The organism is Pseudarthrobacter sp. S6, assembly GCF_050156575.1.
Taxonomy (GTDB): Bacteria; Actinomycetota; Actinomycetes; order Actinomycetales; family Micrococcaceae; genus Arthrobacter.
The window spans coordinates 3,976,554-4,032,839 of sequence record NZ_CP189581.1; the positions used below are offsets into that span (position 1 = coordinate 3,976,554).

Here is a 56,286-nt window from a genome sequence, read left to right on the forward strand (position 1 = left end):
GCTGCTATCGGTCGGCTGCTGTCGGTCAGCGATCTTGTTGCCAAGTGGACTGCGGGAATCCGGGCCGTCCGGAGCGGGTTCCCGCAGTCCACACTAGCTGAGCAGGTCCTAGCGGTTCGAAACGGCGGGAGCGCCTACAACGTGGCCCGGCACGGCCGGAACAGCAGGAACGGCGGGAACGGCAGTCACGCCGTCGACACCCGGAACTGCCGGCACGGCGGGGACTGCAGGCACTGCGGGCAGTTCGGGGCGCTCAGCCTTTACGGCGACGGAACCCTCGCCGGAAGCGTCGGCGTCAGCGGAACCGGCACCCTTCGCAACAACATCGGCGCAGAAGGCGTCAACGTTGCCTTCGCCCTCGGCGGCGATGACCAGCGAGGAGAAGCCTTCGGAGGATGCGTTCAGTCCACCGTGTGTGAAGGCGGTGCAGAGGCCAAAGGCTGCGGCACCAGCGGCGTCCACTGCGGTGTCGGCGGCGGCGGAGGCGTTGGCCCCGGCTGCGACCTCATCGCCGGAGACTGTTGCTTCGCCGGTCACTGCTGCATCGCCTGAGGCGTTTGCGGAGGCGGACTCGGTGGCGTCAGCGGCCAGCTTCGGGGCCGGGGCGCCGAGCAGTTCGTGGGCGGTCTGCTGCGCGTCGGACGGAAGGGCACCGGAAACGGCCGCAACGCCGGTTCCACCGACGGCCAGGGTGCCCGCGGCGAGAACTCCGGCGGCGATTTTGCTGGTGGCGAGAACAGTGAACAACGACATATGACACTCCAAAACCTAGAGAACAATTCAGATCCGGCTCCGTGAGGAACCCTTCACCCCCTACATCGCTGGCCGGACCGGGAAAGTTACGGCGCCTCCAAAAATTCTTCCCGGCCCGGGACTGTGGTGGGGCTCCTACGCGTCGATCATCTCGTCGTCGTCCGCTTCCTCGAACTCAACGGCGGCGACGATTTCCTTGGTCTCCGGGTTGATCATGAACGCCTCTTCGTCATCCTCCACCATGATGAAGTCGCCGTGGTCCGTGGTGAAGTGCCAGGCCAGCGTCTTCTCGCCGTCGTGCATGTAGTTGGGGTCGCCCATGGTGATCTTCTGCAGCGTGTAGCCGGCGATGTCGCAGAGTTCGCGGATGATGACCTCAAAATCCGGGGCGTCCTCCAGCGCTTCCTCGTCGGCCGCCGCCTGGCGCTCCTCGAGGTTGGGGATGAGCGCAACCTGACGCTCGATGTACGCGTCAAGCTCCTCGTCGTCGAGCACCAGCAGGCCCTCCTGGCGCAGGAGCCAGGCGGCGTTGAGGGCGGTGATGTTTTCAGTTTCGAACAGTTCCTCGAACTCGCCGTCGAGCTCTTCGATGGTGCGCACGGCGTCGGTGGACTCTTCCTCGGCGTCCAGGTCCCCGTCGAGGTAGCGCTCTTCGTCTTCCTCGGATAGGGCATCAAACGCCGCAACGGTCCGGTTGAACAGCTCCAGGTGGGCGGTGGCGCCCATGCCGGCGAGGCCCTCGCGGATGAGCGGGTCCACCTCGTCGCGGTCCGCGGTGAACACGTACTGGGCGAAACCGCCCTCCAGGGACTGCGTGACGTAGAAGTCCCCGTAGTAGCTGCCGAGCGCCGCGGGCGCGATCTCGCCGGCGTCTAGCAGTTTCCCGTACATGGCGTTCACCACGTACACGTTGGCGTCTACGACCTCCTCGCTGCCTGCATCGATGCTGGCCTTGGTCAGGACGACAGGGTTCTGGCTCATGGTCATGGGATTCCTCACTGCTGAATGCTTCGGTGCTGCTCAGGACACTTTCACGCTACGTCGGCGGGGGCGCCGGTGTGTTGAGGCGGAAGTGAACGTCAGGCGAAGTTTCAGGCTCCCGCCGGGCGAACTAAGATGAAGCAGATAACCTCCGATCGGACACGGCACCCCCGTGGCCAGCTGAAAGTAGCGCGCACCATGCCATCCCAACCGGACGAGAGTGCGGCACTGGCAATACAGACCCCCGCCATTAACGACCGCTCCCTCGCGGCCGGATTGGCGTATGCCATGGGCAGCCGGGTTTCCGGAATGTCGTTCGACGCCGCCACCGGGCTGATGCTGGGCAAGGTCCGGGGAGGCGCCGACGTCCCGTACTCCACCACGGCCAAGCTGGTCCGGAAATCGGGCGGTTGGAGCTGCACCGTGGGCGTGTGCAGCTGCCCTGTCCGCAAGGACTGCAAGCACGTCGCCGCGCTGCTGTTCGCCGCCGAGGACAACCCGGCCATCCGCGTCCAGCTCCTGGCCCCCGCTGAAGTTTCCCGGCTTTCCCGCCAGTCCGTCAGCCTGGACCTGGCCGACTGGGAGCAGGCCCTGAGCCCGCTCATCTCCCAGCCTGGCATCACCCAGTCCATCAGCGGCATCCCGCTGGCCCTCCAGTTCGAGATCGAGGAACCGGCGCCGCACTTCTCCTACACAGGCCGCCGCGATCCGCTCCGGAGCGTGCGCCAGCTTAAGGCCCGGCCCGTGATCATGGGCGCCAAGGGCAAGTGGATCCGCGGCGACGTCTCCTGGAACACCCTGAGCTACCTGAACTTCCGCCGCGAATGCAACGAGGCCCACATCGAGTGGATGCAGGCATTCCTGGCCGCACACACCGCCGCCGCCAACCGGGTTCACAACTCCTCCGCGCTGTGGCTGGGCCTGAACACGTTCGCCGGGAAGAACATGTGGAGCCTGCTCGCCGACGCCAGAAAGATCGGCCTCGCGCTGGTTCACAGCCGCGGCACTGAGCCGGTGCGGCTCGCGGAGTCCCCCGCCGCCGTCGGGCTTAATTTGAGCCGGTACGGCCACGAACCTGCGGCGGGGCAGTCCCAAAATGAAGCAGCCGACGACGGCGGGCTGGAGCTTGCGCCCACCATCACCGTTGAGGGGGAAGGCGTTGATCCGGCGTCGGTGGGGACCATTGGCCGCCCCGCGCACGGCGTCTTCCTGACCACCGGCGGGGAGGCATTGCCAGGTGTTTCAGCGGACAACGTGATCACGCTGGCCCCGCTGGAAAACGGGCTGAGCGAGGAACTGCTGACGTTCGTGACGGCCGGCAGCACCCTGCACATTCCGGCGAAGGACGAGACGCGTTTCCTCACCGGCTTCTACCCGAAGCTCAAGCAGGCCGCCCGGGTCACTGCGACGGACGAGTCGGTGGCGCTGCCCGCCCTGGCCCTCCCCACCCTCTCCCTGCTGGCCAACTATGGCGCGGACCACCGGGTCAGGTTGCACTGGGAATGGCACTACAAGTCCGGGAACCTGGTCACGGCCCAACCGCTGTGGCGGCACCCCGGCGACCACGGCTACCGTGACGACACCGCCGAGGCCCGCATCCTGGAGGGCATCGGCCAGCCGTGGAACGTTGTTCCGGCCCTGGGCGAATCGGCGTCCGGCGGCTGGGGCACGCCGCGCCTGTCCGCGTCTGCCGAACTCAGCGGCTTGGACACGCTGGCGTTCACCGAGGACGTCCTCCCCGAGCTCCGGAACACGCCGGACGTTTCAGTGGATACTGCCGGGGACATCGCCGACTACCGCGAGGCCGAGGAAGCCCCGGTGGTTTCCATCTCCACCAAGGCCACGGAACAGCGCGACTGGTTCGACCTTGGCATCCAGATTTCACTCGAGGGCCAGCCGGTGTCGTTCGCGGCCGTGTTCTCCGCTCTGGCGGCGGGCCAGACCAAAATGCTCCTGCCCAGCGGCGCCTACTTCTCGCTGGACCTCCCGGAACTGCACCAGTTGCGCGCCCTCATTGAGGAAGCACGCTCGCTGCAGGACAACAAGGACGCCCCGCTGCAGATCAGCCGCTTCCAGGCCGGGCTCTGGGACGAGCTCGCGCAGCTTGGCATCGTGGATGAGCAGGCCGCTGCCTGGCGTGAGGCCGTGGGCGGTCTGCTCGAAGGCGGGATCAACGGGCTGCCGCTGCCTCCCTCGCTGAATGCGGAGCTGCGGCCGTACCAGCTGGAAGGCTTCAACTGGCTCAGCTTCCTGTACCGGCACAGCCTGGGTGGGATCCTCGCGGACGACATGGGTCTTGGCAAGACCGTGCAGGCACTCGCCCTGATGTGCGCCGCGAAGGAGCAGGCTGCGTCTGTGTCTGAGGGTGCTGATTCTGTCGGGGCGCCAATTCCAGCGCCCGACGGCGGGACTCCCTTTTTGGTGGTGGCCCCCACCAGCGTCGTGGGTAACTGGGCGGCGGAAGCCGCACGCTTCGCTCCCGGCCTCACGGTTCGTATCGTGAGCGAAACGTTCGCCAAAAACAGCCAGGACGCGGCCGTTGAACTCGCCGGCGCGGACATCGTGATCACGTCCTACGCGCTGTTCCGGATCGACTACGATTCCTACGCCTCCAAGACCTGGGCCGGGCTGGTGCTCGACGAGGCCCAGTTCGTGAAGAACCACCAGTCCAAGGCCTACCAGTGCGCCCGGAAGCTGCCCGCGGCGTTCAAGCTGGCGATCACCGGCACGCCCCTGGAAAACAACCTCATGGAGTTCTGGGCGCTGACGTCCATCGTGGCGCCGGGCCTGTTCTCCAGCCCCAAGCGGTTCGCCGAGTACTACCAGAAGCCTGTGGAAAAAAACGGCGACAAGGGGCAGCTGGACAAGCTCCGCCGACGGGTCCGTCCGCTGATGATGCGCCGCACCAAGGACCAGGTCATCCAGGACCTGCCGCCCAAGCAGGAGCAGATCCTGGAGGTGGTGCTGAACCCGCGCCACCAGAAGGTCTACCAGACGCACCTGCAGCGCGAACGGCAAAAGATCCTGGGCCTGATCGAGGACGTGAACAAGAACCGCTTCACCATCTTCCAGTCCCTGACCCTGCTGCGCCAGCTCAGCCTGGACGCGTCGCTGGTGGACCCGTCGCTGTCCGGCGTCCGCTCTTCGAAGCTCGACGTGCTGTTTGAGCAGCTGGAGGATCTGGTTGCGGAGGGCCACCGGGCGCTGATCTTCAGCCAGTTCACCGGCTTCCTGGGCAAGGTCCGCGAGCGTCTTGTGGAGGAGAAGATCGAGTTCTGCTACCTCGACGGCGGCACCCGCAACCGCACCGACGTGGTCAACGAATTCAAGAACGGCAGCGCTCCGGTGTTCCTGATCTCGCTGAAGGCCGGCGGTTTTGGCCTGAACCTGACCGAGGCCGACTACGTGTTCCTGCTGGATCCCTGGTGGAACCCCGCGTCCGAGGCGCAGGCCGTGGACCGGACGCACCGGATCGGGCAGGCGCGGAACGTGATGGTCTACCGGCTCGTCGCCAAGGACACGATCGAGGAAAAGGTCATGGCATTGAAGGCCCGGAAGTCACAGCTGTTCGCGGACGTCATGGAAGGCGACGCCTTGTCCAGCGGGTCTATCACGGCCGAGGACCTCGCGGGCCTGTTCAAGGACTGATCTCTCGTTCGCGTCCCGGGGCCGTCTAACTGCAGGCTGTCAGGATACCTGCTATCGCGTCGTGCTCGGCCTGAGTGACCCACAGGCTGTAGTTGGCCTTCACAGCGGTCTGGCGGGCGACGTATTCGCACCGGAACGCCTTGTTTGGCGGGAGCCAGGTGGCCGCATCCTTGTCGCCCTTGGCGCTGTTGGCAGGCCCGTCGGCAGCCATGAGGTTCAGGGGATCGTTGGCCAGCTGCCTGCGCTGTTCGGCGCTGAGCTGCTGGGCGCCCTTCTGCCAGGCGTCGCTGAGGGCGATGACGTGGTCGATCTGGACGGCGGAGCTGGTGGTATTGCCGCGGACAAAGTTGATGGTTGTGCCAGTGTACTTATCGGACAGGGTACCGGTGGCAACGACGCAGTTCTGTGTGCCGGGTTTGAACGTCTCACCGTCGAGGTCCCTGGCGAGGATGTCGTTTCGGGTGTCGCAGCCGTTCCGGTCGACGTCGGCCCAGGCGGGGCCGAATTCCTCGCGGCTGTAGCCGGTCTTGGGGGCACGTCCCTTCACCGCGATGGTTTCCAGTTGGGCGAGGGCCGTTGCCACGTCGGCTGGGCTCACAGATGATTCGCCGGAGTTGCCCGCCGGCGGTGCTTCCCTGACAGCTTCGGCCACCTTGTTTGCCGCCTGCGTTGCGGCCTGGGCTGCGGCGTCACAACCGGCGAGGGCGGTGGAGAGAAGCAGAGCGGTGAACAGAGTCAGTGCTTTGGCAGCGGCGGAGCGGTTGATGGTTAGGTCCTTCTGGAGTGCGGTGGAGGTGAATACGCTACTGGCGCGGGGCGTTCTGCTCTGTCATGCCGGGGTGTGGAGTCTGTCACCCTAAATGTCGTACCCCCTCGACATGATGGAGGTATGGACAACACGGCAGCGGCAGAGATTCTGGAGACCATCGCGGCCTCTGCTCTGCGTATGGTCGGGGTGCTTCGAGGGACGGCCGCGGATCCGGCCGCTGACCTGGCCGCGGGCTCGGCCGCCAGCCCGGCTGCAACTGGTCCGGCTGATGCCCCTTCAGTCAGTGGTTCATCCGCCTTGGGTGGGGACCAGGCTCGCTGGCAGGCTGAGGTGTGCCTGACAGTCCTGACCGGAGCTGTTGGGATGGAAGCCATGGTCGCTGCCGTAAAGGTCCATGCCGCCAGCGGTTACGACGACGCCGCCCAGACCATCGCGGGCCCCATCAATTCCCCTCAGGAGCAGACCGCCCAGGACATGGGCATCGTGGCCGAGGTCGCCTGCGCCCTGACCGTCAGCGAACGCGCGGGTGACGCGCTGCTGGGCGAAGCACACCGTCTGACTACCGCTCTGCCACTGACCCTCGCCGCCTTGGAAGCAGGGGCCATTTCGTGGCAGCACGCACGGATATTGATTGACGAAACACTCAACCTGGATCCCGCCGGCGCGGCCGCGTTGGAAGCGCATTTCCTGGACCCGGACGCGCCCAACCCGGCGAGGGGTGGCCCGGCGGGGGAGATGATCCCGTCCCGGTTCCGCGCCAAAGCCCGGACCTGGCGCGAACGCCACCACCCGGACAGCATCGAAAAACGCCACACCCGCAGCGCGGCGGACCGGCGGCTTGAGTACTCCCCGGACCGGGACGCCATGGCCTGGCTCTCCGCCTACCGCCCGGCCGATCAGGCCTCCGGGATCTGGGACCGCGCCACCACCGCCGCCCGCGCGCTGCAGGGCCCCACGGAGTCCAGGACCCTCACCCAGCTCCGCGCCGACAGCGCCTCGGCTTGGCTTCTGGGCGGGCAAGCCGATCTGATCCCGTCACCCAAGGCCCAGGTCCTCGTGACCGTGCCGGTGTTTGCACTGATGGGCCTGACTGATGAACCCGCGATACTCGATGGGTACGGGCCCATCCCGCCGTCCATGGCCCGCGCCCTGGTGGCCGACGGCGCCGATTCGTTCCACCGGGTCCTGACCGACCCCCGCGATGGAGCACCGCTGGAAATCGGCCGGGACAGCTACCGGGTCCCCAAAGCCATGCGCCAATGGCTCCGCCTTCGGGACGGCAAATGCCCCTTCCCCGGCTGCAGCAACCAGTCCCTGGACAACGAAGCCGACCACCTCCTCGCCTGGCACCAGGGCGGAACCACCGGGATCAGCAATCTCGGTCAGCCTTGCCCCAAACACCACCGGCTCAAACACACCACACCCTGGAAACCCACCACGGCGAGCTCCACCGAACCGCCCGGCTGGATTTCTCCCATAGGCCGCCACTACGCCAGCGAACACCCCGACTGGGAACCACCCATCTGGCCAAACCAGATACTGAACCAACTCCCCCGTAAGGAACCTGGCCCTGCCCTGCCCGAAAGCCATCTGCCGGCAGACCCAGAGCCGGAGCGGAAATGGCTGCGCCGCCTCCAAGAACCAGAGCCGGCACCTTTCCCGTCCGTACCCGACTTCCTCTGGCTGACACAACAGCCTGGTGCCGGTGGGGCACCTCCAGTCCCTTGCGTTAGCATTGGCTGAGCCCTGTCGTGCAGCCGGGAAGCAGCTGCGGGAAAGCACTTTCCCTCATGTGCTGCATGGAATTCTGACTTCGCATCGACTCGGAGATTCCCGTGCGCACCGAAGCCACCGCTTCAGATTCAATCCGTGAACCTGCAGCATCCAGCGTCCCGCCACTCAGCGCGGATGCCCTCAGGACTCCCTACCGGGATCCCATCTGGGACGGCCCCACGGATTCCGTCCTGGTGCCCAACCACCTGACCGGCGACTGGGTGCTTTTCTACACGCAGCGACGGGCCACGGAAACGGAGCTGACCGGCGTCGAGTGGGTCCGCGGCACGGCCATTGGAGTGGCCCGCTCATCCGACGGCGGACTCACTTGGGCGTATCACGGAAACCTTGGACGGACTGGTTCCGCCGGAAATCGAACTGCCTGCCACCTTGTGGGCGCCCGACGTCGTCCGGATCGGCGGCCAGTGGATCATGTACCTGACAGTCCTCGGCGGCATCCGCACGGACTGGACCGGCACCGCATCCATTGTCCAGCTCGCCAGCCGGAACCTGGTTACCTGGGAATACTTGGGTGCCATCGACCTGGACTCGCCGCGCGTCATCGATGCCGCCTTCGCCCTTAGCGGGGATGGCCAATACGGGCTCTGGTACAAGGACGAGGCCCGCGGTTCAAACACGTACAGTGCGGTAACCAGCACGCCTGCCGAACCGACGTCGTGGATTCTTGAAGGACTGGCGATTCCGGGGCGCCCCACGAGGGACCCAAGGTGTTCAGGCTTGGAGGCCGGTCTTGGATGATCGTGGACGAATGGCGCGGGCAGGCATGCGGACGTTGTGCCGCTGGACGCAGCGGCGGACGGCGAGGATATTGACGCCATGGAAGCAGACCCGAAGACACACCTCAGCCACGTCCGGGCGGCCGTCCTGGAAGTTCACAACGGCGACCTGGTGTGTATTGACGCCTGACGGCACGACAAAAGGCCGAACTGCGGAACCATAAGCCAGCGGCTGCTGGCACCGGTCCCGATGTTCGGCCCTTGGCCGGGCTCGCGCCGGGCGGCGCCAATGGGCGCCGCCAAGGCATATCTATTTGAGTTCAGGCCCCACTGGTTATCAGGCCCGCTGCGGTGACCCCAGCTCTACCGGGTCTTCATCACTGAGGTAAGCAAGTTCCGAGTGGGCTGCTATGTCGATGCCGCGGAGTTCGTCTTCGGGCTTGATTCGCAGGCCGACGATGCGATCGAGAATCTTGGCCAGGATCCAGGTCACGCTGAACGAGTAAACTAGAACGGCAACCGTGGCCACCGCCTGGATACCCAGTTGTTCAAGACCGCCGCCATAGAAGAGGCCACTCACTCCGTTCGGAGCCGCATCCGTGGCGAACAGGCCGATCAGCAGGGTGCCGATGATGCCGCCCACGAGGTGGACGCCAACAACGTCGAGCGAGTCGTCGTAACCCAGGCGGAACTTCAGTTCAATGGCGAGGGAGCATACGGCACCGGCGATCGCGCCGATGGCCAGTGCACCCAGCGGGCTGACCGCACCACAGGCAGGCGTAATGGCAACCAGGGCCGAAATCAGGCCGGATGCCGCGCCCATGCTTGTGGCCGCGCCGTGGCGGATCCGCTCAACGAGCGCCCAGGCGAGGAGCCCGGCCGACGCTGCCACCGCGGTGTTCAGGAACACGACGGAGGCGGACTGCCCGGCCGAGAGTGCTGAGCCTGCGTTGAAGCCGAACCAGCCCACCCAGAGCAGTCCCGCACCAACGAGCACAAGCGGCCGGCTGTGCGGCTTGGTGTGTTCCATCTTGGGCCAGCCGGAGCTCTTGCCGAGCACGAGTGCCAGTGCAAGCGCCGCGGCGCCGGCGTTCATGTGCACGGCGGTTCCACCGGCGAAGTCGATTGCCTTGATGCCGCTTGCGATCCAGCCGCCCGTGACGCTGCCGTCAGCAGAGGAGAACGCGAACACCCAGTGTGCGATGGGGAAGTAGACGATGGTTGCCCAGATTCCGGCAAACAGCATCCAGGCGCCGAACTTCATACGTCCGGCCGCCGCTCCCGCAACCAGGGCCGTAGTGACACAGGCGAAGAACAGTTGGAAGGCGGCGAACAGGACCACCGGAATGGAGGCTGCCTCGTCTGCGGCGAGCAGCTGTCCCATGCCCGGGAATTCCGTGATGTCCCCGATGAGTCCGAGGCCGCCCACGGAGTTTCCGAAGGCCATGGAATAACCGAAGAGCGCCCAGAGCACCGCCACCAGGCTCGCCCCGCCAAAGCACATCATCATCATGTTGAGAATGCGACGAGACCCCACCATGCCCCCGTAAAACAGGGCAAGGGCAGGGATCATCATGCAGACCAGCGCTGAGCTGGCCAGAATCCAAGCGACATTTCCCGAATCCATGGGAAACCCCTTTCGTGATGCGAAGAGAGAACGGAAATTGCCCGTCAGAGCCGCTCCGGAGGACGGACGCGGAGTCAGTACCACGTTCATCGGAAGGCAGCTATTGCCGTCTGGTTCCAACTGTATGGCTGCAGTTCCGCGATGGGTTTCTGGCTGGTTAAATCGACGTTTCACTCACGGGCACGCCAGTTTCACAGGCCACTCAAACGAACTTTGGATACAGGGAATTCCGGGACCGCAGCATGTAAACAACTCCGTGCCCGGATGAGGCAACAACGCAAACGGCCACCGACCCTTGCCGGGTCGGTGGCCGCTATGAGCGTCAGTGTGGGGTGTCCGCTAGATAAGCCCCTGCGCCAGCATGGCGTCAGCCACCTTGACGAAGCCGCCGATGTTGGCGCCCAGCACGTAGTTGCCGGGGTCGCCATACTCGTCCGCGGTTGACGCACAGCGGTGGTGGATGCCCACCATGATCTCGGTGAGCCGCTGTTCCGTGTGCTCGAAGGACCAGGAATCGCGGCTGGCATTCTGTTGCATCTCAAGCGCCGACGTCGCCACGCCGCCTGCGTTCGCGGCCTTGCCCGGCCCGAACAGCACACCGGCATCCTGGAACACCGAGACTGCGTCACGGGTGGAGGGCATATTGGCGCCTTCGCCGACCGCCACGAGGCCATTGCGGACTAAGCGCGCGGCAGCATCGCCGTCGAGCTCGTTCTGCGTGGCGCACGGCAACGCCACCGTGGCGTCGACTTCCCACACCGAGCCCGCTTCCACATAGGAAACGCCGGGGCGGCGCACGGCGTAATCCTTGAGTCGTCCGCGTTCAACTTCCTTCACCTCACGAAGAAGCGCGACGTCGATGCCCGCCTCATCCACGATGTAGCCGGAGGAGTCGGAGCAAGCCACCACGCTGGCGCCGAGCGTCTGCGCCTTGGCAATGGCGTTAATGGCCACGTTGCCCGAACCAGACACCACCACGCGCTGCCCGTCGAAGGACGAGCCACGGGTTTTCAGCATCTCCTGGGTGAAGATGACAGTGCCATAGCCGGTGGCCTCGGGCCGCACCAGGGAACCGCCCCAGGACGTGCCCTTGCCGGTGAGGACTCCGGATTCGTAGCGGTTGGTGATCCGCTTGTACTGCCCAAAGAGGTACCCGATTTCACGGCCGCCGACGCCGATATCACCGGCCGGTACATCGGTGTACTCGCCGATGTGCCGGTAGAGCTCGGTCATGAACGACTGGCAGAACCGCATCACTTCGGCATCGCTGCGGCCGCGTGGATCGAAATCCGAGCCGCCCTTGCCGCCGCCGATGGGCATGCCGGTGAGGGCGTTCTTGAAGATCTGCTCGAAGCCCAGGAACTTCACAATGCCCAGGTAGACAGAGGGGTGGAAGCGCAGGCCGCCCTTGTAGGGGCCGAGTGCGGAGTTGAATTCGACCCGGAAGCCGCGGTTGATCTGCACGCGGCCGGAGTCGTCGGTCCACGGAACGCGGAAGATGATCTGGCGTTCGGGCTCGCAAAGCCGCTCCAGGATGGCGGCTTCAAGGAACTCGGGGTGCCGGTCGTGGACGGGGCCAAGGCTTTCAAAAACCTCGGTCACCGCCTGGTGGAATTCAGCTTCCCCGGGGTTCCGCGCCAGTACCGTATTCCGGATAGCCTCAAGCCGAGCGTCCACGCCGCCTCCTCAAATTCATTGAATATTCAACTCAGCATGGTACCAATGATTGCCATTACTGAGCTTTCAGTCGCGGTCGCAATCGACTTCTGCGCCCGAATGGGGGCATTACTGCGGGCGGGTTTGGGCGGGTAGGCACCTGCCGTGAAACCATACGGAGCATGGCCCAGAAGATTGCGTACCAGGGTGAGCCCGGCGCCAACTCCAATATCGCGTGCATGCAGATGTTCCCCCAGCTGGAAAGCGTTCCCTCGGCCAGCTTCGAGGACGCCTTCGAGTTGGTCTCCAGCGGCGAGGCGGAACTGGCAATGATTCCGATTGAGAACTCGATCGCCGGCCGGGTGGCGGACATCCACATCCTGCTCCCCCAGTCGCACCTGCAGATCGTGGGCGAGTTCTTCCTGCCCATCCACTTTGACCTGCTGGGCATTCCGGGCAGCACCATCGAGGCCGCCACCGAGGTCCACAGCCACATCCACGCCCTGGGCCAGTGCCGCCGCCTGATCCGTGAGGCCGGGCTGCGTCCGGTCATCGCCGGGGACACTGCCGGCTCCGCCCGGGAGGTCCGGGAATGGAACGACCCCACCAAGCTGTCCCTCGCTCCCCCGCTCGCAGCCGAGATCTACGGCCTCGAGGTGCTGGCATCACGGGTCGAGGATGACCCGTCCAACACCACCCGCTTTGTGGTCTTGGCGCGGGAGAAGGAACTGCCCACCCGGGATGAGCTGCCCGGACCGGCGGTGACCAGCTTTGTGTTCCGCGTCCGGAACGTCCCGTCGGCGCTGTTCAAGGCCCTGGGCGGGTTCGCCACGAACGGCGTCAACATGACGCGGCTGGAGAGCTACATGGTGGGCGACGAATTCGCCGCCACGATGTTCATGGTGGACGTCGAAGGCCACCCCGAGGACGTGCCGTTGCGCCTGGCCCTTGAGGAGCTGGACTTCTTCACCGCCGAAGTCCGAATCCTGGGCGTCTATCCCGCTGCCGAATTCCGGACCGCGCAAACGGTCACTCCCTGATCCCGGGCCGCGTCACTTCCTGGCGCGGCCGTCCGCGCTGTCGCCGTCTCCTGCGGGCTCAACCTCCGCAGCGTCCACATCCGCAGGCTCAACCCGCTTGATGGAGCCCGTGGCCGGCGCTGCCGGAGGGGTGAGCACGGAAGCGTAGTCATGCTGGTTCGAGTAGGTCAGGAAGCCCAGGTGGGCCTCGTAACGGTCCAGGACGTCGTCGATCATTTGCTGGTGCGTTACGCCCATCAGGTCGTAGCCCTCGGAGCCAGTCTGGGCGAAGACTTCCACGCGATAGTAGACGTCGGTTTCACGGGACATGCGCCCGCCGAATATAGGCACCGGGGCTTCCACGGCCTGGACCTGATACAGGAAGTCGCGGTGGTCCGGGATGGTGACCAAAAGCGCGTAGCTGGAGATGCCGGGGTGTTCGTTCGCGACGATGTCCAAGGTGGCGGGGTGTCCCTGAGCAATGAATTCCCCAACCAGTTCCGCCAGGGCTGGTTGTGCGGTGCCTTCCATAAACAGAGCCACCTCTTTCTTCGACGGGTAGGACCGTATCCCTGCCAGCCGCTGGCGCCAGGTGCGGTCCCTCACGTGGCCTCCGTGCACCGCCATTGCCTGCCTGCGCAGCACCTGGCCCTCACGCTCTGCCCGCTCCATCCGCAGTGCCTTGGAGAAGGAAGCCATCACCAGCCAGGCGATGATCGTCACCGGCAGGGCGAAGATCAGCGTCGCGTACTCCATGGTGGTCACGCCGCCAGCCACCAGCATCGCGATGGTCAGCACCGCCGTGAGCGCTGCCCAGAAGATGCGCAGCCATTTGGCCCCATCCTGGGAAGGATCCGGGATGGTGGAGGAGAAATTGGACATCACCATGGCGCCGGAGTTGGCGCTGGTGACATAGAACAGTACTCCGGACAACGTCCCCAACCCGATCAGGAAACCGGCGCCCGGGAACATACCCAACAGCGCATACCAGCCCTGTTCCGGGCTGTCGATGGCCAGCTGAGCGAACTCGGTATTCCCGCTGAGGACCTCGTGCAGGGCGCTGTTGCCGAAGATGCTCACGATCAGGAAGTCACACAGCACCGGGGCGGTGATGGCTGCGATGACGAACTCCCGCAGCGTCCGCCCGCGTGAGATACGGGCTAGGAACAGGCCCACAAACGGCCCCCAGGCAAGCCAGAACGCCCAGAAGAACAACGTCCAGCCAGCCATCCACTCCGAGCCGCCCTCCTCGTACGCAAAGGTCTGCAGGGTGCGGTCGGGCAGGGTGAAGATGAACCGGCCGATGTTCTCCACCAACGAGTTGAGCAGGAAGGAGGTCTGGCCGGTCACCAGGATGTAAAGCAGCATGGCCGCGGAGCTCCAGATATTCAACTCGGAAATCCAGCGGATCCCTTTGTCAACCCCCGACGTGCACGCCGCGATCGTCAGGACGACGGCAACAATCACCAACGCGATCTGCAGGGCCAGGCCTTGCTCCAGGCCGAACAATAAGGCGAAACCGACATTCAGCAACACCACGCCGATCCCCATGGACGTGGCCACGCCGAAGACAGTGCCGACGAGGGTGACGATGTCGATCGCGTCGCCGATCCCGCCCCGGACCCGCTTGCCCAGCAACGGATACAGGGCCGCCCTGATGGACAGCGGCATGCCCCAGCGGTAAGCGAAGTACCCCATGGCCATACCGAGGAGCGCATACATGGCCCAGCCGGCCACGCCATAGTGGAACATGGTCCACACCACGGCGTCCTCGGCCGCCGCCGGCGTCTGTCCCTGGCCCGCCGGCGGGTTCATATACTGGCTAATGGGCCCGGTCACCGAGAAGAAAAGCATGTCGATGCCCACACCGGCCGCGAACAGCATGGCCACCCACGTGAAAAGCTTGTACTGCGGGCGGGAGTGGTCCGGACCGAGCCGGACCGAGCCTTCCTTGGACAGTGCCACCCACAGCACAAACCCGATCACCACGGTGACGGTGAGGACGTAAAACCAGCCGAGGCTCTCCGCGACCCAGGCCACCACCGTCTTCATGGTGCCGGCCGCACCCGTCGGCGTGAGCACCGCCCAGACAGAGAAGGCGATGATGATGGCTGAGGCGATGATGAAGACGCGCCAGTTGACTCTGGGCCCGCGGTCCTGAATGAGTTCGGCGGGCGCCTCGCTCAGTTCCTGACTGGAGACGGGAGGGCGGTTTTGGAAGTCGGGGCCGTTGTGCCGCCGGTCCGTGCCGCCGAGTTGGGTGCGCGGGATCAGCTTCTTCGGTGACCCGTCCTGGGTGTGACGCGCGTCTCCTTGTTCGGCCATGAAATCCCATGCTAGTCTACGGTCCGAATCGAGTCAGCGATTCGGGATCGATGCCCCGCCGGTCATGCCTCCTGGGACGGCTCTCCCTTCTCACGGAGCGGTAGCAGCGGGGCGAAAAACGCAGCGAGTTCCGCCGTCGCGCCCAACGGCAGGACGTTGGCCACGTACTGGTCCGGCCGCACCACCACCACTACGCCGCCGCGGTCCAGTCCGCGGAGCTCGAAAATGTCAGCTGCGGGATCGGTGGCGTAGACCTTCTCGTAGTCCGTCAGCTGGAACGGCCCGACTGACGGCTTGAACACTGCGGGGACAGCACCGATATCAACGTTCGTATGGTCCTGCTGGTAGACGACCTTCACGTCGAACCACGCGTCCCGGTCAGCGCCCGACGGCGTCGCGGCCAGCGGCGATTCGGGCGAGTTCGCGATCCACTCGGCAAAGTCAGTGGCGGACGAGGGCGGCGCCTGCTTCCCCGCCGTCGGCTGTTCCGTGGGCGATGTCGCCGCATCGGGTGCTGCCGCGTCGGAGAAGACGTAGATGCGCCACCGGCCGTCCGCCGTGGCGTGGTGCCCGAGATGCATCGGGTTGCCGTCGCACACCCGCACCACTGGCGCGGACTTGAACCGCTTGCCGACGGGGAAGCCCGCGGCCAGGTGCTGGTGCACCGGTTCCGCGGTGACCATGGACGGGGTGTACTGGGTCATGAAGCCCGCGGGGAACTCGGCCGTGCTGACGTAGAAGTCCTCAAGCTCGGACGGGTTCGCAAACTCCTCGGGCTTCTTCGCCATCATGGTGGACCACTCTTTGTCGAAGTCGATCAGGTTCTTCGCCACCACCTGGCGCTCCGCCGAGTAGGTGGCCAGCAGGCTTGCCGGGCTGCGGCCCTCAAGCACGTGTCCGAGCTTCCAGCCGAGGTTGAAGCCATCCTGCAGGGAGACATTCATGCCTTGGCCGGCCTTGGCGCTGTGCGTGTGGCACGCATCGCCGGTGATAAACACGCGGGGCGTGCGCGTCCCGCGTTGGTCCGGCAGGACGTCGTCGAACCTGTCGGTGAGGCGGTGGGCGACCTCATACACGCTGTGCCAGGCGACGTTGCGGACGTCCAGGGTGTACGGGTGCAGGATGGTGTTAGCGTGGCCGATGATCTGCTCAATAGTGGTGCGGCGCACCGCCCCGTGGTCCTCCGGCACGACCTCGCCGAGGTCAACGTACATGCGGAAGAGGTGCCCGCCTTCGCGTGGGATCAGCAGGATGCTGCCGCCGGTACCGGACTGGATGGCGCATTTTGTGCGGATGTCGGGGAAGTCGGTGACGGCGAGGACGTCCATGACTCCCCACGCGTGATGGGCCTGGTCGCCGGCCATGGTGCAGCCGATCGATTCGCGCACCTTGCTGCGGGCGCCGTCCGCGCCGACGACGTACCTGGCGCGGACCACCCGCACCTGGCCCTCCTCAGGGCCTGAACTGTGGACGAGCCTCACTGTGACGGGGTAGTCGCCGTCGCCAATTTCGAGGCTGCGGAATTCATAGCCGTAGTCGGGCGACATCCGTGCTGGCGCGTTGGCCATGTATTCGGCGAAGTAGTCCAGCACACGGGCCTGGTTGACGATCAGGTGCGGGAACTCGCTGATGCCTGTGGGGTCGTCCGGCGTGCGGGCCGCGCGGGCGATCCGGGAATGGTCGGCGGGGTCCGGTTTCCAGAACGCCATTTCGGTGATGCGGTACGCCTCAGCGATGATGCGCTCCGCGAAACCGAACGCCTGGAAGGTCTCGACGCTGCGGGCCTGGATTCCGTCCGCCTGGCCGATGACAAGGCGCCCGGGGCGGCGCTCCACGATGCGCGTCGTAATGCCGGGGAACCGGGAAAGCTGGGCCGCACTGAGCATGCCTGCGGGGCCCGTGCCGACGATGAGCACGTCCACTTCGTCGGGAAGTTCGGCAGTGCGGTCCAGACCGACGCCGGATGCTGACTGGACCCGCGGGTCACCGGATACGTAACCGTGGTGGTGGAACTGCACAGGCTTTCCTCACTTCGTTGTGTGGCTGGCAGGCATTGAGTTCGATAATAGAACTCAATATTCTATATATGAATCCTGCCCCAAAGTGGAAGTCTACGCGGCCGTGATGCACGCCACAACCTGCCCGTGCGGTGGTGGGCCGGGACCGGCGGAGCCGCTACCCCATCGCCGGCGCTACCGACGTTCCGGAACTGAGCTGTCGGCGGGCCCAGCGGGCGAGTTTCTTGCCCTTGCCCTTCCACCAGTTATCCTCGTCCTTGTCGTGGTGCAGGCGGAAGATGATCGCCACCATCACGAACATCGACATGCCAACATCCATCCAGGACCAGGCCAGCGCGTCGATCAGCACGCTCATGCCAGCGGAGATGATGGACGGAACAGCCAGCGTCCGGAAGACCGTGCTGGCCACATAGCGCCGGTGCGACCTCGGCACGGACAGCGCCCGCACCATGTCAAAGCACACGCACACCACCACGACGGTCTGACCGATGGCAAGCAGTATCAGCCCAACACTGGACCCTGCGAACATAACGACTGATGAACCAAACACGCGAAAACCCCCAGAGGCTCGAACCTGCGCTGTGAGACCCAGCTGAGGTTCCATTCAAGCCAGCGGAGGCGGTCCGGTCACGAGTAGTGGGTACTCTAGTTTCCCAATGCCCTGGGCCGCCAGACCACCACGGCCTGGGATCGGGCGCGGGGTCGCTGGCCGCGGGCCAGGCTCACCACGTCGCCGGCGGCACCAGCCGCGAAGATCCGCGAATCAAGGGGATCACGACGGCGGCCCAGCTCCTCGGTCAGTTCGCTCACCCTGCGCTGGAGCGCGGCCACCTGGTTTTCGAGCTCAAGAATGCGCTTGATGCCTTCGAGTGAGACGCCTTCGTGGGACAGACGCTGGACTTCGCGCAGCATGTTGATGTCCCGCTGCGAGTAGCGGCGCGACTTCCCCGGCGCCCGGCTGGGCGAGACAATGCCCAGCCGGTCATACTGCCGGAGCGTCTGCGGGTGCATATCCGCCAGTTCAGCCGCGACGGAGATCACGAAGATCGGCTGGTCGGCGCTGATGTCCACGGTTTGCTCCGTTGCTTAGAGCCGGGCCTTGGCGGCCAGGCCCTCACGGACATCGGCGTCTGCGGTGGCTTCGGCAAAGGCCTTCACGGCTGCTTCGGCTTCCTTGTTCAGGTTCTTCGGAACCGCGACGTCGATGGTCACCAGGAGATCGCCGGTTACCTTGGAGGTCTTCACTCCGTGGCCTTTGACCCGGAGCGTTCGGCCCGAGGGCGTGCCGGCCGGAACGCGGACCTTCACGGTCTCGCCGTCGATCGTGGGGACCTGGATGTCGGCGCCCAAAGCAGCTTCCGGGAAGGTGACCGGGACATGGATGCGGAGGTTGTCGCCGTCGCGCGTGTAAAACTCGTGGGGCTTGACGGACACAGCCACCATCAGGTCGCCGTTGCCGGCAGGCCCTGGCTGGCCCTTGCCACGGACGCGCACTTTCTGGCCGTCCTTGATGCCGGCGGGAACGCGGACGTCAATGACGTCACCGCTGGGTTCGCGCAGGCCGATGGTGGTGCCACGGATGGACCCGGAGAAGGAAATGCTGGTGGTCGCTGTACGGTCGGCACCCTTCGAAGGCGGACGCTGGAAGCCGGTCTGGCCGCCGAACCCGCCGCCGCCAAACAGGTCCGCGAACTCGGGCGGGATGCCGCCTGACCGGTTGAACCCGCTGGGCTGACGCCCTTGGCCGCCGGTGAACAAGCCGCCGAACATGTCCTCGAAGCCGCCGTTGCCGCCGCCGGCCCCGCCGGGAGCGAACCTGGCGCCGCCGCCCATGGCCCGGATGGCGTCATACTGCTGGCGCTCATCCGGATCAGATAACACCGAGTAGGCCTCGGAGATGTCCTTGAATTTCTTCTCCGACGCAGCGTCCCCTGAGTTTGTATCCGGGTGGTGCTGGCGGGCAAGTTTCCGGTACGCCTTCTTGATGTCGGCGTCGGAAGCGTCCTTGGCGATACCAAGGATCGCGTAAAAGTCCTTGTCCACCCAATCCTGGCTAGCCAATGGCGTTTCCTTTCAAAAGGTTATGGGGCGGTGGTTGAGCTTGCCGAAACCCTGGGTTTCGACAAGCTCAACCACCGGAGTAATGCTAGGCCGGGACGGCCACAATCACCTGTGCTGCGCGGAGCACGCGGTCCCCTGACTTGTAGCCGGAGCGGAGCACCTGGCTGACGGTGTCAACCTCGATGTCTTCGCCGGGCTGCTGGATGAGGGCCTCGTGGATCGTGGGATCGAACTCCACTCCGGTCTCGTCAATGCGGACCAGGCCGTACGTCTTCAGCGCGTTCTCCAATTTGGTGGCGATCGCGGCGAACGGGCCGCCGGTCAGGTCACCGTGCTGGCGGGCGGCATCGACGTCGTCAAGTACCGGAAGCAGGGAGTTCAGGACGCCGATGACGGCCATCTCTCCTGCCACGGCCCGGTCGCGCTCAACGCGCTTGCGGTAGTTGACGTATTCAGCCTGGAGCCGGAGAAGATCGTTCTTCATCTCGGCGGCTTCAGCCTGTCCTGCACCCTGTGCCACCGATTCCTCGGCCGGCACCTCGATGCCGTTGAGGATTTCCTCGGCCTGGGCGAGTGCATCGCCGTCACTGTCCACAGGCTCGCCCACCGGGGACTCGCCTGCCGGCGCGTCAGCGGGCTGCTCACCCTCCGGGTGCCGGGCCTGCCCCGTCACCGGATCAACCTTGCGGTTGTCCCGGATGACCGGCTCCTGGTGGCCGCTGCCTTGGTTTGGTGAAGAGTTGTGCTCTTCCTCGTTACCGTGGTGCGGCATGGCTACTTCTTCGCTTCGTCTTCGTCGATGATCTCGGCGTCGACAATGTCCTCGTCAGCGGCCTTATCCCCACCGGCGGGAGTACCCTCGGCACCTGCGGCAGCGGTGGCACCGTCCGGCGAACCGGCCTGGGCGTAGATGGCTTCGCCGAGCTTCGTCTGGGAAGCCTGGAGCTTCTCGAACGCGGTCTTCACGGCTGCGTCGTCGGTGCCTTCAAGGGCCTTCTTGAGCTCGTCGACGTCGGCTTGGACCTCGGTCTTGACCTCTTCAGGCAGCTTGTCGGCGTTGTCGGCGATCAACTTGTCCACGGAATAGGCGAGCTGCTCGGCGGTGTTGCGGGTGTCGGTCGCCTCGCGGCGGGCCTTGTCCTCGGCTGCGTGCTCCTCGGCGTCCTTGACCATGCGCTCAATGTCTTCCTTGGAGAGCGCCGTGCCACCAGTGATGGTCATGGACTGTTCCTTGCCGGTGCCCTTATCCTTCGCGGAGACGTGGACAATGCCGTTGGCATCGATGTCGAACGTGACCTCGACCTGCGGGACACCGCGCGGAGCCGGCGCGATGCCGGTCAGCTCGAACGTGCCCAGCGGCTTGTTGTCCCGGGTGAACTCGCGCTCGCCCTGGAAGACCTGGATGGCCACGGACGGCTGGTTGTCATCAGCCGTGGTGAAGGTCTCGGACCGCTTGGTGGGGATGGCGGTGTTGCGCTCGATCAAGTGCGTCATGACGCCGCCCTTGGTTTCGATGCCGAGAGACAGTGGAGTGACGTCGATCAGCAGGACGTCCTTGCGCTCGCCCTTCAGAACGCCGGCCTGGAGTGCTGCGCCAACGGCCACAACTTCATCCGGGTTGACACCCTTGTTCGGCTCCTTGCCGCCGGCCAGTTCCTTGACCAGGTCGTAGACAGCGGGCATACGGGTGGATCCGCCAACGAGGACGATGTGGTCGATCTCGGAAAGCTTGATGCCGGCTTCCTTGATGACGTCGTGGAACGGCTTCTTGGTGCGCTCCAGCAGGTCCTTGGTGAGCTCCTGGAACTTGGCGCGGGTGAGCTGCTCGTCGAGGTGCACCGGGCCGTCGGGGGTGACGGAGAGGTACTGAAGCGAGACGTTGGTGCTGCTGGAAGAAGAGAGTTCCTTCTTGGCCTGCTCAGCGGCTTCGCGGAGGCGCTGCAGGGCGATCTTGTCCTTGGACAGGTCCATGCCCTTGACCTTGAGCTGGTTCAGCAGGTAATCCACAACGCGCTGGTCCCAGTCGTCGCCGCCGAGGCGGTTGTCGCCTGCGGTCGAGCGGACCTGGATGGTGGAGAAGTTGTCTTCATCCTTGCCCACTTCGAGCAGGGAGACGTCGAACGTGCCGCCGCCGAGGTCGAAGACCAGGATGAGCTCGTCTTCCTTGCCCTTGTCCAGGCCATAGGCCAGCGCAGCCGCGGTTGGCTCGTTGACAATGCGCAGGACGTTGAGGCCCGCGATTTCGCCGGCTTCCTTGGTGGCCTGGCGCTCGGCGTCGTTGAAGTAGGCGGGAACGGTGATCACGGCGTCGGTGACCTTCTCGCCGAGGTAGGACTCGGCGTCGTTCTTAAGCTTCATGAGCACACGGGCGGAGATTTCCTGCGCGGTGTACTTCTTGTCATCGATGCCAACGGACCAGTCAGTGCCCATGTGGCGCTTGACGGAGGCGATGGTGCGATCGATGTTGTTGACGGCCTGGCGCTTGGCGATCTCGCCGACCAGGACTTCGCCGGACTTGGAGAATGCAACGACGGACGGCGTGGTGCGGCCACCCTCGGCGTTGGCAATTACGGTGGGCTCGCCACCTTCGAGAACGGAGACGACGGAGTTAGTGGTTCCGAGGTCGATACCTACTGCACGTGACATGTGTTGCTTCCTTCTTTTCCTTGGAAACTTGCTGGCGCTCGAGTGTTGAGCGTTCTGCACTCAACTTTACTCAGGGCGCAAGCGATGTCAATCCAAGGTTGAGCGGACTCCGCTCAACCTTGGATTGTTGGGTCACGGCATCTTCGGGCTATCCCCTGATTTCCAGGGTTTTTATGTCGAAATTCCGCTTCCCTGGCGGTAGTACGCTGTGCGTGAACGGCACTACGGCTTCTTGTCTTCGTCCACTTCCACCTCGCGGGCGCTGTCAACAGAGCCGGCATTGCCGTAGTCGCCTTCGGGATAGTCGCCTTCCTCGTTTTGATTCTCGGCGCCGCCCGCCGTGCCGGCTTCGCCGTAGTCGCCTTCCGGATAGTCACCCTCCTCGGGCCGGCTCCCCGTGCCGCCGACGCCAGCCTCGCCGTAATCGCCTTCCGAATAGTCACCCTCCTCGGGCTGGCTCCCCGTGCCGCCGACGCCAGCCTCGCCGAAGTCGGCCTCCTCATACTGGTCACCTTCGCCCTCCATACCGGGTTCGGTGCTGCCCTTGCGGCGTTCTTCTTCAGGTGCGGTGTTCTCACTCATGACGTGATCTCTCCTTTGAGTTCCGCGTCCATCCGGGCGCATTTGGAGTCTACTCAGCCCAGGCGGCGCGAAACAGGGGTGGCCGCAGACGCCAGGGCGTACTGCGGGTTTCCGTCAGGCGCCGAGCCCGGCAATCCCCGCGAGGACGGTGAGGTGGTGTTCAAAGAGTTCGTCGCGGGCACGGAAGGTGTCCGCCCCGTACTGGCCAAAGACCTCGAAGCTCACCGTTCCAAAGAGTGAAGTCCACACGAGCGTTCCGTTTGCCATAACTTCGTTCGGCACGGCGAGCCCGAGTCCCGCGCGGATCGCTTCCAGGTCGGCAGCCAAGACGGAAGGCACGACGGCGGTGCGTACCGCCGTCGTTATCTTGCCCGCCCGGTACGCACTGTCGAGAATGCCGACCAGGCTGTAGATCACGCGCGTGCCGGGCGTCGTGGTCTGGCCGGCGGGCGCCCGGTAGCCGGGCACCGGGCTGCCGAACAGGAGTCCGCAGCGCGCGGGCTCCCGCAGCGCCCAGGTCCTGACGGCCCGGCCGAGTGCCTTGAACCTGCCATCAAAGTCGCGCTCCGGCAACGCGTTCACGGCAGCATCCACGGCGTCGCAGAGCTCGCTGTAGGCGTCCACCAGAAGCAGCGTGAGGAGCTCGTCACGGTTGGCCACGTAACGGTAGACAGCGGAGGAGACAACGCCCAAGTCCCTCGCCACGGCGCGGAGCGACAGGGATGCCGCGCCGTGGATTGCCAAGTGCTCCCGACCCAGCCGGACGATGTCGGCAATCGTCTGGGCCCGTGCGCGCTCCCGCGGTGTCCGAAGGGTGGTTTCCGCGTCCGCGGCAGGGTCATTCATTTGTCCAGCATCGCATAAAGCAGAGCAGTGTCAACAATTGAGAGCAGCGCTCTTGACAGCCTCTGAATGAAGGTGCACGCACGCTACTGGGAGAGCGGTGCTCTCTATTAGAAGTCCATGGGGAGAAGTCATGACCGATGTCAACGAGGAGAAGTCATGACCGATGTCAACGTTGTTACCGGAGCCGGCCCCGTGGGTTGGACGGTCGCTGAACAGCTCGCAGGCCAAGGAAGAAACGTCAGGATCCTCACGCGCTCCGGCGGCGGCCCCGAGCATCCGCTGGTTGAACGTGTGAAAGCGGACGTCCAGGATGCCGCCCATGTACCAGCGGCCGAGCAAACGGTGCTGGCCGCTGCAGGCGAGGCGGGCGCCGTCGTTGTCTTCCCCGAAAGCCTTTACTCGTACAGCGAGCCGCACCGAGCTATGACAGAAGCGGGTCCGCGGACCGCCGAGGGCGGCAAGCGGGGTGTCCGGACCAAACTCCTGGAGGCGCGGGACGCCTCTCCGACCAATACCGTCAGCGTGGTTGCCGGCGATTTCTTTGGCCCACGGGTGCGAACCTCACATGCCGGCGAGCGCATGGTCCCCGCCGTGCTGGCCGGCAAGAAGGTGTGGGTCATCGGGAGCGCGGACCAGCCCCATTCGTTCACGTTCGTTCCGGACCTGGCGGCGGCTATGATCCATGCCGCGGGGACGCCGGCGCGGTGGAACAAGGTGTGGCACGCGCCCACCGGGCCGGCAGTACCACAGCGGCAGTTGGCCACAGCGTTCACGGAAGCCGGCGGTGCGGCGTCGCCCACGTTGGGAGCCATCCCGGGTTGGGCACTCCGGGCCATGGGTGCCTTCTCGAAGGATCTCCGGGAGCTCGCCGAAACCCTCTACCAGTTCGATCAGCCGTTCGTGATGGACTCCGCGGCGAGCCAGGCCGCCTCAGGCCTGCGTCCGACCCCCCTTGCCGAGGCAGCCGCGGCCACGGTGGCCTGGTGGCGCGCGCAGGCCTGAGGCTTGTGCTTACCGGCGGCCGGCACCCTCTGACGCGGGATGAAGATCGGGCTCCACCGGGCCAACATCCCGCCGCACCCCCACATCCAGCTCCGGCCGGCCCAGCTTGCCGGGCCACCAGATGCGCGGGCCGATGTCGTATGCGAGCGCGGGGACCAAAAGCGAGCGCACCAGCACGGTGTCCAGGAGCACGCCGAACGCCACAATGAAGGCGAGCTGCACCAGGAACATGATGGGGATGACGCCCAGTGCGGCGAACGTGGCAGCCAGCACCACGCCGGCTGAGGTGATCACTCCGCCCGTGACGCCGAGTCCGCGCAGGATGCCCGGCCGCGTCCCGTGCTTCAACGACTCCTCCCGCACCCGGCTCATCAGGAAGATGTTGTAGTCCACGCCCAGGGCCACCAGGAACACAAACCCAAACAGCGGCACGGTGGCGTCGGCGCCGGGGAATCCGAGCAGGCTGTTGAAGACCGCAGCCGAGACGCCCATGGCTGCCCCGTAAGACAACACCACGGAGAGCACCAACAGCACCGGCGCCACCACGGAGCGAAGCAGCAGCATCAGGATGAACAGAATGACCACCAGCACGATGGGGATAATGATCACCAGGTCGCGCTGGGCAGTGATGTTGGTGTCCAGCGCCGTGGCGGTCACACCGCCAACCAAAGCGCCGGCGTCGACCGTTTTTACGTCCTGGCGCAGCGCCTTGACCGAGTCCTCCGCCTCACTGGAATCCGCGGCGTAGTTAAGCGTGGCGTTGATCAGCACCTTGCCGTCGTGGACGTCGGGAGCGCTGGTAGTCCCGGGGGCGCCGGTGATCGGCACCCCGCCTTCAGCCAGGAGGTAGGCGTCCCCCACGCCGTCGGCCGCTTTGACCTTTGCCAGCGCCTCATCGGCTTTGCTTTCGTCCGCAATGACGACGGCGGGGCTGCCGCTGCCGGCGTCGAAATGCCGCGCCAGCGCGTCCTGGCCGTCCACCGCATTGGATGCGGTGAGAATGACGTCGGTCTGCGGCACGCCGTTGGCCTTCAGCTGCAGCACGCCGGCCGAACCCACCACCAGGAGGAGGACCGATGCTACCCAGATCGTGCGCGGGCGGCGGGAAACCAGCGAACCGGTGGCCCGCCAGATGCCCTTCTGCCCCTCCAGGCCGGTGACCAGTTCGGGCTCACGCTCGCCCGCCGGAGCCAGCTTGGGGCGGAACGGCCAGAACGCGGCCCGGCCGAGGAGCGCCATCAGAGCGGGCAGGAGGGTCAGCGCGGCGAACAGCGAGCAGAGGATGCCAGCGGCCGCAACAGGGCCCAGTGCCTTGTTGGAGTTCAGGTCCGAGAACAGCAGGCAGAGCAGGGCAATGATGACGGTGGCGCCGGATGCCAGGATCGGCTCGAACGACGCCTTCCACGCCGCCAGCACGGCTGCGGTCCGGTTGCGCGTGTGGGTCAGGGCCTCCCGGAACCTCGCCACGTACAGCAGCGCATAGTCCGTGGCCGCGCCGATCACCAGGATGGACAGGATGCCCTGGCTCTGGCCGCTCAACTGGATCCAGCCGAGCTTGGCCATGCCGAAAACGAGCAGAATGGCGGCGCACAACGCAAAGACCGAGGTGAGCAAGACGGCGAGGGGCAGGAGAAGCGAGCGGTAGACGATGAGCAGGATCAGGAACACCGCACCGAGTGCCACCAGGAGCAGGATGCCGTCGATCCCGGCGAAGGCGCTGACCAGGTCTGCGGTTAGGCCCGCGGGGCCGGTGACGAAGGTCTGCATGCCTTCAGGGGCGGAATCTGCCAAAAAGTCCCGCAACTCCTGGACGGATTCCTTCAGCTCACCGGTGGACCCGATCGGAACGATGAACTGGACCGCTTTCCCGTCTTCCGAAGGGATGGGTCCGATCACAGCGCTGCCTGGTTCGAGGCCCTCCAGTCCCGTTTTCAGGGATGCCAGTTTGCCAAGCGCCGCGGGGCTTATGGCGTCGCGGTTCTCGATGACGATAACGGCCGGCACTTGGTCTGAATCACGGAACTTCGCCTGCCAGTCCTGCGCGGCGGTGGCTTCGGCGCTGGCCGGCAGGAAGGAAGCCTGGTCATTGGAGGAGACCTCGTCGAGGCGCCCGAAGGTGGGTCCGCCCACCCCGGCGATGGCCAGCCACGTAAGCACCAATAAAACGGGAAGGAGCCAGCGAAGCCAGAACGGTACCCTCGCGCTGTGCTGGGGACTTGATTTCATGATTCCTGCTTCGCTCGGGGTGGCCGCGGTACACTTGATTCCATCCTAGAGTATCTCCACCATGGAGATAAATACTTTGGTTGGGTTTCCTGTTTGAGCGACGCATCTGGCATCGCTGCAGTAATATCCGTCAGGGCACCAGACAGGCTCACGGGCACGGGCACGGGCACAGGCAGGCAAGCGAGCGCAGGAGGCGGGACGAACATGACGGACGAAACGTTCCAGCGCCCACCGGACTCCGCATCCTTCGCCCTGGTCCGCCTGCTCCAGGACTTCACGCTGGAGGCCAACCGCTACGTGGACACCGCTGGCGGCCGCAACGACATGCACCGGACGGACCTCAATGCGCTGGCGGCGATCATGCGGCACACCGCCAAGGGCCTGGTGGTCACGCCGGGCATCCTGCGCAAGGAACTCAACCTCAGCTCCCCCGCCACCACCGCCCTCATCGACCGGCTGGACAGTTCGGGGCACGTGGTCAGGGAGCGTCTCGGCCCGGACCGGCGGCAGGTCCAGCTCCGCATGACACCGAAGGCGTTCCGGGACGGCAGTGCCATGTTCATGCCGCTGTCGCGCCACATGGGTACCGCCATGGCGGACTTCTCGCCCGCCGAACTGGAGCTCGTCACGCGGTTCATGACCGCCATGGTGGACGCCACCGTCGCGGCCCGTGAGGATACGGCCAGCGGCGGCCCTGCCGCCCCAGCCAAGTAGGAAGGTTCCGTCCGTTTTCCACTGCGGAGGGGTAGCGTTTCACTATGAGTGCGCAGCAGCCTGACGACGACGATGTGTACACGCACGGCCACCACGATTCTGTGGTCCGCGCCCACGCCTCCAGGACCGCGGAGAATTCCGCGGCCTTTGTCATTCCGCACCTCACGCCCGGGGTTTCAGTGCTCGACGTCGGCTGCGGCCCGGGGAGCATCACCTGCGATTTCGCCGGGCTGGTATCGCCCGGGAAGGTCACCGGCCTGGACCGGTCGCCGGACATCATCGCCCAGGCCACGGCATTGGCCGCCGAGCGCGGCGTGGCCAATGCGGAGTTCCTGGCCGGCAACATCTATGACCTCGATTTCGAGGATGAAACCTTCGACGTCGTCCATGCCCACCAAGTGCTCCAGCACCTCACCGACCCGGTGGAGGCGTTGCGCGAGATGCGCCGGGTGGCGAAACCGGGCGGCATTGTGGCAGTCCGCGACGCCGATTTCCACGGCATGAGCTGGTACCCCGCCGTCCCTGAACTGGACGAGTGGATGGACCTGTACCAGCGGATCGCACGACGCAACGGGGCCGAGCCCGACGCCGGCCGCCGGCTCGTGTCCTGGGCACAGTCCGCAGGCTTCACCAACGTGGCGCCCACCAGCAGCAACTGGCTGTATGCCACCGGGCAACAGCGGAGATGGCAGGCCAGGGTCTGGGGCGAACGAGTGCTGCATTCGGCCTTCGCGGAGCAGGCCCTTGAGTACGGCTTCGCAAATCCAGCGGACCTGGCCCGGATTTCGGCCGGCTGGCACCGCTGGGGATCCACCGACGACGGCTGGTTCCTCATCCCAAACGGTGAGGTCATCGCCCGGGCGTGATTTCCACATAGGGATCACAACGCCTATCCACCCCGCTCTGGCCGCCATAACGTCGGCATATGAGCCATTACGGAGAGAACGAATACTGGGCGGAGCCCGAAACGACTCATGTCAAGATGCACGCGAAAGTGTCTTGCTTGCCTCATCTAATTGTGCTCGCGTGGATGATGCTTCCAGTGCCCGTGTTTTCGCTGCGGCGAGTGCGATCAGCTGGGTCTGGATCTTGGTGATGCCGCGGGTGAGGTCGGCCGGGTTGGTGATCTCCATCAGCTCGGCGAGTTCCGCGGCTTTAGCTCCGGTCAGGATCCCGGAATCGATCACGCGTTGGTACGGGGTACGCGGTTTGTCATAGATGCGGGCCTTCTTCCCGTGCTTATTGGAGCGCCAGCCGACCGCTTTCGTGGTGGCGGTGAAGAGGTTCAGCCGTACCCGCACGAGGGCGTAGAGGGCGTTGAGCAGCTTCAGCTCCGCGGCGGTATCGTAGCGGTAGTGGAAGGCGTGCCGGCGGACCACGTCGCCGTTTTTCTGCTCGACGTGGGCGTTGTCGTTGGACTTGTACGGCCGGGACCGGGTGAAGTAGATGTCCTTGTCATCGACCCATTTGATCAGGGCGTAGTTGATGAACTCTCCTCCGTTATCGGTATCCAACCCGACCATGGGGAACGGCAGCCGTGCCACGACCTCATCCATTGCCTCCAGCACCCATTTGTGCGCGCCGTTGCGGACCGCGACGTTCTCGGTCCAGCCGGTGAACACGTCCGTGGCGGTGAGGGTCCTGGCGAATTCCCCGGCCAGGGTGGGGCCGCAGTGGACGACCATGTCGGCTTCGATGAAACCGGGAGCCTGTTCGTGTTCATCCCCGGCCTTGCGGACCGTGATTGAGTTGCGCAGCAGGGGCCCGGCCTTGGTCGCGGACAGGCCTTTAGGCCTGCCGGCGTCCTTGGTCGGTTTGAGCAGCCGGTCGATGGTGGCACCGGAGACCTTCAGCAGCTGCGCCCTCACCTCAGGGGTCAGCCTGTCCTTGTCCAGTTCCCCGAAGGCCTCAAGCTTGGGCAGCCACAGGTCCATGGTGGCGGCCAGGTACTTACCCGACGGCATCCCCGCGAACCGCCACACCTCGATCAGGACCTTGAGGGTGCCGTAGCCGTAAGTACGTCCCCGCGGCTTCCGCACAACAGCCTTCGCAGGACCCTTACGCTTACGGGCCGTGGACAGCGCCCGACGGGCATTGGCCCTTGACCAGCCGGTGACGGCCACCAGCTCATCGAGCACCGCCCCCTTGGCCTTCTTGGCTCCTTTCGCATAATCGCGTGCGTACTGCTTCGTGATTTCCCTACGCGTACCCATCGACAGGCCCATCCCTCATCGTCACCGCCGTGCCCGTGGCGGCCCGTGATTTACGCGAGCGTTTCTCAAATGAGGCACGCACCCCATCTCGCGAGCACTATTGATGAGTCTGGTCGGAGCCTTACACCGCCGAGGTTGACCAACTAGACTTGGTCAACATGGGACAATATAACGTCCAAGAGGCAAAAACGCGCCTGTCTGAGCTGTTGAATCTTGTTGAAAACGGCGAGGATGTGGTCATTGCCAAGGCAGGCCGCCCGGTGGCCCGGCTGGTGAAAATCGAGCGCCCCCACAAACGCGAACTGGGCTTCCTGGCGCCCCTTCAGATCCCTGACGGGTTCTACGAACCGTGGACCGACGAGGAAATGGGTGAAGTGACAGGTGGCGATCATTGATGCGCCTGCTCCTGGACACCCATGTTTTCCTGTGGGCTCTCGCTGAACCCAAGAAACTGTCCACCAAAGCCAGGAACGCCATCACCAAGCTTGAGAACTCGGTCTTCGTGTCGCCCATGACCGCATACGAGCTGTCGTACAAACACCATCAAGGCAAGCTGCCGTCGGGGGCAGCGATAGTGGCAAGCTTCGGGCGGCAGGTGGCCCACCTGTACGCCTCAGAGCTGGCCATCTCCGCTCCGCATGCGTTGGCCGCCGGTCAGCTGGACTGGGAACACAAGGACCCCTTTGACCGGACCCTGGCTGCGCAAGCCATGGTGGAAGGATTGACGCTGGTGACGGCAGATCAGGAGCTTCACGCCTTTGAGCCCGTGACCACACTGTGGTGAGGGCGGCATTCTTGTGGTGCTGACCGCACTAAACTTGGCAGGTGCAATTCTCCCTTTGGCTCGCCCTCGCCGGCGCCGGTGTCCTGATCAGTTTCACGCCGGGCGCCGGTGCCATCAACACCATGAGCAACTCGCTGACGTCCGGGTTCAGCCGCTCCATCTGGGGAATCCTTGGCCAGCAGGCAGCGCTGGTTGTCCACGTGGTGATCGTGGCGTTGGGCGTCGGCGTGCTGGTGGCCAGCTCCCCGGTGGCCTTCAACGTGATCCGCTACGCCGGCGCCGCTTACCTGGTGTACTTGGGTATCCGCCAGTTCCTGAGCAAACCGGAACTGGACCAGGAACAAGCCGCCGCCCTCCGGAATGAGCCCGCCTGGTCAATGTTCCGGCGCGGCCTCTGGGTCAACCTGCTCAATCCGAAGGCCATCGTTTTCTTCCTCGCGTTTATGCCACAGTTCATCCGCCCGGAACAGCCCCTCCTGCCCCAGTACCTTGTGCTCACGGCCACCGTGGTGGTGATCGACATCCTGGTGATGTGGTTCTTCTTCGCTTTTGCCGCCAAATCCTTCCAGCGCTTCACGCAAAACGCCCGCGGCCAGAAGATCCTCAGCCGGATCTTCGGGGTGCTCTTTGTGGCGGTGGGAATTCTCCTCGCCCTGATCCACTAGGCCTGGCCACCGCGCATTTCACACCGCTGGCCGCACTGCCGTCCGCCGTTTTTTCGCTCTGGCACAACATCTCCGGCGCTATTGTGGCGGCCTGGTTGGCGCGGCGCCCGCTGCGGGACGACTAGCAGGAGCTGCCTGGAGGCAGCAAGCGCGCACGTCTGCACGGTCCTCGGCCAGGCGGCGCCGCGACAGCGGCTGATGCAGCAGCAGGTACGCTCTATTTCATGACCCCCGCACCTGTGATCATCGCCATTGACGGGCGATCCGGCGCAGGCAAAACCACTCTGGCCATCGAACTCGCCGCGCAGCTACGGAACCATCACAAAGTCGCGCTGTTCCACCTTGAAGATATCTACCCGGGCTGGAATGGCCTCACCGCGGGCATCGAGCGCTACGTTTCCACCGTGCTCACACCCTTGAGCCGCGCCGAGCCCGCCACCTGGACCAGCTGGGACTGGGACAGGCATTACGACGGCGACACCCGGGTCACGCTGCCCGCCGAGATCGTGATCATTGAGGGAGTGGGGGCGGCCGCCGCCGACGCCAGGCCCATGCTCAGCGCTGTCATCTGGGCGGACGCGCCGGACGACATCCGCCGGAAGCGGGCCTTGGACCGCGACGGCGGGACGTATGAGCCGTTTTGGGACCAATGGGCCGAGCAGGAGAACTCGTGGCTCGCCGCCGACGACGTCCGCCGCCAAGCCGATATCCGCGTCCGCAACAATGCCGATGGTTCCGCCACCGCCGACGTCATGCAGGCCCTCGTGTACCTGCCCGCCCTCGGACCGGCGCTTGTTCCCGAGCTTGCCGCCCGCCGCGGCCTCAGGCTGCGTGCAGAACGGCTGGTCGCCAGGCCTGACGCCGCCGTACTCTTCGAGAACCTGTTCGGCGGCTCAGCGAACGCCGTCTGGCTGGACTCCTCCAACGCCGGCATCGCCAACGCAGACACCGAGCGCAACCGCTTCAGCATCCTCGCGGACGACGGCGGAACTTACGGCCAGGCGGTCACGCACCGGTCCGGCGAAAGCGTGATCACGGCAGGCTCCGCCACGGCGCGCGTGCCGGGACCGTTCTTCCGCTGGCTGGACACCGTCTGGGGACGCCGGGCGGTCCGCACTCCGGAGGGCTACCCGGGCGACTTCACCCTGGGCTGGCTGGGCTGCCTGGGCTATGAGCTCAAACGCGAAACCGGAGGGACGGACGTAGCGGCGCCGACTCCCGACGCGGCCCTGATCTTCGCGGGCCGCGCCGTCGTTCTGGACCACGTTGAAGGAACGGCCTGGCTCCTTGCACTGGAAGCGCCCGACGCCGACGGCTGGCTGGCCGACGCCCGCGCCGCCGTCGCCGGCTCCGCAAGCACCCCGGGCTCTGGCGCTCAAAGCTCGCACCCCGGCGGCAGCAACGTCGTCGTGCGTTCCGTTGGGCCCGCATTCAGCAGCCGCGACACGGAGCGCTCCTACCTGGCCAAAATCGAAGCCGCCCAGTACGAAATCCATGAGGGCAACTCCTACGAGGTGTGCCTGACCACCACGCTCACGGCCCGGCTGCCCGCCGCCGCGGCCGCCCCCTGGCCCACGTACCTCGCGCTGCGGCGGAAGAACCCGGCGCCGTTCGCCAGCTACCTGCGGTTCGGCGGGCTGACGGTGGCCAGTACGTCGCCTGAGCGGTTCCTGAGGATAACGTCCGACGGCGGCATGCGCGCCGAACCGATCAAGGGCACCCGCCGCCGGGGTGCTGATCCGGAGCGCGACAGGCAGCTGCGGGAGGACCTGGCGGCCTCGCTGAAGGACCGTGCGGAAAACATCATGATTGTGGACCTGCTGCGGAACGACCTTAGCCACTTCGCTGAGCCCGGATCGGTGACAGTCAGCAGGCTGTGCGAGATCGAAAGCTACGCCACCGTGCACCAGATGGTCAGTACTATCGATGGGCAGCTCGTGCCCGGAGCGCCGCGAGCCGAGGCGGTGGCCGCATGTTTCCCTGCCGGCTCCATGACCGGCGCCCCGAAAATCAGCACCATGGCAATCCTGGACCGGTTGGAGGAAGGCCCGCGGGGCCTGTATTCCGGCGCGATCGGCTACTTTTCGCTCAACGGGGCCACGGACCTGGCGGTGGCGATCCGTACTCTGGTCACCACGGCGCAGCCCGGTGGTGACGGCGGCGGACAAGGGGCGACGGCGGAACTCACCCTCGGCATCGGCGGCGCCATCACTGCCGACTCGGTACCTGGCGAGGAGTACGACGAAATCCGGGTGAAGGCGCACGGTGTGCTGTCCGCGCTGGGCGCGGACTTTCCCACCGGCTAGGCAGCCCTGGTGACTTGCAGGCTTACTGGACGGTAGCCGTCAGCCGGGCCACGTTGTCGATGTACCGGGCGGCCAAGGGGCGCTGGACCCAGTCCTCGAGCATGAGCTCCTTCGAAATGTCCCGGTATGTGTCTTCCACCGCGCGCATGTTGTTCACGATTTCCGCGCCGAGCAGCATCACCGAGACCTCCATGTTCAGCGAGAAGGAGCGCATGTCCATGTTGCTGGAGCCCAGGACCGCCACTTCGTCGTCGATGGTGAAGTGCTTGGCGTGGAGCACAAAGGGCGCTTTGTAGAGGTAGATCCGGACACCTGCCTCCAGCAGCGCCTCGTAATAGGAGCGCTGGGCGTGATGGACCAGGAACTGATCGCCCTTCTCGGAGACGAACAACTCCACGTCCACGCCCCGCTGGGCCGCTGTGGTGATGGCGTAGAGCAGGGAATCGTCGGGCACAAAATACGGGCTGCAGATGGAGATCCGGTGCTGCGCAGAATAGATCAGGGTGTTGAAGAGACGCAGGTTGTTTTCGGTGATGAACCCGGGGCCGCTCGGCACCACCTGGGCTGTGACGTTGCCCGGTTCGGGGTTGGCCGGGAGCTGCAGCTGATGTTCCAGCGACTCGTCGGTTTCGCTCAGCCAGTCCGTGGCGAAAACGACGTTGAGTGTGGTGACGATCGGTCCGCGCAGGCAGGCCATCAGCTCCACCCATTCGCGGCCGGCTTTGCGGTGTTTGGGGTTGTTGTAGGAAGGCTCGATCAGGTTCTGCGACCCCGTGAAGGCGAGTTCGCCGTCGATCACCATGATCTTCCGGTGGTTGCGGAGGTCCGGGCGGCGCCACTGGCCGTGGGTCGGCAGCAGCGGGAGCATCCGCTTCCACTGGATCTTCCCGGCCCTCAGCCGCTTGAGGAAGTTGCGGTAACCCTTGACCCGGAGCGTGCCGATGTGGTCGAACAGCACCCTGACTTCCACGCCGCGCTCGGCGGCCTCCTCGAGTGCGGTCAGCAGGTCATCGGTGATGTGGTCCGTACTCATGATGTAGAACTCGGCGTTAACGAAGTTCTTGGCCTTGCGCACCGCCTCGGTCATGGCCAGGATCGAGTCCGGATAGCCGGGAATGAGGTCCACGGAATTGCCGTCCACCATGGGGAGGGAGCCGAGCCGCCGGTTCAGTTCCCCGGCCGACTTCACCCATTCGGGCCCGGGATACTCACTGACGACGTCGGCGAGCGCCGAGATGCCGGACCGCACCCGGGTGTTGATGATCTCCTGCTGCTGGCGGCGGCGCCTGGAGAGCTTGAAGTTTCCGAACAGCAGGAAAAGGACCAGCCCCAGGAACGGCACAAAGAAGATTCCCAGCAGCCAGGCCATGGCCGTGGTGGGGCGCCTGTTGCCGGGGATGATGCCGATGGCCAGGACCCGGATTACCAGGTCGGCGAGGCTGAGCACCACCACCAACCACGCGGGGGCGGTACCGGCAAGAGAAATTGGCCACAGCACTGGAATACCCCCGGATTGCGCGCACCCGCGGACCGGTTCCGGCGGGGCAATGACCACAGCTTAGCCGCGGTGGGCCCTACTAAGCTGGAGCCATGACTTCTCCTGCGCCCGTGGTGCTCGTTTTCCTTGACCCCGCGTTCCCGGACGGCCGGCTGGCCGACGCTTCACAGCCCCAGCTGATGGCCACGGACCAGGGCGCCACTCGCGGCGATGGCGTGTTCGAATCCATGCTCGCGGTGGGCGGCGCCGTCCGGAAGCTCCAGGCTCATCTGGACCGGCTGGCGGGGTCGGCCCAGGCCCTTGACCTGGCGATCCCGGCTCAGGCCGTGTGGCGGGCAGCCATCTCCACTGGCGTCGCGGAGCGCCGCACCCAACACCCTGCTCCCTCGCCAGATGAGGACGAGGTGGTGGTGAAACTCTTGGTTACCCGTGGCCCGGACGGCGCGGAGTCCCCTACGTGCTGGGTTCAGATCTCCCCGGTGGGCGCCCTCGGCCGCCGCCAGCGCGAAACCGGGATCGACGTCATCCTCCTGGACCGCGGCTACGACAGCGACGTGGCTGAGCGTGCCCCGTGGCTGCTGCTGGGCGCCAAGACCCTGTCCTATGCCACGAACATGGCCGCCCTGCGGTACGCCCACAAACAGGGCGCCGAGGACGTCATCTTCACGTCCTCAGACGGCCGGGTCCTGGAGGGTCCCACGTCCACTGTGCTGCTGGCACATGTGGAAACCTCCGACGACGGCGCCGGCGCCACCCGCACGGTGCGCCGGCTCATCACCCCGCAGCTGGACAGCGGGATCCTCCCCGGGACCTCCCAGGGTGCCCTTTTCGCGGCGGCCAAGGCGGCCGGGTGGGAGCTCGGGTATGGTCCGCTGGAACCGCAGGACCTGCTGGATGCCGACGCCGTATGGCTGATTTCCAGCATCAGGCTGCTCGCACCGGTGAACCACATTGACGGCAAGGAAGTGGGAACGCCTGCCGTACAGAAGCAGCTGACGGCAGAACTCAACGCATTGCTTGCCGGGGTTCAGTAGTTCGTTGGGATTCAACAGTTTTCCGGGATGCAGCAGTTTTCCGGCGTTCAGCAGGAGGGCCTGAGGCCATGGCGGTTCGCAGTGCGGGGATCCTGCTGTACCGGCGGGGAGCAGACGGGCTGGACGTATGGATAGCGCACATGGGCGGACCGTTCTGGGCGCGCAAACAGACCCAGTCGTGGTCCGTTCCCAAGGGCGAATACCTTCCCGATGAGGAACCCCTGGTGGCCGCCCTTCGGGAATTCGCCGAAGAGATCGGCACGCCGCCGCCGGCCGTTGACTACTTCGAACTGGGCGCCTTCCGGCAATCGTCCGGAAAGATCATTACGGTGTTTGCGGCTGAGTCTGACTTCCAGCCGGATGGGATTGTGAGCAACACATTTCCGCTGGAGTGGCCCAGAGGATCCGGCATCATCCAGGACTTTCCCGAGGTGGACGACGCCCGGTGGGTGACGGAAACCGATGCCCGCGGCAAGCTGGTCAAGGGCCAGCTTCCGATCCTGGACGCGCTGCTGGAGCGTCTTGAACGGCACTGAATTGATCCGCCCCAGACCCGGGCCGGGTACTGACGGGCGGAACTGCCCTTTTGGTCCGTCGCGCAGGTCCGTATGGTTTGGTGCATGAACTCTCACACGGAGCCGACCAACACATTGACGTTCGACGAATGCTGGGAGTTGCTGGCCGATGACATGCTGGGGCGCCTGGCCCTGGTAGTGGACGGCCATCCGGAGATCTTTCCGGTCAACTACGTGCTGGACCGCAGGAGCATTGTCTTCCGCAGCGCCGGTGGCGCCAAACTCTGGGGCGCCCAGGCGGACCGTCCCGCGGCGCTGGAGATCGATGGATACGATCCCCGCACGGAGATCGCCTGGAGCGTGGTGGCGCGCGGAGACACCGCCGTGATCGAGGCCCAGGCCGAGAAGGACGCCGTTGACGCCCTGCATCTGGAGCCCTGGCAGCCCGGGCCCAAGGAATACTACATCCGGCTGACGCCACTCGCGCTGACCGGCCGCCGCTTCCAGGTCACCAAACCGGACGTCTGGAACACCCGGTTGTCGGACCGCCGTCGTGCTTCCTTCGAGTAGCGCGGGCGACAGGCACCCCATGAGCCACGATTCTCACATCCCCGTCATCCTGGGCGGCGCACGGACCCCCTTCGGCAAGTTCCGCGGCAGCCTGTCCGGGCTCACCTCCAGCGAACTGGGTGCCCACGCCATCCGGAACGCACTGGAACGGTCCGGGGTGGCGCCGGAACAGATCCAGGCCGTCATCGTGGGGCAGGTTATCCAGGCGGGCGCTGGTCAGGGACCCGCCCGGCAGGCCAGCCTCGCCGCCGGCATCGGCTGGGATGTGCCCACCGTGACCATCAACAAACTGTGCCTGTCCGGGCTGACCGCCGTGATCGATGCCGCCCGGATGATCCGCGCCGGCGAGGCTGATTTCATTGTGGCGGCAGGCCAGGAATCCATGACCAACGCCCCGCACCTGCTGCCCCGGCTCCGCGGCGGCGTCGCGATCGGTGACGCGCCGCTGCTGGATTCGCTGAACTTTGACGGCCTGCAGGACCCCGTCTCAGGTGAACTGATGGGCTCCGCCACCGACGCCGGGAACGTCCGCCTGGGCATCAGCCGCGAGGACCAGGACGCCGTGGCCGCCCTTTCGCACCAACGGGCGGAGGCCGCCCGGGCGGCCGGCATCCTGGCTGAGGAAATCGCTCCGTTGGAGGTCCGGCAGCGGCGGGGACCCGCCGTCGTGATTAATTCCGACGAGGGCATCCGCGCCGGCACCACAATCGAGACGCTGGCGGCACTGAAGCCCGCCTTCTCCAAGGATCCGGCCGCCACCATCACCGCCGGTTCTGCCTCCCCGCTGTCCGACGGCGCGGCCGCCGTGGTAGTGGCCAGCAAGGCAGCAGCGGAAGCGGCCGGCCTCAGCTGGATCGCGGAAATCGGCAGCCACGGCCAGACCGCCGGACCGGACGGTTCCCTGCATTCCCAGCCGTCCCGCGCCATTGAGCGGGCCCTGAAACTTGAAGGGATGACCATTGACGACGTGGACCTGATTGAGATCAATGAAGCCTTCGCCTCGGTGGTACTGCAGTCCGCCACGGACCTGGGGATCGACGCGGACAGGATCAACGCCGACGGCGGCGCCATCGCCCTGGGCCACCCGGTGGGCGCCTCGGGGGCGCGTCTGGTCCTGCATCAGGCACTCGCGCTGAACCGGCGCGGCGGCGGGACAGGCGTGGTTGCGTTGTGCGGCGGCGGCGGCCAGGGCGACGCCCTGATCCTCAAAGCCCGACCCACACCCCTCCTCCAAAGCAACGCGGGGTCACTTAACGCCCATGCGGAGGCTTTGGACGGGCGCTAAGTGACCCCGCGTTGCTGTCAACCACTCCACTAGCCAGACAGGACACCATGAACACTTCACCTACCGCCGAAGAGGGTTTCGGGACCATCTCTGTTGCCGCAATCCTGGCTGAATCAGCCGCCCGCTTCCCGGACTCCGCGGCCCTCGTGGTGGGCGAGGAGCGGGTGACCTACAGCGAACTCTGGGAACAGACGCGCGCGTATGCCGGTGCGTTGCGGGACCGTGGCGTGGGGCACGCCAGCCGCGTGGCCCTGCTGATGCCCAATATTGCTGATTTCGCCCGGGTCTACTACGCGGTCCTCGCGCTGGGCGGCGTGGTGGTGCCGTTGCATGCGCTGCTGAAGGGCAAGGAGATCGAGTACATGCTGCGCGACAGCGGCGCGCAGCTGCTCGTCTGCGCCGGACCGCTCCTTGAGGAAGGTGCCAAAGGCGCCGCGGCCGCGGGCATCGACGTCGTCACCGTCCTGGTGCCGGAGGGGACCGAAGGCGCTGCCCGGCTGGAGACCGAAGCGGCAGGAGCCGAGCCCATCAGCACCTGGCTGCCGCTGCGGCCCTTCGAGACGGCCACGATTCTGTACACATCCGGGACCACCGGCAAGCCCAAGGGCGCCTTGGGCAGCCACTTCGCCCTTGTGGAACAGACCAATACGCTGCTGACCAGCACGTTTGACCTCCGCCGCGGTGACGTCATCTTCGGCGGACTGCCGATGTTCCACACCTTCGGCCAGACGTGCGTCCTCAACACCGGGCTGCGGGCGGGGGCCACCATCGTGATGCTGCCCAAGTTCCGCGGGGACGCAGCCCTGGATGCCCTCGCCCGGCACAACATCAATGTCTTCTTCGGCGTGCCCACCATGTACATCGCCATGCTCGAAGCCGCCCGCACCAACACCGGCCGGTCCAACGCCCTGCGCTACTGCATCTCCGGCGGCGCGTCCCTGCCGGTGGCGGTGATGGACAGGTTCAAGACGGAATTCGGCTCGGACATTTACGAAGGCTACGGCCTGACCGAGACGTCCCCGGTTGCCACCTTCAACCATGTAGGCAAAGCGCCGCGGCCCGGAACGGTCGGCCAGGCCATTTGGGGAGTCCAGGTGGAGATCGCCCGCGCGGACGTCCAAGATGCCATCGAACTGCTGCCCACGGGCGAGTTAGGCGAGCTGGTGGTCCGGGGGCACAACCTCTTCACGGGCTACCTCAACCGGCCCGAAGCCACCGCCGAGGCTGTGGTGGACGGCTGGTTCCGGACCGGCGACCTGGGCACCAAGGACGGGGACGGCTACCTCCGGATCCTGGACCGGAAGAAGGAGATGATCATCCGGAACGGCTTCAACGTCTACCCGCGCGAGGTAGAGGAAGTCCTCAGCCGGCACGAGGCAGTCCTGAGCGTTGCCGTCTATGGCGTCCCCGACGAAACCCATGGGCAGGAGGTGGCGGCCGCCGTCGTCCTCAATCCGGGCAGCAGCGCCACCGTTGATGAGTTGCGGGACTTCGCCGCCGCGGAATTGGCGGCCTATAAGTATCCGCGGATCATTACCCTAGTCACCGAATTCCCCACCGGCCCCAGCGGCAAGGTCCTCAAGCGCGAACTCACCGCCCGGTACAGCGCCGCCCATACTCCAACAGGGTGATCAGGCGGGAATGATGCGGGACAGGAAACACGCGTTGGTTACGGAACATGACGACGGCGGCGGTGCGGCGGGGCGGGGCGAGTGTTACGTTTTTCGGGAGTAATGAGAACCGGCGCCAAGCCCTGACTGGCCGGTCGGCAACCCTCCCTTTCGCGGCGGGGTGCCTCAGGTGAATACTCGGCATATCGACCCATTCGAGCTGCAAGCGTGAAAGAAGGAGTTCCGTCGTGCCTAACGCCCCCGCCCCTGACCCTGCCCCCGAAGAAAAACTGTCGTACCGGCTTGTCACCGGGCCGGACGACAGGTCTTTCTGTGAACGGATTTCCACTGCCCTGGCCGAAGGGTATGTCCTGCACGGCAGCCCCGCCGCCACGTTCAACGGCACCAGCGTGATTGTTGCGCAGGCACTGATCCTCCCGGCAGCCATCGCAACGGCGGACGCCGCCGTGGCCACCGCCGTTGAAGACCTCGATTTCGACGGCGAGGGCCACGCATGAGCTACGCCGGAGACCTCACCCCGCACGAAGCCTGGGCCAAGCTGGAGCAGGGCGCCATTATGGTGGACGTACGGACCGAAGGCGAATGGGCCCACATCGGCATCCCCGACACCAAGGCCACGGACCACGATCCCCTGTTCATCCCGTGGACCTTCCCCGGCGGCATCCCCAACCCGGATTTCATCACCGACCTGACACAGCAGGCACCGGAGGACGACGGCGCCGAACTGGTGTTCCTCTGCCGCTCGGGCCAGCGCTCCATCGCCGCCGCCATCGCCGCGACGCAGGCCGGCTTCACCGCTTACAACGTCCTTGAGGGTTTCGAAGGCGAGACGGACCGCTACGGCGAGCGCACCGTCAACGGCTGGAAGAACCGCGGCCTCCCCACCAACCTGGGAATAACGAAGTGACTTTCAACGAAGACGCCGCCGGCTGGAGCGCCGAAACGCAGGCCGTCCGCGGCGGGCTGGACCGCACCAACTTCCAGGAGACCACCGAGCCGGTCTTCCTGAACTCCGGCTTCGTCTACGAGTCCGCTGCCGCCGCCGAGCGCGCCTTCACCGGCGAGGACGAACGCTTCGTCTACTCCCGGTACGGCAACCCGTCCGTGGCCACCTTCCAGGAACGCCTTCGCCTGCTCGAAGGCACCGAAGCGTGCTTTGCGACGGCATCTGGCATGTCAGCGGTCTTCACCGCCCTGGGCGCCCTGCTGGCGGCCGGCGACCGGGTGGTTGCCGCGCGTTCACTGTTCGGCTCCTGCTTTGTGATCCTGAACGAGATCCTGCCGCGCTGGGGCGTGGAAACCGTGTTCGTTGACGGCCCGGACCTCGAACAGTGGGCTGCTGCACTGTCGGAACCCACCACCGCAGTGTTCTTCGAATCGCCATCCAACCCGATGCAGGAAATCGTGGACATCGGCACCGTCAGCGAACTGGCGCACGCCGCCGGGGCCACCGTCGTCGTCGACAACGTCTTCGCCACTCCCCTGCTGCAGCGCTGCGGCCAGCTGGGCGCGGACGTGATTGTGTACTCCGGCACCAAGCACATCGACGGCCAGGGACGCGTCCTGGGCGGAGCCATCCTGGGCACCAAGGATTTCATTGACGGCCCGGTCAAGCAGCTCATGCGGCACACCGGCCCGGCCCTATCAGCGTTCAACGCCTGGGTCCTCACCAAGGGCCTGGAGACCATGGCCCTGCGTGTGAACCACTCGTCCGCGTCAGCGCTGCGGCTGGCCGAATGGCTCGAGCAGCAGCCGGCAGTCAGCTGGGTTAAGTACCCGCTGCTCAAGTCCCACCCGCAGTACGAGCTCGCCGCCAAGCAGATGAAGGCCGGCGGCACCGTCCTCACGTTGGAACTTGCGACGACGGATGACCGCTCGGGCAAGGACGCCGCCTTTGCGCTGCTGGACGCGTTACGGATCATCGACATCTCCAACAACCTGGGCGACGCCAAGTCCCTGATCACCCACCCGGCCACCACCACACACCGCGCCATGGGTCCCGAAGGCCGCGCCGCCATCGGGCTCAGCGACGGTGTGGTGCGGCTGTCCGTGGGCCTGGAGGACGTGGACGACCTCATCGGCGACCTGGAGCAGGCCCTGAAGCGCATCTGACGGCAGGCGGCGGCCGGTTCAGGCGCCTGGCTGGCGCAGCTCCCGGGAGGCCGTCTCCCGGACGGCGGCAGTCAGCTGGTTGAGCACCGGCGAGTCGATTTTCCACCGCTGCCAGTACAAGGACACGTCAACGGGGCTCGCGGAGGCCAGCTCCACGAGGGCGCCGCTGCGGAGGTCTGCCAGGCACTGTTGCTCCGGCAGCAGCCCCCATCCCAGTCCCAGCCGGATGGCCTGGGCGAACTCGGCCGACGACGGCACATAGTGCCGCGGCGCGGTCAGTTCTGCGCCGGTCCTCGTGCGGAAGAACCCGTCCTGCAGGTCGTCCTTTCGGTCAAAGTCCACCACCGGGGCGTGGCTCCCTGAAACAAGTTCCGGCCCGTCGGGCCACCAGCGCCGGAGGTAGCCGGGACTTGCCACCGCACGGTACCGCAGGGAACCCAGCGGTTCCACGCTGCAGCCCTGGACCGGTTCCGGCGTTGCGGTAACCGCGGCCATCACCGATCCCGTCCGCAGGAGCTGGGTGGAATGCTGTTCATCCTCCCTGCGGAGTTCGAAGCAAGCGCCGAGGTCTGGCGGAAGACTTGCCAAGGCAGGCATGAACCAGGTGGAGAGTGAGTCCGCGTTCACCACCAAGGGGATGGGCGCCGTCGGCCGGTCACGGCTCGCCCCTAGCTCCTGCTGGGCGTCCCATTCGAGCTGCCGGACCTGCCTGGCGAACCGCAGGATGGCTTCCCCGGCAGTTGTGGGCCGGACGGGGTTGGTGCGCTGCAACAGGATCTGGCCGGCCGCGTCCTCCATCGCCTTGAGCCGTTGGGAAATTGCCGACGGCGTGACGTACAGGCTCCGCGCCGCCGCCTCAAGCGTCCCCTCGTCCACCACCGCCGCGAAAGTCCGGAGCTGCTCAAACTGGAACATCTTCATTAGCTTTCCTTAATAGAGCTAAGAATATTTAGCTGGAGTAATCCTACGTCCGGCCCGTACGTTGGAGGATATGGATCTGACTGCACTTATAGGCCCCACCGCGCTGGGCTTCAGCACGGGCCTCGCCCTGATCGTGGCCATCGGCAGCCAGAACGCCTTCGTGCTCCGGCAGGGCATCCGCGGCGAGCATGTGGCCGCCGTCGTCCTAATCTGCAGCGTCTCCGATGCGCTGCTCATCGCTGCGGGCATCGCCGGAGTGGGGGCGCTGCTCCAGTCGAGCCCCGTGATCGTGGACGTGGTCCGGTTTGCCGGAGCCGCCTTCCTGGTGGGCTACGGCATCTTGGCCGCGCGCCGGGCACTGCGTCCGGTGGCGTTGACGGCATCGACGCGCCAGCCCGCCGTCGGCCTCGGCGCCGCCCTCAGCACGGTGCTGGCCCTGACCTGGCTCAACCCGCACGTCTACCTGGACACCGTGCTGCTGCTCGGATCGGTGGCCAACCAGCAGGCGCACGATGTGCGATGGTGGTTCGGTGCCGGGGCCATGGCCGCCAGCATCGCCTGGTTCAGCGCGCTGGGATTCGGTGCCAGGGTCCTCCGGCCTTTCTTCGCGCGGCCCGGCTCGTGGCGCATCCTTGACGGGCTCGTCACTGCGGTTATGCTCACGCTGGGTGTGCGCCTGGCTGTCGGTGCGTGACGTCCATGTTCCTTAGCGCGCACGGACACTGACGTTGACCTGGGAGACGGTGCGGCGTAACTTCATGGTCACCACCGCGATGTCGCTGGGCCAACGCATCCGCCGGACCGAAAGCCAGCCATGAATGGAAACCAGCAAGTGCACGGCAACAAGCCATTTCAAAAGGCCGGAGCCGTCATCGTCGCGGCGGGCACTTGCTGGGGACTGGGGATTTCGTTCGTGGGGAACGTGCATGCCACCCGCGACCCGGCCACCAGGCTGGCCATGCTGGAGCGCCACCGAGGCCTCTGGATAGCCGGACAATTCCTGGCAGCCGCCGGAACCATGGCCGTTCCCGTTGGATTCGTCCGGTTCGCCCAATCCGTCCGGCCGGGCCCCGCCAACGGCCTCGCCAGGACGCTGGCTGCCGCCGCAGCCGCCGCCCTGCTCGCCGGCGCGCCCTTGTTTGTGGTGGCCCTTGCGAACCGCGCAACGGACCTGGAGGGGTTCGCCTATCGGCGGGGCTCAAACTGGACGTTCCTGACATACTCAGGGCTGCATATCGGCGGGCTCGCGGCCCTGGGGGCGGGACTCCTGCTATTGCCGCTGAAACCCTGGACCGGCATCACGGCGGCCGCCAGCGCACCGGTCTTCGCTGCCATCCTGGCTGGCACCAAGGACATTCCGCCGTTCGCCTTCTACCTGGTGGAAACCGCTGTGGGTGTCCAGCTGATGCGCTACGTGGAACCCCCGGCTCCCGCCGAGGACAACACGGACGCACTCCCCCGGCGTTGATGCTGAGGCCGGCGCGAACTGCGTCAGGGGAACGTTCAGGAGAGCTCAGGACTGGCGCACCCGCAGCAGCTCAGGGGCCTCGTCCTCCGCCAGCAACCCGGAGGTGCCGCGTATCGTTACTTCCACGGCGTGGGCAACCACGGCCCCCAGCCCGCCGTCGTCGGGTCCTGTTTTTTCCATTGCTGCGTCCCGGACCCTGCGCTGTTCGTTTGAGCCGGTGCCGCGGGCAATGATGTCCTCAACACCTTGCCGGGCCAAGGCGAGCTCGTCCTGCTCGGCGAGGACAGGCGCCAGATAATCAACCAAAGACCGTACGACGTCGACTGCGGGCGCCGGCCGGAAGGTCCCGAAATCCAGCAGCTCACCGCTCATGCCGCTGCTGCTCGCCTGCCACGCCGCCATCCGCAGCAGCACCGTGGGCACCGGGGCCGGATCCACGCCGGCGCGCCAATCGCGGCTCGCCGATTCGACCAGGGCCCGGACCAACACCGCAATCAGGGCAGCATCCTCGGCACGGAGGCAGACATCGGCCACCCGGACCTCTACGGTGGGGTGGTTCCGGGACACGCGCGCGTCGAAGTAGATCATGCCTTCGTCCAACAGCACGCCGCTGTCCAGCAGGCGCGTTACCACCCGCCGATATGCGGAATATGTCGTGAAAATTGCCGAGGGGCCGGACGTGGGCCAGCGGTTCCAGGCCTGGGTGCGGTAACTCTCGAATCCCGTGCGCACCCCGTTCCAGAACGGCGAGTTGGCGCTCAGGGCTGTGAGGACGGCAAGCTTGTCCCGGATCCGGTCCAGCACCGCCACGCCCTCGTCCTTGGACTCGATGAAAGTGTGAACGTGGAAACCGCAGGTCAGCTGCTCCTGCGCAGTCAGGCCGAAGCGTTCCAGCATCCGGGCATAGCGGGGGTCCGGGGTGGTGTGGCTGGCGAGGCCAAACGGAGAGGTGGCCAGCGCGGCCACCCTTGCCCCGTTTTTGGCCGCCGCCTGGTCCGCCAGCAGCCGGCCGGCCCGGATCTGCGGCAGCAGTTCTGCGTACTCGAGGCAGGGCCGGGTTTGGGTCTCGATCTGCTCAAGCTTCAGCTCGGCAGTCAGGCCTGTCCCGTCGTCGTGCGCGGTTTGGTCCGTACCTGCCATCACATAGTGGCGCTCCGGGGCGTCATCGGCAGCCATCCGGCGGCCGGACAGCATCGCATCTGCCAGGGCAAGCGGCTCCCCCGTGTCCGGATCAACGATCAGGAGCTCTTCCTCGACGCCGAATGTGCGCATGCTTATATTGTGCGGCAACGGGCAAGGCCGTGGCAGTCCTGGAGCCGGCGGATTCTGCCGAGCGTCAGTCCTGGAAGTACTCCACCTTGGCGCCGATGGTGTTGAGCCGTTCCGCCAGGTCCTCGTAGCCTCGCTCGATCACGTAGATGTTCCGCAGCTCCGACACTCCCCGTGCCGCAAGCATGGCCAGCAGCAGGCAGGCGGCGGGGCGGAGTGCCGGCGGGCAGCCCACCTCGGCGGCCCGCCACTTCGTGGGGCCATTGACGTAGATCCGGTGCGGGTCCAGCAGCTGCACCTGGGCGCCGAGCCGGTTGAGTTCGGTGAGGTAGATGGCCCGGTTCTCGTAGACCCAGTCATGGATCATGGTCTGGCCATGGGCGTTGGCGGCAATGACCGCGAAGAACGGCAAGTTGTCGATGTTCAGGCCGGGGAACGGCATCGGGTGGATCTTGTCCTCCGGAGCCCGCAACTCAGACGGTTTGGTAGTCACATCCACCAGCCGGGTGCGGCCGTTGCGCGCCACGTACTCGCCGGAAATCTCCAGCTGCTGGCCCATCTGCTCCAGCGTGGCCAGTTCGATCTCCATGAACTCGATGGGGACGCGGCGGATGGTCACCTCTGAGTTGGTGACGATGCCGGCGGTGATGAGGCTCATGGCCTCGATGGGATCCTCGGACGGGAAATATTCAATGTCGACGTCGATGAGCGGCTGCCCGGTGATCTTCAGGGTGGTGGTGCCCACGCCGTCGATCTTCACCCCCAGCATCTCGAGGTAGAAGCAGAGGTCCTGGACCATGTAGTTGGGGCTGGCGTTGCGGATGACGGTGGTGCCGCGGCGGTGCGCCGCTGCCATGATTGCGTTCTCGGTGACGGTGTCTCCGCGCTCCGTCAGCACAAAGGAGCGGTCATGAGTGTCCGGCGGCGGAGCCTGGACGGCGTAGAAACCGGCCGTGGCTTCCACTGAGAGCCCGAACTGGCGCAGCGCCTGCATATGCGGCTCAACGGTGCGCGTGCCCAGGTCGCACCCGCCCGCATACGGCAAGCGGTATTCCGCGGATTCGTCCAGGAGCGGGCCCAGGAGCATGATGACGCTGCGTGTGCGCCGCGCGGCGTCCACATCCATGGCGTCAAGGTCCAGGACGTCCGGGCGGCGGAGCTCGAGGTCTGTGTCGTTAAGCCACGTGCACTCGACGCCGATGCTGGTCAGGACCTCGACGATTCGGTTGACCTCTTCGATCCGGGCGAGTCGGCGCAGGACGGTGGTGCCGCGGTTGATCAGGCTGGCGCACAGCAGCGCCACACCGGCGTTTTTGCTGCTGTTGACATCCACCGCCCCGGAAAGCGTGCGGCCGCCTTCGATCCGCAGGTGCGTCATCTGCGGTCTGCCCACTTTGACGATGCTGCGGTCGAGAATGGCTTCGAGCCGCTGGATCATTTTCAGGCTCAGGTTCTGCTTGCCCTGCTCCATCCGGGCGACGGCGCTTTGGCTGGTTCCCAGCGCGCCCGCGAGCTGGCCCTGGGTCCAGCCTTTCTCGGTCCGGGCGTCCCTGAGTGTGGCGGCGATATGCTCGGCGGTTTCCTGAATCATATACAAGAAATATCACAAATGAGCTAATGCCAGAGTATTTGGCTCTCAAGTCACGGCGCGGCGGCCGGAATACCCGCCCCATGCGATATTCGATACACCGCACACTGCAGACAGGGCGCCCCGGCAGGATCGAGCTAACGCCAGACGAAGTTCCAGGTTCCCATCGCGGCCGCGGCAACCACGGCCGCCGCCGCGATCAGCACGCCGCCCGCCAGCACCCAGGCGTCCAGCGCCGAATAGGTGGATTCCCGGGCCCACGTCCGCTGCCCGGTGCCAAAACCGCGCGCTTCCATGGTGACGGCCAGACGGGATGCGCGGCGGATGGCCTGGACCAGGAGGCCAAAGCTCTGCCCGAGGGTGGCCCGCAGCCGTTGCAGCGGGGTGCCCTGCGAGCCCACCCCGCGGGCCCGCCGCGCCATGCCGATGGTCTGCCACTCCTCGGCCATAAGTCCCACCAGGCGCATCGCGGCCAGCGTGCCGAGGACAAACCGGTGCGGCAACCGGGCTCTCTGGGCCAGCGCGTCGGCGAGATCGGTGGGGTCCGTGCAGGTCATGAGCAGGATCGCCGGGAGGGCAATCGCGAGGCCGCGGAGCATAAAACCGATTCCCAGCTGCAGGGAACCTTCGCTGATGGACCAGATCCCGACGTCGAGCAGTACAGCGCCGCTATCGGCCGCGACGATCGCTGTGCTCCAGCCGCCCAGGGCTGCCGCGATAATGAGCGGCCAGCCGCGCTGCCACAACAGGCGCAGGCTAAGGCCCGCCAGCGGGAAGAGCGCCAGTTCCGCCGCAATCGCCACCGAGGCGGACACCCAGTCGATGGAGAGCGCCAGCACCAGCGTGATGAGGAAAACGACGGCGAACTTGGCCAACGGGTTGGCGCGCGTCAGCGGTGCCTGGTTGCCGCGGAGAGTCAGGGCATCCCTCATGCCGCACCCGCTTCCTGGCGGGCGCCGCCGCGTGAGGCCGGGCCAAGCCGCAGTTCGGCCCCGCCCAGGACGGCGCTGAATTCCTGGTCGTGGGTCACGGAAACTACGGAGGTCCCGGCGTCCAGCAGTTCGGAAAGGAACGATGCGAGCTCGGCCCAGGTGTTGGCGTCCTGGCCGAACGTCGGCTCGTCCAGCACCAGCACACGCGGGTGGGCCGCCAGGACGGTGGCCACCGACAGGCGCCGCTTTTCGCCGCCGGACAGTGTGTACGGATTGGCTTCCACCAGGTGCGTCAGGCGCAGCCGTTCCAGCAGCTCTTCGACCCGCTCCTCGCCATGGCCCAGATGCCGCGGACCGAACATCAGTTCGTCCAGCACCCGGCCGGTAACGAACTGGTGCTCGGGCTCCTGGAACACGGTTCCGATGCGGGAAATCAGTTGGTGGGCTTTCCATTTGAACGGATCGATCCCGGCGCCCGCGGAAAGCTCGACGGCGGCAGCCACCTTCCCGGCCACCGGCGCCAGCAATCCGGCGAGCGTCAGCGCAAACGTTGACTTCCCGGCGCCGTTGGGCCCCGTGATGGTGAGTGCGTGGCCGGAACGGACCTGGGCTGTGATGCCCTGCTGCACCGGCACCGGTGGGATGGTCCGGAAGCCGCGGCGCCGCGGACGCTCACGGGAGACTGCCAGGTCCGCGGCGGCCAGCAGCAGCTCACCGGAGCCTGCGGACGCGCGGCTCCGGGTTGCCGGAACATACCCCGGCACCCAGACGCCCGCACCGATCAGCATGTCCCGTGCGTCCGCGAGCACCTGATCCGGCGGCCCGTCCAGGAGGACAGCGGATGTAGCGGCCAAACTTCCTGCGGAGCCCGCAGCGGAGCCCGGCTGGAGCACCACAATCCGGTCAACCAGGTCCTTCCAGACGGACACGCGGTGTTCCACCACAACGAGTGTGGCGCCGGTTTTGTCCAGGCAGCGGCCCACAGCGTCCCGGACTTCCAGCACGCCGGCGGGATCCAGGTTCGCGGTGGGCTCATCCAGCAGGATCAGCCCGGGCCGCATCGCGAGGATCCCGGCCAGCGCCAGACGCTGTTTCTGTCCGCCGGACAGAGCCGACGTCGGGTGGTCCAGCGGGAGCCCGGCGGCACCTGGCCCGCCGTCGGCGTCCACACCAGTGCCATTGGCGTTCAAAACAGCGCCGGCCCCGGTACTTCGCAGCCCGACGTCGTCGAGCGCTTCATGGACGCGCCGCCAGATCTCGTCCCGTGGAACGGCGAGGTTCTCGGCGCCGAAGGCGACGTCGTCACCCAGGCGCGACAGAACTACCTGCGTTTCGGGGTCTTGCTGCATCAGGCCTGAGCGGCCGCGCTGCCCGCGGGGAACCACCCCGTCGATCAGCAGCGAACCGGTTTCGTCGGCGTCGTCTCCTTCATCCCCCAGCACCCCCGCGAGCGCGTGCAGCAGCGTTGACTTGCCCGCGCCCGACGGGCCCAGCAGCAGCACCCGCTCGCCGGGAGCGATGTCGAGGTCGAGCCCATGGACGGCGGGGGCGGAACGGCCGGCATGCCGCCAGCCCCAGCCACGGGCGGATACCGTGGCGGGGCGCACTCCGGAAGCGACGGCGTCGGAAGCGGTCATCAGTTGAAGACGGGCTCCGACGCTGCCTTCCGGGACGCGAACGAGCTCAGCACACCGGTCTTGGCCAGGCCGCGCGTGGCGATCCAGGACAGCGCGCCCGCAATCACCGCGCCGGAGATGGTGCAGAACACGATGTAGGCGAGCTTGTCGCCCGGCTCGTAGGCGATATTCCAGCCCCACGGCAGAAACGAGTCGTTGAGGCCGCAGAACAGCCCCGCCCCGGCACCGGCAAGCAGAGCGGCGATGAGGTTGTATTTCTGGTGCAGGGAGGATTTGAACCGGAAGTTGCCGTACACCAGCAGGAAGAACACCAGTTCGGCGCCCAGGCCCTGGAGGAGTCCGGAGATCAGCACCGTGGCGCCGTACTGCGAGCCCATGATGAGTTCGCCGGTGGCGGCCACAGTTTCGCAGAAGAGCGCCGCGCCGGGTTTGCGGATGATGAGCATGCCCAGCACTGCCGGGATCATCCAGCCGCCGGCGATCAGGCCGGTCAGCGGGGGGTAAACGGCATTCATCGGTGCGGAAACGATGCCGGCGGCTTGGGACCACGCCCAGAAGATCACGCCGCCGGTGATGGCGATGAGCGCCGCCACCACGATGTCCACAACACGCCAGGTATTGCCGGTCTTTTTGAATGCTGCAGTTGTCATATTGTCCTCCTGAGGAACAGGAGGGGAAAGTGCCCCGGTAAGCGGCGCTGCCGCCGTTGCCGGACCCTTCGAGAACTCGACTCCCTTGCGCCGGTACTAACCGGATCAGGTTCGAGGGTCTGCGGCTGTCCGCACTCTCAGCGCCGGCCTGCGGGTCCCTGGCAATGCCAGTGATGTCCGACGGCGGCGCTCCCCTGTCGTAATAAATCTGCCCTGATGGGCGTGCTCCAGTTTACACCGCGGGCGGGGTAGATTGTGGGCCATGACTGCCAACAACCCGACTGTGACTGCGTTCAATCCCGATGCGACGGTGCCCCAGCCGGCGGGGCTGCTGGAGGCCCTGATCGCCCGCATCGAGGGCGAGGTCAGCGAGCTGCAGTTTCCCCATTTCACCAGGGATGATTCCCTCAACCTGGGGCTGCTGCTGGTGGAGCTCGGCAAATCGCGCCAGCTGCCTATCGCGATCGACATCACGAAGGGTGACCAGGTCCTTTTCCATGTTGCCCTGGACGGGGCCACCCCCGACAACGAGCACTGGATCCGGGCGAAGCAGCGCACCGCCGCCAGGTATGAGATCCCGTCGTTGCTGGTGGGCCTCCGCGGCCGGCTGCACGGCGGCCGGATCGAGGACCACGGCTGGTACGACGAAACCGTCTACGCGGCCCACGGCGGCTGCTTCCCGGTCTACGTCACCGGCGTGGGTGCCGTAGCCACGGTGACGGTCTCGGGCCTGCCCCAACAGCAGGACCATGATCTCGTGGTGGAGGCCCTGCGGGAGATTCTGGAGTCGATGCGGCCGGGTTAGGCTAAAGGCAGTCCCGGATCCGCTCACAAGGAGTTCAACGAATGAACCTGTTCATCAAGCTGCTCGGCACTGCAATCAGCCTCGGCGCCGGATTCGTCGGCACCAAGATGGTCAATACCGTGTGGGAAAAGTCCACGGGCCGGAAGCCTCCCACCGGCAAGGATGAAGACACCCCCACGAGCCTCCGCTCGGCGCTGACGTTCGCGCTTATTTCGGCCTCGGTCAGCACCATCATCCAGGTGCTGGCCAACCGCGGCACACAGCGGGCCATTACCCGCTTCGCCAAGTCCCAGGACATCGTCTAAGCGCACCACCAACCCATGAGTTTTTGTCCAGCTAAAGGCCTCCAACCGGCACTGACGCCGTGTTATCTGGACAAAAACTCGCGCGCGGGGCGGAACACTAGCATCGACGAATGAGGCTCAGCCCCGCCGGCCGCCGTCGTCCGCTTCATCCCGGGAGGAGTCATCCCGGGCGGATTGTGCCGCCTTCTGAACCACGGCGTCGAGTTCATCGGAGCTGAGCAGCTCGCGGTGCAGGTGCTTGGTGCGGTACCCGGCGCGGCCCACCATGTGGGCAGAAACCGGCACGGTCAGCAGCTGGAAAATCCAGGCCACGAGCAGCGCGGGCCACACCCACCAGGTGCGCATCTGCAGGCCGATGGCCGCAAGGAGCAGGAACAGCCCCAGCACCTGGGGCTTGGTGGCCGCGTGCATGCGGCTGAGCAGGTCCGGAAAGCGGAGCAGTCCGACGGCGGCGGCGAGGGACATGAGGGCACCCACCAGCAGGAACACCGCCGACACGGTATCGATGACGTTATCAACCACGCCGGCCTCAGGATTCATTGGCTTGCTCCCGACGGTCGGCCACAAAGCGCGCAACTGTCACTGACCCGATGAAGCCGACAATGGACAGCGCCACCAGCAGCATCAGGTTGTTCAGGTGCCGGTTGACGGCCATATCGATACACAGGGCCGCGCCGAGGATCGCAAGCAGGACGTCGGAGGCCAGCACCCTGTCCAGCAGCGACGGGCCGCGGGAGATCCTGATGATGGCTCCCGCCGCTGCCAGCGAAAGAATGACTGCCGTAACAGCCAGAACGGTCTGCATCATGCTGCGGCCTCCTGCCGGATTGCTTCGAGTTCTTCGCGGGAACCCATGATCCTGATCAGGTCCGCCTCGATCGAGCGGACTTCCCTGCGCAGGTTCGCGACCTCTTCCGGGCTGCTGACGTTGAGCCCGTGGAGGTACAAGGTGGACGTTGACCGGTCCACTTCCACCACCAGGGAGCCCGGGATCAGGGAGATCACATGCCCGGTGGCGGTGACCATGAGGTCCTGGTGGCTCCGCAACGGCACTGCGACGACGGAGCTGATGACCCGGGGGCCGCGGACAGCCGCCAAGTACATGACCTCAACGCTCGCTGCCGCCACCCTGCCCAGGAAACGCAGGGCAAATGGCACGGCGTGAAGAATGTTGAAGCGGCCGCTGACTTCTACCGGCGGCAGGTAGAACATCCGGGCCACGAGCACGGCCAGCAACGCGCCGAACAGCAGGTTGCCGGGGCTGAGGTCCTGCCACAGGGCGCCCCAGACGATCACCAGCCATACCAGCAGGGGCAGTTCCTGGCGCAGGGAAATCCGCCGGCGGCTCATTTGCCTCCTCCGTCTTTCAGGGCCATCGGGGGAACCTGCGTGTCCTCGCCCAGAACGGCCTGAATGTAGGCGGATCTGTCCAGCATTTCGTGGGCGGCCTGGTCCGAGACGGTGAACAACGGGCCGGCGAAGACCGTCAGTGACACGCCCAGCGCCACCAGGCCCAGCGTTGAACCCACCATGGTCCGGGGCAGCAGCGTGACGTTCTTGCGGCCGGCCCGGCTGCCGGTGTCCGAATCCTCGGGCGCGGCCAGCAAGACGGGGTCCGGGTGCTCGGCGTCCGAGGGCTTGCGCCAGAACGCGCGGTTCCAGACCCGTGCGACAGCCAGCAGGGTCAGGAGGCTGGTGACCACGCCGCCGATCACCAGGGCGTAGGCCAGCGGCGTGCCCAGTTCGATGCCCGCCTGGATGAGCCCCACCTTCCCCATGAACCCGGAGAACGGCGGGATCCCGGCCAGGTTCATGGCGGGGATAAAGAACAGCAGGGCCAGCATGGGTGACAGCTTGGCCAGGCCTGCCAACCTGTCCACGGAAGAGCTGCCGCCACGGCGTTCGATCAGGCCCGTGACCATGAAAAGGCTGGTCTGAATGGTGATGTGGTGGGCCACGTAGAACACGGCGGCGCCAAGCCCGGCCACCGAGGACATAGCCAGCCCAAACACCATGTATCCGATGTGACTCACCAGGGTGAAAGACAACAGACGTTTGATGTCGCTTTGCGCCAAGGCGCCAAGGATTCCCACCACCATGGTCAGCAGCGCCGCCACCATCAGCGGAGTGTTCAGGCTGTCCCCCGGGAAGAGGAGGGTCTCCGTGCGCACCATCGCGTAGACCCCGACTTTGGTCAGCAGGCCGGCGAATACCGCGGTGACCGGCGCGGGCGCCGTGGGGTAGGAGTCAGGCAGCCAGAAGGAGAGCGGGAACACGGCCGCTTTGATGCCGAAGGCCACCAGGAGCATCACGTGCAGCAGGGTCCGGGTTCCCCCGTCCAGGTCCGCGAGCTTAATGGCGAGGTCGGCCATGTTCACGGTTCCGGTGGCGCCGTAGACCATGGCGATGGAGATCAGGAACAGCACCGAGGACACCACGGAGACCACCACGTACGTGACACCGGCGCGGATGCGCGGGCCGGTTCCGCCCAACGTCATCAGCACATAGCTTGCCGTCAGCAGGATCTCGAAACCGACGTACAGGTTGAACAGGTCACCGGACAGGAACGCGTTGGAGACCCCGGCTACGAGGATCAGGTAGGTGGGGTGGAAGATCGACACCGGCGCGTCGTGGTCGCCGTCGGCCATGCCCTGCCCGGTGGCATAGACCAGCACGGCGAGGCTGATGGCCGACGACACCACGAGCATGAGGGACGAGAACTGGTCCACCACCATCGTGATGCCCCACGGCGGTAGCCAGCCACCGATGTTCACGGCGGCGGTTCCGCCGTCCCACACGGAGCCCAGCAGCAGGCACTCCAGCACGAGCGTCAGGGACAGCACCCCGATGCTCACCGCGCGCTGGGCGCGGGAGTGCCGGATCAGGAGGAAGGCCAGGGCAGCACCGAGGATGGGAAGAACGACGGCGAGCGGGGCAAAGCTTGCGATGTTCACTTCACACCTCCTTCGGGACCAGGGGTTACGTTCTGCGAGCCGGGTTGCTCTTCAGCGGCGGCATCCGCGGCAGGAATCTCCTTGGCCCCGACCGTGACGGAACCGCCGGACGCTTCCGGGCGCTCCGCCGTCGGGGGGTGGTCTGAGACGGCGCCCCCGTCGCTGCCGAGCATGGTCAGGGGAAACTCGGACGTTTCGGCTGGGATAGGGGCATCATCCTCGGCATCGAAGCGGGGCGTCTCGGCGACGCGGAGGTCCTCGACGTCGTCCTGGATCTCATCCTGGCGGGCCAGGACCCACGTGCGGTAAATGATGCCGAGCATAAAGGCCGTCACGGCGAAGGAGATCACGATCGACGTGAGGATCAGCGCCTGCGGAAGGGGGTCCGAGTACTCCTGGGCGGCGGTGTCCTTGTTGTACAGCGGCGCCAGCCCGGCATAGCCACCGGTGGCCAGGATTAGCAGGTTGGTGGCGTTGGCCAACAGCATCAGTCCCAACAGCACCCGGGTGAGGCTGCGTTCCAGGATCAGGTAGATGCCGCACGCATACAGGGCGCCCATGACGGTCAGCAGAGTCAGGTTGACGCTCATCCTTGGTCCGTAGCGGGGGCGCCGGCGGGGACGCCCACGGGCTCCTGCACCTGGGCAGCGGCAGGGTCGTGGTCGGTTGGCAGGTCTTCGGCAGGAGCAGTCCGCTGCTCTTCGAAGTGTTCGTCGATCTCGGAGCCCAAGCTCCGCAGAACGTCCAGCACCAGGCCGATCACCACGATGTACACGCCGATGTCGAAAATGGTGGACGTGACGAACTTGATGTCCCCGAACACCGGAAGCCAGAGTTCAATGATGGCCGTCTGCAATACCTGGCCGCCCAGCAGCAGCGGCACCACACCGGACGCCGCCGCCGTAGCGAGCCCGATCCCCAGCAGCGTCCCGGCGCCGACCGGGGTGGCCTCGCGCAGTTCGAACCGGCCACCGGCCAGGTACCGGATGGCCAAGGCAAGCCCGGCAGTCAAACCGCCGGCGAATCCGCCGCCGGGCAGGTTATGGCCGGCCAGGAGAAGGTAGAGCGAGAAGATGATCAGGGAGTGGAAGATCAGCCGGGTGACCACTTCAAAGATAATGGAGCGCCGTTCCGGTGCCAGGGTGCGCCCCGCCACGATCCAGGCCTCCCGGGCCGACGCTGCGAATTTGCGGCTGATGGCCAGAGCTGCTGCGTCCCGCGACCCGGGATCCACCGCAACCTGGCGGCCAACGCTGCCCTCGGCAATGGTGTCAGGGACCCTGCTCCGGTCTCCACGGTCGCGGACGAAGATAAGGCTGGCCACACCTGTGGCGGCCAGGGCCAGGACGGATATTTCACCGAAGGTGTCCCAGGCTCGGATGTCCACCAGGGTCACGTTGACGATGTTCAGCCCGCCGCCGCCTTCATAGGCGAGGCGCGGGAACTCCCGAGACACCGGGACAGCCACCCGGGCGCCCATGGCGTGAATGGCGGCGAAGACCATGGTGACTCCGAACGCAGCCCCGATGATCACGCGGATCACCCGGTACTTGCCGCCGGTCCGGTCGCGGAGTTCGGCCGGCAGGCTGCGCATGGCCAGGACAAAGGCCACCAGGATGATGGTTTCCACAAGTACCTGGGTGAGGGCCAGATCCGGTGCGCCCTGGAGCGCGAACATCAGGGCGATCCCGTACCCGGTCACTGACACCATCAGCACAGCGAGGAACCGTTTGTTGGCCTTAACCGCGGCCAAAGCGCCGA

General features: G+C 65.9%; 54 protein-coding genes, 1 pseudogene and 2 riboswitches (1 of these 57 cut by a window edge). Of the genes and pseudogenes, 25 read left to right on the plus strand and 30 right to left on the minus strand.

Annotation, left to right across the window (positions count from 1 at the left end; all coding sequences use genetic code 11):
- Positions 1-108: 108 nt before the first annotated feature.
- Positions 109-753, minus strand: a complete 645-nt coding sequence (locus ACQCS0_RS19100; RefSeq protein WP_354155112.1) for a protein tyrosine phosphatase — start codon at positions 751-753, stop codon at positions 109-111.
- A gap of 135 nt (positions 754-888) precedes the next feature.
- On the minus strand, positions 889-1,740 hold the full coding sequence (locus tag ACQCS0_RS19105; RefSeq protein WP_354155113.1) for a DMP19 family protein: 852 nt from the start codon (positions 1,738-1,740) through the stop codon (positions 889-891).
- Between the two features lie 192 nt (positions 1,741-1,932).
- Here ACQCS0_RS19105 and ACQCS0_RS19110 point away from each other — a divergent pair, with 192 nt between their 5' ends.
- On the plus strand, positions 1,933-5,382 hold the full coding sequence (locus ACQCS0_RS19110; protein WP_354155114.1) for a DEAD/DEAH box helicase: 3,450 nt from the start codon (positions 1,933-1,935) through the stop codon (positions 5,380-5,382).
- 25 nt (positions 5,383-5,407) lie between these two features.
- Here the strand turns inward: ACQCS0_RS19110 and ACQCS0_RS19115 are convergent, their stop codons facing one another.
- Positions 5,408-5,980, minus strand: a complete 573-nt coding sequence (locus ACQCS0_RS19115) for an HNH endonuclease family protein (RefSeq protein ID WP_354155115.1) — start codon at positions 5,978-5,980, stop codon at positions 5,408-5,410.
- Positions 5,981-6,271: 291 nt separating this feature from the next.
- Between ACQCS0_RS19115 and ACQCS0_RS19120 the strand changes: the two genes are divergently transcribed.
- The 3 genes from ACQCS0_RS19120 to ACQCS0_RS19130 all read left to right on the plus strand — a co-directional run bounded on the left by ACQCS0_RS19120 (position 6,272) and on the right by ACQCS0_RS19130 (position 8,851).
- On the plus strand, positions 6,272-7,894 hold the full coding sequence (locus ACQCS0_RS19120; RefSeq protein ID WP_354155116.1) for a DUF222 domain-containing protein: 1,623 nt from the start codon (positions 6,272-6,274) through the stop codon (positions 7,892-7,894).
- A gap of 378 nt (positions 7,895-8,272) precedes the next feature.
- Positions 8,273-8,683, plus strand: coding sequence for a hypothetical protein (locus ACQCS0_RS19125; RefSeq protein ID WP_354155117.1), 411 nt, complete (start codon positions 8,273-8,275; stop codon positions 8,681-8,683).
- 36 nt (positions 8,684-8,719) lie between these two features.
- Positions 8,720-8,851 (plus strand): hypothetical protein, encoded by a 132-nt coding sequence (locus tag ACQCS0_RS19130; RefSeq protein ID WP_354155118.1) that lies wholly within the window; start codon positions 8,720-8,722, stop codon positions 8,849-8,851.
- A gap of 147 nt (positions 8,852-8,998) precedes the next feature.
- On the opposite strand, the gene ACQCS0_RS19135 is transcribed toward ACQCS0_RS19130, so the two are convergent.
- Positions 8,999-10,288, minus strand: a complete 1,290-nt coding sequence (locus ACQCS0_RS19135; protein WP_354155119.1) for an ammonium transporter — start codon at positions 10,286-10,288, stop codon at positions 8,999-9,001.
- 339 nt (positions 10,289-10,627) lie between these two features.
- Positions 10,628-11,965, minus strand: a complete 1,338-nt coding sequence (gene gdhA / locus ACQCS0_RS19140; protein ID WP_426938940.1) for an NADP-specific glutamate dehydrogenase — start codon at positions 11,963-11,965, stop codon at positions 10,628-10,630.
- A 161-nt stretch (positions 11,966-12,126) separates the two neighbouring features.
- Between gdhA and ACQCS0_RS19145 the strand changes: the two genes are divergently transcribed.
- Complete coding sequence (locus tag ACQCS0_RS19145) at positions 12,127-12,984, plus strand: prephenate dehydratase (RefSeq protein ID WP_354155121.1); 858 nt, start codon at positions 12,127-12,129, stop codon at positions 12,982-12,984.
- A 12-nt stretch (positions 12,985-12,996) separates the two neighbouring features.
- On the opposite strand, the gene betT is transcribed toward ACQCS0_RS19145, so the two are convergent.
- The 9 genes from betT to ACQCS0_RS19190 all read right to left on the minus strand — a co-directional run bounded on the left by betT (position 12,997) and on the right by ACQCS0_RS19190 (position 23,441).
- Positions 12,997-15,288, minus strand: coding sequence for a choline BCCT transporter BetT (gene betT, locus ACQCS0_RS19150; protein ID WP_354155122.1), 2,292 nt, complete (start codon positions 15,286-15,288; stop codon positions 12,997-12,999).
- A 62-nt stretch (positions 15,289-15,350) separates the two neighbouring features.
- A complete protein-coding gene (locus ACQCS0_RS19155; RefSeq protein WP_426938941.1) occupies positions 15,351-17,306 on the minus strand; it encodes an FAD-binding monooxygenase in 1,956 nt (651 codons plus the stop codon).
- 157 nt (positions 17,307-17,463) lie between these two features.
- Complete coding sequence (locus ACQCS0_RS19160; protein ID WP_354155186.1) at positions 17,464-17,835, minus strand: hypothetical protein; 372 nt, start codon at positions 17,833-17,835, stop codon at positions 17,464-17,466.
- 116 nt (positions 17,836-17,951) lie between these two features.
- Positions 17,952-18,377 (minus strand): heat shock protein transcriptional repressor HspR, encoded by a 426-nt coding sequence (locus tag ACQCS0_RS19165; RefSeq protein WP_256468729.1) that lies wholly within the window; start codon positions 18,375-18,377, stop codon positions 17,952-17,954.
- Positions 18,378-18,392: 15 nt separating this feature from the next.
- Positions 18,393-19,367: a DnaJ C-terminal domain-containing protein gene (locus ACQCS0_RS19170; protein ID WP_354155124.1), complete on the minus strand. Its 975-nt coding sequence runs from the start codon at positions 19,365-19,367 to the stop codon at positions 18,393-18,395.
- An 85-nt stretch (positions 19,368-19,452) separates the two neighbouring features.
- Positions 19,453-20,139, minus strand: a complete 687-nt coding sequence (locus ACQCS0_RS19175) for a nucleotide exchange factor GrpE (RefSeq protein WP_354155125.1) — start codon at positions 20,137-20,139, stop codon at positions 19,453-19,455.
- Positions 20,140-20,141: 2 nt separating this feature from the next.
- Positions 20,142-22,013, minus strand: coding sequence for a molecular chaperone DnaK (gene dnaK, locus ACQCS0_RS19180; RefSeq protein ID WP_354155126.1), 1,872 nt, complete (start codon positions 22,011-22,013; stop codon positions 20,142-20,144).
- Between the two features lie 222 nt (positions 22,014-22,235).
- Positions 22,236-22,595, minus strand: coding sequence for a hypothetical protein (locus tag ACQCS0_RS19185; protein ID WP_354155127.1), 360 nt, complete (start codon positions 22,593-22,595; stop codon positions 22,236-22,238).
- A gap of 114 nt (positions 22,596-22,709) precedes the next feature.
- Positions 22,710-23,441, minus strand: coding sequence for a TetR-like C-terminal domain-containing protein (locus ACQCS0_RS19190; RefSeq protein ID WP_354155128.1), 732 nt, complete (start codon positions 23,439-23,441; stop codon positions 22,710-22,712).
- A 156-nt stretch (positions 23,442-23,597) separates the two neighbouring features.
- Between ACQCS0_RS19190 and ACQCS0_RS19195 the strand changes: the two genes are divergently transcribed.
- Positions 23,598-24,443: an NAD-dependent epimerase/dehydratase family protein gene (locus ACQCS0_RS19195; RefSeq protein WP_354223737.1), complete on the plus strand. Its 846-nt coding sequence runs from the start codon at positions 23,598-23,600 to the stop codon at positions 24,441-24,443.
- Positions 24,444-24,452: 9 nt separating this feature from the next.
- Here ACQCS0_RS19195 and ACQCS0_RS19200 read toward each other — a convergent pair whose 3' ends face one another.
- Positions 24,453-26,669, minus strand: coding sequence for an MMPL family transporter (locus ACQCS0_RS19200; protein ID WP_426939965.1), 2,217 nt, complete (start codon positions 26,667-26,669; stop codon positions 24,453-24,455).
- A gap of 204 nt (positions 26,670-26,873) precedes the next feature.
- On the opposite strand from ACQCS0_RS19200, the gene ACQCS0_RS19205 reads away from it, so the two are divergent.
- Together ACQCS0_RS19205 and ACQCS0_RS19210 are read left to right on the plus strand one after the other, a co-directional pair.
- Positions 26,874-27,383, plus strand: coding sequence for a MarR family transcriptional regulator (locus ACQCS0_RS19205; RefSeq protein ID WP_354155130.1), 510 nt, complete (start codon positions 26,874-26,876; stop codon positions 27,381-27,383).
- A gap of 44 nt (positions 27,384-27,427) precedes the next feature.
- Positions 27,428-28,249, plus strand: coding sequence for a methyltransferase domain-containing protein (locus ACQCS0_RS19210; protein WP_354155131.1), 822 nt, complete (start codon positions 27,428-27,430; stop codon positions 28,247-28,249).
- A 111-nt stretch (positions 28,250-28,360) separates the two neighbouring features.
- On the opposite strand, the gene ACQCS0_RS19215 is transcribed toward ACQCS0_RS19210, so the two are convergent.
- Complete coding sequence (locus tag ACQCS0_RS19215; protein WP_354156531.1) at positions 28,361-29,596, minus strand: transposase family protein; 1,236 nt, start codon at positions 29,594-29,596, stop codon at positions 28,361-28,363.
- Between the two features lie 158 nt (positions 29,597-29,754).
- Here ACQCS0_RS19215 and ACQCS0_RS19220 point away from each other — a divergent pair, with 158 nt between their 5' ends.
- The 5 genes and pseudogenes from ACQCS0_RS19220 (at position 29,755) to ACQCS0_RS19240 (ending at position 33,351) form a co-directional block, all read left to right on the plus strand.
- Positions 29,755-29,991, plus strand: a complete 237-nt coding sequence (locus tag ACQCS0_RS19220; RefSeq protein WP_111908258.1) for a type II toxin-antitoxin system Phd/YefM family antitoxin — start codon at positions 29,755-29,757, stop codon at positions 29,989-29,991.
- Entirely contained in the window at positions 29,991-30,380 is a 390-nt protein-coding gene (locus ACQCS0_RS19225) for a type II toxin-antitoxin system VapC family toxin (protein WP_354155187.1), read from the plus strand. The genes ACQCS0_RS19220 and ACQCS0_RS19225 overlap by 1 nt, the downstream gene beginning before the upstream one ends.
- Positions 30,381-30,421: 41 nt before the next feature.
- Entirely contained in the window at positions 30,422-31,045 is a 624-nt protein-coding gene (locus tag ACQCS0_RS19230; protein WP_354155133.1) for a LysE family transporter, read from the plus strand.
- A gap of 2 nt (positions 31,046-31,047) precedes the next feature.
- A pseudogene (locus ACQCS0_RS19235) lies at positions 31,048-31,170 on the plus strand (bile acid:sodium symporter family protein); the annotation flags it as partial.
- 99 nt (positions 31,171-31,269) lie between these two features.
- Complete coding sequence (locus tag ACQCS0_RS19240; RefSeq protein ID WP_426938945.1) at positions 31,270-33,351, plus strand: chorismate-binding protein; 2,082 nt, start codon at positions 31,270-31,272, stop codon at positions 33,349-33,351.
- A gap of 22 nt (positions 33,352-33,373) precedes the next feature.
- On the opposite strand, the gene cls is transcribed toward ACQCS0_RS19240, so the two are convergent.
- Positions 33,374-34,846 (minus strand): cardiolipin synthase, encoded by a 1,473-nt coding sequence (gene cls / locus ACQCS0_RS19245; RefSeq protein WP_426939584.1) that lies wholly within the window; start codon positions 34,844-34,846, stop codon positions 33,374-33,376.
- Positions 34,847-34,941: 95 nt separating this feature from the next.
- On the opposite strand from cls, the gene ACQCS0_RS19250 reads away from it, so the two are divergent.
- The 8 genes from ACQCS0_RS19250 (at position 34,942) to ACQCS0_RS19285 (ending at position 41,996) form a co-directional block, all read left to right on the plus strand.
- The gene (locus ACQCS0_RS19250; RefSeq protein ID WP_354155135.1) at positions 34,942-35,883 is read left to right on the plus strand and encodes an aminodeoxychorismate lyase; all 942 of its coding nucleotides are present in this window, start codon (positions 34,942-34,944) and stop codon (positions 35,881-35,883) included.
- 68 nt (positions 35,884-35,951) lie between these two features.
- The gene (locus ACQCS0_RS19255; protein ID WP_354155136.1) at positions 35,952-36,419 is read left to right on the plus strand and encodes an NUDIX domain-containing protein; all 468 of its coding nucleotides are present in this window, start codon (positions 35,952-35,954) and stop codon (positions 36,417-36,419) included.
- Positions 36,420-36,503: 84 nt separating this feature from the next.
- A complete protein-coding gene (locus ACQCS0_RS19260) occupies positions 36,504-36,968 on the plus strand; it encodes a pyridoxamine 5'-phosphate oxidase family protein (RefSeq protein WP_426938946.1) in 465 nt (154 codons plus the stop codon).
- A 19-nt stretch (positions 36,969-36,987) separates the two neighbouring features.
- On the plus strand, positions 36,988-38,253 hold the full coding sequence (locus ACQCS0_RS19265; protein WP_354155138.1) for an acetyl-CoA C-acyltransferase: 1,266 nt from the start codon (positions 36,988-36,990) through the stop codon (positions 38,251-38,253).
- A 47-nt stretch (positions 38,254-38,300) separates the two neighbouring features.
- Positions 38,301-39,884 (plus strand): long-chain-fatty-acid--CoA ligase, encoded by a 1,584-nt coding sequence (locus ACQCS0_RS19270; protein WP_426938947.1) that lies wholly within the window; start codon positions 38,301-38,303, stop codon positions 39,882-39,884.
- Positions 39,885-39,982: 98 nt separating this feature from the next.
- Positions 39,983-40,098, plus strand: a riboswitch (SAM riboswitch).
- A gap of 13 nt (positions 40,099-40,111) precedes the next feature.
- Positions 40,112-40,381 carry a DUF1737 domain-containing protein gene (locus tag ACQCS0_RS19275; protein ID WP_354155140.1) on the plus strand — a complete coding sequence of 90 codons (270 nt, stop codon included), beginning with the start codon at positions 40,112-40,114 and terminating at the stop codon, positions 40,379-40,381.
- On the plus strand, positions 40,378-40,791 hold the full coding sequence (locus tag ACQCS0_RS19280) for a rhodanese-like domain-containing protein (protein ID WP_426939966.1): 414 nt from the start codon (positions 40,378-40,380) through the stop codon (positions 40,789-40,791). The genes ACQCS0_RS19275 and ACQCS0_RS19280 overlap by 4 nt, the downstream gene beginning before the upstream one ends.
- On the plus strand, positions 40,788-41,996 hold the full coding sequence (locus ACQCS0_RS19285; protein ID WP_354155142.1) for an O-succinylhomoserine sulfhydrylase: 1,209 nt from the start codon (positions 40,788-40,790) through the stop codon (positions 41,994-41,996). Before ACQCS0_RS19280 ends, ACQCS0_RS19285 begins: the two co-directional genes overlap by 4 nt.
- Before the next feature lie 18 nt (positions 41,997-42,014).
- Here the strand turns inward: ACQCS0_RS19285 and ACQCS0_RS19290 are convergent, their stop codons facing one another.
- On the minus strand, positions 42,015-42,917 hold the full coding sequence (locus tag ACQCS0_RS19290) for a LysR family transcriptional regulator ArgP (RefSeq protein WP_354155143.1): 903 nt from the start codon (positions 42,915-42,917) through the stop codon (positions 42,015-42,017).
- 70 nt (positions 42,918-42,987) lie between these two features.
- Here ACQCS0_RS19290 and ACQCS0_RS19295 point away from each other — a divergent pair, with 70 nt between their 5' ends.
- A complete protein-coding gene (locus ACQCS0_RS19295) occupies positions 42,988-43,611 on the plus strand; it encodes a LysE/ArgO family amino acid transporter (protein ID WP_354155144.1) in 624 nt (207 codons plus the stop codon).
- A gap of 12 nt (positions 43,612-43,623) precedes the next feature.
- Here the strand turns inward: ACQCS0_RS19295 and ACQCS0_RS19300 are convergent, their stop codons facing one another.
- A complete protein-coding gene (locus tag ACQCS0_RS19300) occupies positions 43,624-43,845 on the minus strand; it encodes a hypothetical protein (RefSeq protein ID WP_354223742.1) in 222 nt (73 codons plus the stop codon).
- Here ACQCS0_RS19300 and ACQCS0_RS19305 point away from each other — a divergent pair.
- Positions 43,831-44,385, plus strand: coding sequence for a hypothetical protein (locus tag ACQCS0_RS19305; protein WP_354223744.1), 555 nt, complete (start codon positions 43,831-43,833; stop codon positions 44,383-44,385). The genes ACQCS0_RS19300 and ACQCS0_RS19305 overlap by 15 nt on opposite strands.
- Positions 44,386-44,430: 45 nt before the next feature.
- Here the strand turns inward: ACQCS0_RS19305 and ACQCS0_RS19310 are convergent, their stop codons facing one another.
- The 5 genes from ACQCS0_RS19310 to ACQCS0_RS19330 form a co-directional block, all read right to left on the minus strand.
- Positions 44,431-45,657, minus strand: coding sequence for a glutamate--cysteine ligase (locus ACQCS0_RS19310; RefSeq protein WP_354155146.1), 1,227 nt, complete (start codon positions 45,655-45,657; stop codon positions 44,431-44,433).
- A 64-nt stretch (positions 45,658-45,721) separates the two neighbouring features.
- On the minus strand, positions 45,722-47,245 hold the full coding sequence (locus ACQCS0_RS19315) for a UDP-N-acetylglucosamine 1-carboxyvinyltransferase (protein ID WP_354155147.1): 1,524 nt from the start codon (positions 47,243-47,245) through the stop codon (positions 45,722-45,724).
- A gap of 134 nt (positions 47,246-47,379) precedes the next feature.
- On the minus strand, positions 47,380-48,174 hold the full coding sequence (locus tag ACQCS0_RS19320; protein WP_354155148.1) for an energy-coupling factor transporter transmembrane component T: 795 nt from the start codon (positions 48,172-48,174) through the stop codon (positions 47,380-47,382).
- Positions 48,171-49,811: an ABC transporter ATP-binding protein gene (locus tag ACQCS0_RS19325; protein WP_426939967.1), complete on the minus strand. Its 1,641-nt coding sequence runs from the start codon at positions 49,809-49,811 to the stop codon at positions 48,171-48,173. The genes ACQCS0_RS19320 and ACQCS0_RS19325 overlap by 4 nt, the downstream gene beginning before the upstream one ends.
- Positions 49,811-50,461, minus strand: coding sequence for an ECF transporter S component (locus tag ACQCS0_RS19330; protein ID WP_354155150.1), 651 nt, complete (start codon positions 50,459-50,461; stop codon positions 49,811-49,813). Before ACQCS0_RS19330 ends, ACQCS0_RS19325 begins: the two co-directional genes overlap by 1 nt.
- 64 nt (positions 50,462-50,525) lie before the next feature.
- A riboswitch (TPP riboswitch) is annotated at positions 50,526-50,667 on the minus strand.
- Positions 50,668-50,723: 56 nt separating this feature from the next.
- Between ACQCS0_RS19330 and ACQCS0_RS19335 the strand changes: the two genes are divergently transcribed.
- Together ACQCS0_RS19335 and ACQCS0_RS19340 are read left to right on the plus strand one after the other, a co-directional pair.
- Positions 50,724-51,266 (plus strand): heme-degrading domain-containing protein, encoded by a 543-nt coding sequence (locus ACQCS0_RS19335; RefSeq protein ID WP_354155151.1) that lies wholly within the window; start codon positions 50,724-50,726, stop codon positions 51,264-51,266.
- 41 nt (positions 51,267-51,307) lie between these two features.
- Positions 51,308-51,571 (plus strand): DUF4235 domain-containing protein, encoded by a 264-nt coding sequence (locus ACQCS0_RS19340; RefSeq protein WP_282330513.1) that lies wholly within the window; start codon positions 51,308-51,310, stop codon positions 51,569-51,571.
- 117 nt (positions 51,572-51,688) lie between these two features.
- Here ACQCS0_RS19340 and mnhG read toward each other — a convergent pair whose 3' ends face one another.
- The 6 genes in view from mnhG to ACQCS0_RS19370 are tightly spaced (each overlapping or abutting the next) and all read right to left on the minus strand, a layout consistent with a single transcriptional unit that may run on beyond the window.
- Positions 51,689-52,111, minus strand: coding sequence for a monovalent cation/H(+) antiporter subunit G (gene mnhG / locus ACQCS0_RS19345; RefSeq protein ID WP_354155152.1), 423 nt, complete (start codon positions 52,109-52,111; stop codon positions 51,689-51,691).
- Positions 52,101-52,379 carry a monovalent cation/H+ antiporter complex subunit F gene (locus tag ACQCS0_RS19350; protein WP_111908152.1) on the minus strand — a complete coding sequence of 93 codons (279 nt, stop codon included), beginning with the start codon at positions 52,377-52,379 and terminating at the stop codon, positions 52,101-52,103. The genes mnhG and ACQCS0_RS19350 overlap by 11 nt, the downstream gene beginning before the upstream one ends.
- Positions 52,376-52,921: a Na+/H+ antiporter subunit E gene (locus ACQCS0_RS19355; RefSeq protein ID WP_354155153.1), complete on the minus strand. Its 546-nt coding sequence runs from the start codon at positions 52,919-52,921 to the stop codon at positions 52,376-52,378. The genes ACQCS0_RS19350 and ACQCS0_RS19355 overlap by 4 nt, the downstream gene beginning before the upstream one ends.
- A complete protein-coding gene (locus ACQCS0_RS19360; RefSeq protein ID WP_354155154.1) occupies positions 52,918-54,525 on the minus strand; it encodes a Na+/H+ antiporter subunit D in 1,608 nt (535 codons plus the stop codon). Before ACQCS0_RS19360 ends, ACQCS0_RS19355 begins: the two co-directional genes overlap by 4 nt.
- A complete protein-coding gene (locus ACQCS0_RS19365; RefSeq protein ID WP_354155155.1) occupies positions 54,522-55,115 on the minus strand; it encodes a Na(+)/H(+) antiporter subunit C in 594 nt (197 codons plus the stop codon). The genes ACQCS0_RS19360 and ACQCS0_RS19365 overlap by 4 nt, the downstream gene beginning before the upstream one ends.
- Positions 55,112-56,286: the 3' end of a Na+/H+ antiporter subunit A gene (locus tag ACQCS0_RS19370; RefSeq protein ID WP_354155156.1), read on the minus strand. It continues 1,870 nt past the right edge of the window; the window shows 1,175 of its 3,045 coding nt (coding positions 1,871-3,045); the start codon falls outside the window, past its right edge — the gene reads right to left on this strand; the stop codon is at positions 55,112-55,114. Before ACQCS0_RS19370 ends, ACQCS0_RS19365 begins: the two co-directional genes overlap by 4 nt.

Coding starts and splice junctions, on each gene's coding strand:
- ACQCS0_RS19260 (WP_426938946.1), top strand. CDS start 36,504: ATGAACTCTCACACGGAGCCGACCAACACATTGACGTTCGACGAATGC.
- ACQCS0_RS19350 (WP_111908152.1), bottom strand. CDS start 52,379: ATGATGCAGACCGTTCTGGCTGTTACGGCAGTCATTCTTTCGCTGGCA.
- ACQCS0_RS19355 (WP_354155153.1), bottom strand. CDS start 52,921: ATGAGCCGCCGGCGGATTTCCCTGCGCCAGGAACTGCCCCTGCTGGTA.
- ACQCS0_RS19280 (WP_426939966.1), top strand. CDS start 40,378: ATGAGCTACGCCGGAGACCTCACCCCGCACGAAGCCTGGGCCAAGCTG.
- ACQCS0_RS19120 (WP_354155116.1), top strand. CDS start 6,272: ATGGACAACACGGCAGCGGCAGAGATTCTGGAGACCATCGCGGCCTCT.
- ACQCS0_RS19270 (WP_426938947.1), top strand. CDS start 38,301: ATGAACACTTCACCTACCGCCGAAGAGGGTTTCGGGACCATCTCTGTT.
- mnhG (WP_354155152.1), bottom strand. CDS start 52,111: ATGAATCCTGAGGCCGGCGTGGTTGATAACGTCATCGATACCGTGTCG.
- ACQCS0_RS19190 (WP_354155128.1), bottom strand. CDS start 23,441: ATGAATGACCCTGCCGCGGACGCGGAAACCACCCTTCGGACACCGCGG.
- ACQCS0_RS19200 (WP_426939965.1), bottom strand. CDS start 26,669: ATGAAATCAAGTCCCCAGCACAGCGCGAGGGTACCGTTCTGGCTTCGC.
- ACQCS0_RS19225 (WP_354155187.1), top strand. CDS start 29,991: ATGCGCCTGCTCCTGGACACCCATGTTTTCCTGTGGGCTCTCGCTGAA.
- betT (WP_354155122.1), bottom strand. CDS start 15,288: ATGGCCGAACAAGGAGACGCGCGTCACACCCAGGACGGGTCACCGAAG.
- ACQCS0_RS19105 (WP_354155113.1), bottom strand. CDS start 1,740: ATGACCATGAGCCAGAACCCTGTCGTCCTGACCAAGGCCAGCATCGAT.
- ACQCS0_RS19325 (WP_426939967.1), bottom strand. CDS start 49,811: ATGACCGCTTCCGACGCCGTCGCTTCCGGAGTGCGCCCCGCCACGGTA.
- ACQCS0_RS19215 (WP_354156531.1), bottom strand. CDS start 29,596: ATGGGTACGCGTAGGGAAATCACGAAGCAGTACGCACGCGATTATGCG.
- ACQCS0_RS19340 (WP_282330513.1), top strand. CDS start 51,308: ATGAACCTGTTCATCAAGCTGCTCGGCACTGCAATCAGCCTCGGCGCC.
- ACQCS0_RS19205 (WP_354155130.1), top strand. CDS start 26,874: ATGACGGACGAAACGTTCCAGCGCCCACCGGACTCCGCATCCTTCGCC.
- ACQCS0_RS19185 (WP_354155127.1), bottom strand. CDS start 22,595: ATGAGTGAGAACACCGCACCTGAAGAAGAACGCCGCAAGGGCAGCACC.
- ACQCS0_RS19255 (WP_354155136.1), top strand. CDS start 35,952: ATGGCGGTTCGCAGTGCGGGGATCCTGCTGTACCGGCGGGGAGCAGAC.
- ACQCS0_RS19290 (WP_354155143.1), bottom strand. CDS start 42,917: ATGAAGATGTTCCAGTTTGAGCAGCTCCGGACTTTCGCGGCGGTGGTG.
- ACQCS0_RS19300 (WP_354223742.1), bottom strand. CDS start 43,845: ATGCACGTTCCCCACGAACGAAATCCCCAGTCCCCAGCAAGTGCCCGC.
- ACQCS0_RS19330 (WP_354155150.1), bottom strand. CDS start 50,461: ATGACAACTGCAGCATTCAAAAAGACCGGCAATACCTGGCGTGTTGTG.
- ACQCS0_RS19265 (WP_354155138.1), top strand. CDS start 36,988: ATGAGCCACGATTCTCACATCCCCGTCATCCTGGGCGGCGCACGGACC.
- ACQCS0_RS19240 (WP_426938945.1), top strand. CDS start 31,270: ATGACCCCCGCACCTGTGATCATCGCCATTGACGGGCGATCCGGCGCA.
- ACQCS0_RS19110 (WP_354155114.1), top strand. CDS start 1,933: ATGCCATCCCAACCGGACGAGAGTGCGGCACTGGCAATACAGACCCCC.
- ACQCS0_RS19195 (WP_354223737.1), top strand. CDS start 23,598: ATGACCGATGTCAACGTTGTTACCGGAGCCGGCCCCGTGGGTTGGACG.
- ACQCS0_RS19100 (WP_354155112.1), bottom strand. CDS start 753: ATGTCGTTGTTCACTGTTCTCGCCACCAGCAAAATCGCCGCCGGAGTT.
- ACQCS0_RS19335 (WP_354155151.1), top strand. CDS start 50,724: ATGACTGCCAACAACCCGACTGTGACTGCGTTCAATCCCGATGCGACG.
- ACQCS0_RS19160 (WP_354155186.1), bottom strand. CDS start 17,835: ATGTTCGCAGGGTCCAGTGTTGGGCTGATACTGCTTGCCATCGGTCAG.
- ACQCS0_RS19220 (WP_111908258.1), top strand. CDS start 29,755: ATGGGACAATATAACGTCCAAGAGGCAAAAACGCGCCTGTCTGAGCTG.
- ACQCS0_RS19210 (WP_354155131.1), top strand. CDS start 27,428: ATGAGTGCGCAGCAGCCTGACGACGACGATGTGTACACGCACGGCCAC.
- dnaK (WP_354155126.1), bottom strand. CDS start 22,013: ATGTCACGTGCAGTAGGTATCGACCTCGGAACCACTAACTCCGTCGTC.
- ACQCS0_RS19135 (WP_354155119.1), bottom strand. CDS start 10,288: ATGGATTCGGGAAATGTCGCTTGGATTCTGGCCAGCTCAGCGCTGGTC.
- ACQCS0_RS19175 (WP_354155125.1), bottom strand. CDS start 20,139: ATGCCGCACCACGGTAACGAGGAAGAGCACAACTCTTCACCAAACCAA.
- ACQCS0_RS19365 (WP_354155155.1), bottom strand. CDS start 55,115: ATGAGCGTCAACCTGACTCTGCTGACCGTCATGGGCGCCCTGTATGCG.
- ACQCS0_RS19250 (WP_354155135.1), top strand. CDS start 34,942: ATGACTTCTCCTGCGCCCGTGGTGCTCGTTTTCCTTGACCCCGCGTTC.
- ACQCS0_RS19320 (WP_354155148.1), bottom strand. CDS start 48,174: ATGAGGGATGCCCTGACTCTCCGCGGCAACCAGGCACCGCTGACGCGC.
- ACQCS0_RS19315 (WP_354155147.1), bottom strand. CDS start 47,245: ATGATTCAGGAAACCGCCGAGCATATCGCCGCCACACTCAGGGACGCC.
- ACQCS0_RS19145 (WP_354155121.1), top strand. CDS start 12,127: ATGGCCCAGAAGATTGCGTACCAGGGTGAGCCCGGCGCCAACTCCAAT.
- ACQCS0_RS19295 (WP_354155144.1), top strand. CDS start 42,988: ATGGATCTGACTGCACTTATAGGCCCCACCGCGCTGGGCTTCAGCACG.
- ACQCS0_RS19310 (WP_354155146.1), bottom strand. CDS start 45,657: ATGCGCACATTCGGCGTCGAGGAAGAGCTCCTGATCGTTGATCCGGAC.